At 61.2% G+C, this 49203-nt stretch carries 46 protein-coding genes and 3 tRNA genes (1 of these 49 running past the window's edge); 35 read left to right on the forward strand and 14 right to left on the reverse strand.

What is annotated here, in order from left to right:
* From ACE3TY_RS09600 to ACE3TY_RS09615, 4 genes are all read left to right on the forward strand, one after another.
* Nucleotides 1-1933 carry the end of a DUF5801 repeats-in-toxin domain-containing protein gene (locus tag ACE3TY_RS09600; protein ID WP_374652804.1) on the forward strand. The gene continues 8309 nt to the left of window position 1, outside the view, so 1933 of the gene's 10242 nt are visible here — the last part of the coding sequence; its start codon lies off the left edge, out of view; it ends in the stop codon at nt 1931-1933.
* A gap of 600 nt (nt 1934-2533) precedes the next feature.
* Nucleotides 2534-4987, forward strand: a complete 2454-nt coding sequence (locus ACE3TY_RS09605) for a type I secretion system permease/ATPase (protein WP_374652805.1) — start codon at nt 2534-2536, stop codon at nt 4985-4987.
* A gap of 5 nt (nt 4988-4992) precedes the next feature.
* A complete protein-coding gene (locus ACE3TY_RS09610; RefSeq protein WP_374652806.1) occupies nt 4993-6321 on the forward strand; it encodes an HlyD family type I secretion periplasmic adaptor subunit in 1329 nt (442 codons plus the stop codon).
* Between the two features lie 148 nt (nt 6322-6469).
* The gene (locus ACE3TY_RS09615; protein ID WP_374652807.1) at nt 6470-7858 is read left to right on the forward strand and encodes a TolC family outer membrane protein; all 1389 of its coding nucleotides are present in this window, start codon (nt 6470-6472) and stop codon (nt 7856-7858) included.
* 128 nt (nt 7859-7986) lie between these two features.
* Here ACE3TY_RS09615 and ACE3TY_RS09620 read toward each other — a convergent pair.
* Nucleotides 7987-8060 (reverse strand) — tRNA-Cys (locus ACE3TY_RS09620).
* 282 nt (nt 8061-8342) lie between these two features.
* Between ACE3TY_RS09620 and ACE3TY_RS09625 the strand changes: the two genes are divergently transcribed.
* The 12 genes from ACE3TY_RS09625 (at nt 8343) to ACE3TY_RS09680 (ending at nt 20397) form a co-directional block, all read left to right on the forward strand.
* The gene (locus ACE3TY_RS09625; RefSeq protein WP_374652808.1) at nt 8343-9029 is read left to right on the forward strand and encodes a protein-L-isoaspartate O-methyltransferase; all 687 of its coding nucleotides are present in this window, start codon (nt 8343-8345) and stop codon (nt 9027-9029) included.
* 8 nt (nt 9030-9037) lie between these two features.
* Nucleotides 9038-9370 (forward strand): rhodanese-like domain-containing protein, encoded by a 333-nt coding sequence (locus ACE3TY_RS09630; protein WP_374652809.1) that lies wholly within the window; start codon nt 9038-9040, stop codon nt 9368-9370.
* A gap of 50 nt (nt 9371-9420) precedes the next feature.
* Nucleotides 9421-10791: a TolC family outer membrane protein gene (locus tag ACE3TY_RS09635; RefSeq protein WP_374652810.1), complete on the forward strand. Its 1371-nt coding sequence runs from the start codon at nt 9421-9423 to the stop codon at nt 10789-10791.
* Between the two features lie 205 nt (nt 10792-10996).
* Nucleotides 10997-11680, forward strand: coding sequence for a DUF2497 domain-containing protein (locus ACE3TY_RS09640; protein ID WP_374652811.1), 684 nt, complete (start codon nt 10997-10999; stop codon nt 11678-11680).
* A gap of 124 nt (nt 11681-11804) precedes the next feature.
* Nucleotides 11805-14456, forward strand: a complete 2652-nt coding sequence (locus tag ACE3TY_RS09645) for a valine--tRNA ligase (protein WP_374652812.1) — start codon at nt 11805-11807, stop codon at nt 14454-14456.
* 50 nt (nt 14457-14506) lie between these two features.
* Nucleotides 14507-15145: a hypothetical protein gene (locus ACE3TY_RS09650; protein ID WP_374652813.1), complete on the forward strand. Its 639-nt coding sequence runs from the start codon at nt 14507-14509 to the stop codon at nt 15143-15145.
* Complete coding sequence (locus ACE3TY_RS09655) at nt 15142-15624, forward strand: PAS domain-containing protein (RefSeq protein ID WP_374652814.1); 483 nt, start codon at nt 15142-15144, stop codon at nt 15622-15624. Before ACE3TY_RS09650 ends, ACE3TY_RS09655 begins: the two co-directional genes overlap by 4 nt.
* Before the next feature lie 121 nt (nt 15625-15745).
* A complete protein-coding gene (gene ilvD / locus ACE3TY_RS09660) occupies nt 15746-17467 on the forward strand; it encodes a dihydroxy-acid dehydratase (RefSeq protein ID WP_374652815.1) in 1722 nt (573 codons plus the stop codon).
* 12 nt (nt 17468-17479) lie between these two features.
* Nucleotides 17480-18124 carry a glutathione S-transferase family protein gene (locus tag ACE3TY_RS09665; RefSeq protein ID WP_374652816.1) on the forward strand — a complete coding sequence of 215 codons (645 nt, stop codon included), beginning with the start codon at nt 17480-17482 and terminating at the stop codon, nt 18122-18124.
* Nucleotides 18125-18145: 21 nt separating this feature from the next.
* Nucleotides 18146-18751 (forward strand): LemA family protein, encoded by a 606-nt coding sequence (locus tag ACE3TY_RS09670; RefSeq protein ID WP_374652817.1) that lies wholly within the window; start codon nt 18146-18148, stop codon nt 18749-18751.
* A gap of 245 nt (nt 18752-18996) precedes the next feature.
* Nucleotides 18997-19776, forward strand: a complete 780-nt coding sequence (locus ACE3TY_RS09675) for a YgcG family protein (RefSeq protein WP_374652818.1) — start codon at nt 18997-18999, stop codon at nt 19774-19776.
* Between the two features lie 24 nt (nt 19777-19800).
* Nucleotides 19801-20397: a TPM domain-containing protein gene (locus ACE3TY_RS09680; RefSeq protein WP_374652819.1), complete on the forward strand. Its 597-nt coding sequence runs from the start codon at nt 19801-19803 to the stop codon at nt 20395-20397.
* On the opposite strand, the gene ACE3TY_RS09685 is transcribed toward ACE3TY_RS09680, so the two are convergent.
* Nucleotides 20392-21546 (reverse strand): diguanylate cyclase, encoded by a 1155-nt coding sequence (locus ACE3TY_RS09685; protein ID WP_374652820.1) that lies wholly within the window; start codon nt 21544-21546, stop codon nt 20392-20394. The two genes, ACE3TY_RS09680 and ACE3TY_RS09685, sit on opposite strands and share 6 nt — an antisense overlap.
* Nucleotides 21547-21575: 29 nt before the next feature.
* Between ACE3TY_RS09685 and ACE3TY_RS09690 the strand changes: the two genes are divergently transcribed.
* Nucleotides 21576-23096 (forward strand): M81 family metallopeptidase, encoded by a 1521-nt coding sequence (locus ACE3TY_RS09690; RefSeq protein WP_374652821.1) that lies wholly within the window; start codon nt 21576-21578, stop codon nt 23094-23096.
* On the opposite strand, the gene ACE3TY_RS09695 is transcribed toward ACE3TY_RS09690, so the two are convergent.
* Nucleotides 23066-23869, reverse strand: a complete 804-nt coding sequence (locus ACE3TY_RS09695; RefSeq protein ID WP_374652822.1) for a class I SAM-dependent methyltransferase — start codon at nt 23867-23869, stop codon at nt 23066-23068. The genes ACE3TY_RS09690 and ACE3TY_RS09695 overlap by 31 nt on opposite strands.
* Nucleotides 23866-24729 (reverse strand): alpha/beta hydrolase, encoded by an 864-nt coding sequence (locus tag ACE3TY_RS09700; protein WP_374652823.1) that lies wholly within the window; start codon nt 24727-24729, stop codon nt 23866-23868. The genes ACE3TY_RS09695 and ACE3TY_RS09700 overlap by 4 nt, the downstream gene beginning before the upstream one ends.
* Before the next feature lie 248 nt (nt 24730-24977).
* Here ACE3TY_RS09700 and rplM point away from each other — a divergent pair, with 248 nt between their 5' ends.
* The 4 genes from rplM (at nt 24978) to ACE3TY_RS09720 (ending at nt 27491) form a co-directional block, all read left to right on the forward strand.
* Entirely contained in the window at nt 24978-25442 is a 465-nt protein-coding gene (rplM, locus tag ACE3TY_RS09705; protein ID WP_374652824.1) for a 50S ribosomal protein L13, read from the forward strand.
* A gap of 2 nt (nt 25443-25444) precedes the next feature.
* Nucleotides 25445-25948, forward strand: coding sequence for a 30S ribosomal protein S9 (gene rpsI, locus ACE3TY_RS09710; protein WP_374652825.1), 504 nt, complete (start codon nt 25445-25447; stop codon nt 25946-25948).
* Between the two features lie 92 nt (nt 25949-26040).
* A complete protein-coding gene (gene argC, locus ACE3TY_RS09715; RefSeq protein ID WP_374652826.1) occupies nt 26041-26955 on the forward strand; it encodes an N-acetyl-gamma-glutamyl-phosphate reductase in 915 nt (304 codons plus the stop codon).
* Between the two features lie 2 nt (nt 26956-26957).
* A complete protein-coding gene (locus ACE3TY_RS09720; protein WP_374652827.1) occupies nt 26958-27491 on the forward strand; it encodes a gamma carbonic anhydrase family protein in 534 nt (177 codons plus the stop codon).
* Here the strand turns inward: ACE3TY_RS09720 and ACE3TY_RS09725 are convergent.
* Nucleotides 27488-28486, reverse strand: a complete 999-nt coding sequence (locus ACE3TY_RS09725; RefSeq protein ID WP_374652828.1) for a molybdopterin-dependent oxidoreductase — start codon at nt 28484-28486, stop codon at nt 27488-27490. The two genes, ACE3TY_RS09720 and ACE3TY_RS09725, sit on opposite strands and share 4 nt — an antisense overlap.
* A 17-nt stretch (nt 28487-28503) precedes the next feature.
* Entirely contained in the window at nt 28504-28764 is a 261-nt protein-coding gene (locus tag ACE3TY_RS09730; RefSeq protein WP_374652829.1) for a DUF1127 domain-containing protein, read from the reverse strand.
* A 162-nt stretch (nt 28765-28926) separates the two neighbouring features.
* Between ACE3TY_RS09730 and ACE3TY_RS09735 the strand changes: the two genes are divergently transcribed.
* Nucleotides 28927-29820, forward strand: coding sequence for a LysR family transcriptional regulator (locus ACE3TY_RS09735; protein WP_374652830.1), 894 nt, complete (start codon nt 28927-28929; stop codon nt 29818-29820).
* Nucleotides 29821-29842: 22 nt separating this feature from the next.
* Here ACE3TY_RS09735 and ACE3TY_RS09740 read toward each other — a convergent pair whose 3' ends face one another.
* From ACE3TY_RS09740 to ACE3TY_RS09750, 3 genes are all read right to left on the reverse strand, one after another.
* Nucleotides 29843-31516 (reverse strand): methyl-accepting chemotaxis protein, encoded by a 1674-nt coding sequence (locus tag ACE3TY_RS09740; RefSeq protein WP_374652831.1) that lies wholly within the window; start codon nt 31514-31516, stop codon nt 29843-29845.
* 361 nt (nt 31517-31877) lie between these two features.
* Entirely contained in the window at nt 31878-33287 is a 1410-nt protein-coding gene (gene glnA / locus ACE3TY_RS09745; protein ID WP_374652832.1) for a type I glutamate--ammonia ligase, read from the reverse strand.
* A 40-nt stretch (nt 33288-33327) separates the two neighbouring features.
* Entirely contained in the window at nt 33328-33666 is a 339-nt protein-coding gene (locus ACE3TY_RS09750) for a P-II family nitrogen regulator (RefSeq protein ID WP_133613898.1), read from the reverse strand.
* A gap of 194 nt (nt 33667-33860) precedes the next feature.
* Here ACE3TY_RS09750 and ACE3TY_RS09755 point away from each other — a divergent pair, with 194 nt between their 5' ends.
* Nucleotides 33861-35177 carry a flavin monoamine oxidase family protein gene (locus tag ACE3TY_RS09755; RefSeq protein WP_374652833.1) on the forward strand — a complete coding sequence of 439 codons (1317 nt, stop codon included), beginning with the start codon at nt 33861-33863 and terminating at the stop codon, nt 35175-35177.
* A gap of 2 nt (nt 35178-35179) precedes the next feature.
* Here ACE3TY_RS09755 and ACE3TY_RS09760 read toward each other — a convergent pair whose 3' ends face one another.
* Complete coding sequence (locus ACE3TY_RS09760) at nt 35180-36502, reverse strand: NAD(P)/FAD-dependent oxidoreductase (RefSeq protein WP_374652834.1); 1323 nt, start codon at nt 36500-36502, stop codon at nt 35180-35182.
* Between the two features lie 152 nt (nt 36503-36654).
* Between ACE3TY_RS09760 and ACE3TY_RS09765 the strand changes: the two genes are divergently transcribed.
* A complete protein-coding gene (locus ACE3TY_RS09765; protein ID WP_374652835.1) occupies nt 36655-37068 on the forward strand; it encodes a DUF805 domain-containing protein in 414 nt (137 codons plus the stop codon).
* Nucleotides 37069-37163: 95 nt separating this feature from the next.
* On the opposite strand, the gene ACE3TY_RS09770 is transcribed toward ACE3TY_RS09765, so the two are convergent.
* Complete coding sequence (locus ACE3TY_RS09770; protein ID WP_374652836.1) at nt 37164-38348, reverse strand: pyridoxal phosphate-dependent aminotransferase; 1185 nt, start codon at nt 38346-38348, stop codon at nt 37164-37166.
* Nucleotides 38349-38611: 263 nt separating this feature from the next.
* On the opposite strand from ACE3TY_RS09770, the gene ACE3TY_RS09775 reads away from it, so the two are divergent.
* Nucleotides 38612-39334, forward strand: a complete 723-nt coding sequence (locus ACE3TY_RS09775; RefSeq protein WP_374652837.1) for a TylF/MycF/NovP-related O-methyltransferase — start codon at nt 38612-38614, stop codon at nt 39332-39334.
* A 107-nt stretch (nt 39335-39441) separates the two neighbouring features.
* Nucleotides 39442-39518 (forward strand) — tRNA-His (locus ACE3TY_RS09780).
* Between the two features lie 589 nt (nt 39519-40107).
* Here ACE3TY_RS09780 and ACE3TY_RS09785 read toward each other — a convergent pair.
* The 3 genes from ACE3TY_RS09785 to mce are packed head-to-tail and all read right to left on the reverse strand — an operon-like array spanning nt 40108 to nt 41337.
* Nucleotides 40108-40665: a DNA-3-methyladenine glycosylase I gene (locus ACE3TY_RS09785; RefSeq protein WP_374652838.1), complete on the reverse strand. Its 558-nt coding sequence runs from the start codon at nt 40663-40665 to the stop codon at nt 40108-40110.
* Nucleotides 40665-41027 (reverse strand): DUF1467 family protein, encoded by a 363-nt coding sequence (locus tag ACE3TY_RS09790; RefSeq protein ID WP_374652839.1) that lies wholly within the window; start codon nt 41025-41027, stop codon nt 40665-40667. Before ACE3TY_RS09790 ends, ACE3TY_RS09785 begins: the two co-directional genes overlap by 1 nt.
* Nucleotides 40933-41337 (reverse strand): methylmalonyl-CoA epimerase, encoded by a 405-nt coding sequence (mce, locus tag ACE3TY_RS09795; RefSeq protein ID WP_374652840.1) that lies wholly within the window; start codon nt 41335-41337, stop codon nt 40933-40935. The genes ACE3TY_RS09790 and mce overlap by 95 nt, the downstream gene beginning before the upstream one ends.
* A gap of 283 nt (nt 41338-41620) precedes the next feature.
* On the opposite strand from mce, the gene ACE3TY_RS09800 reads away from it, so the two are divergent.
* The 9 genes from ACE3TY_RS09800 to tig all read left to right on the forward strand — a co-directional run.
* A complete protein-coding gene (locus ACE3TY_RS09800; RefSeq protein WP_374652841.1) occupies nt 41621-42517 on the forward strand; it encodes a FecR domain-containing protein in 897 nt (298 codons plus the stop codon).
* A 149-nt stretch (nt 42518-42666) separates the two neighbouring features.
* The gene (locus ACE3TY_RS09805; protein ID WP_374652842.1) at nt 42667-42804 is read left to right on the forward strand and encodes a hypothetical protein; all 138 of its coding nucleotides are present in this window, start codon (nt 42667-42669) and stop codon (nt 42802-42804) included.
* Between the two features lie 116 nt (nt 42805-42920).
* A complete protein-coding gene (locus tag ACE3TY_RS09810) occupies nt 42921-43646 on the forward strand; it encodes a FecR domain-containing protein (RefSeq protein WP_374652843.1) in 726 nt (241 codons plus the stop codon).
* A gap of 174 nt (nt 43647-43820) precedes the next feature.
* Nucleotides 43821-44153: a nuclear transport factor 2 family protein gene (locus ACE3TY_RS09815; RefSeq protein ID WP_374652853.1), complete on the forward strand. Its 333-nt coding sequence runs from the start codon at nt 43821-43823 to the stop codon at nt 44151-44153.
* A 55-nt stretch (nt 44154-44208) separates the two neighbouring features.
* Nucleotides 44209-45858, forward strand: coding sequence for an SPOR domain-containing protein (locus ACE3TY_RS09820; protein ID WP_374652844.1), 1650 nt, complete (start codon nt 44209-44211; stop codon nt 45856-45858).
* 2 nt (nt 45859-45860) lie between these two features.
* On the forward strand, nt 45861-47333 hold the full coding sequence (locus tag ACE3TY_RS09825) for an NAD(P)H-hydrate dehydratase (protein ID WP_374652845.1): 1473 nt from the start codon (nt 45861-45863) through the stop codon (nt 47331-47333).
* On the forward strand, nt 47330-47758 hold the full coding sequence (locus tag ACE3TY_RS09830; RefSeq protein ID WP_374652846.1) for an N-acetyltransferase family protein: 429 nt from the start codon (nt 47330-47332) through the stop codon (nt 47756-47758). The genes ACE3TY_RS09825 and ACE3TY_RS09830 overlap by 4 nt, the downstream gene beginning before the upstream one ends.
* A 121-nt stretch (nt 47759-47879) precedes the next feature.
* Nucleotides 47880-47964, forward strand: a tRNA-Leu gene (locus ACE3TY_RS09835).
* Between the two features lie 106 nt (nt 47965-48070).
* The coding region (tig, locus tag ACE3TY_RS09840) for a trigger factor (RefSeq protein ID WP_374652847.1) at nt 48071-49203 on the forward strand (1133 nt) is incomplete at its 3' end.

Raw genomic sequence — 49203 nt, forward strand, 5'->3', positions numbered from 1 at the left:
CTCGCTCACCAACGGTCAGAAGACGGCGTGGGACAGTGCGCTTGAGAACAACGGCGTGACCAAAGTCTACGCGGTTGGCGTTGGCCCCGGCCTCAACGCGTTGGACCAGGACCTGATCGATGTCGCCAACCCGGATGGCAACAACAACCCGGTCGGCGAAGTGATCATTGTGACCAACGAGAACGACCTCGCGGCCGAACTCGAAGCCACGATCGGTTCCGGCGACATCACCGGCAACGTGCTGACGGGTGTCGATACATCTGGTGTGGGCGACAACGGTGTGCTTGACACAACTCCTGATGCTAATGGCAACGGTGCCAACCACATCTACACCTTCTCGCATGACGGCAGCGGCAGCGCGTTCGACGTCGCCTTCAGCTGGGATGGTGTCTCGGCCAATGCGCTCTCGGTCGGCGGTGCCGGCACGAACGTGGTGGTCGCGGGCCATGTGGTTAGCTTCGATACCGAGTATGGCCGGATGGTCTTCAACATGGAGACTGGCGGTTACACCTTCACCCCGGGCTCGGTCACCCAGACCCAGAATGTCGTGTTCCACTACGGCACGAAGGATGCGGATGGCGATACGGACCTCGCCGATGGTGCGGGCGGTGACGGTGACGACGATGCGGTGCCTGGTAATTCGCTCCCGGGCGGTGCCGACCTGGTCATCACGATCAACAACGTGAACCATGCGCCGGTTGCCAACGATGACGGTGTCATCATCGGCTCGGAGAATGACCCGATCATCATCGATGTCTCGACGCTGCTCGTCAACGACAGCGACCCGGATGGCGACGGTATCTCGATCGTTTCCGTCCAGGGCGGCGTCAATGGTACAGCGACGCTGATCAATGGCGGCACACAGGTGCAGTTCGTGCCGAATGCCAACTACTACGGTCCGGCCAGCTTCCAGTACACGATGCAGGACAGCTTCGGTCTGACGGCGGTGGCGGCGGTCAATCTGTCGATCGTCTCCGACAACACGGCGCCTGTTACTGGCAATGACAACATCATCACGAGCAATATAGGCAGCTTCGTTGTTGCTGATGCTTGGTTGAAGCGGAATGATGATGACGCTGAAACGCCCTCTAACCTCGACATTACCAATGTGTCCGCTGGTAGTGGTCAGTCGGGCTACTTCGAGAGCAGCACGCCGAGTCACGACGCCGGCAGCGACACGGTTACCATTAATCTTGATACTCAGTGGAGCGGTTTCGGCGACAACTCCCTCAATAGCGGTGACTCGACAAACTTCAACTACACAGTCGAAGACTCGGAAGGTGCCAGCGACGTTGGGAACGTCGGTGTCAAATACGTTGCTACCGGTGGCCTTAGTGGCAACTCCACGCTGGCTGGTACTAGCGGCGACGACATCATTATTGGTGACGATAGTGATGAGACGCTCAGTGGCGGTAGTGGGATCGACGTTCTCGTAGCTGGGGCAGGCGACGACACCCTGGTGTTCGACACCAGCGACTACCTAGTGGATGGTGGCACCGATTTCGACCGTGTTCAAACGGCGGAATCGACCTTTGCCTTCGATAACGTGGCGGCCGGTGGTGCGAAGTTTGCCAACGTCGAGATGATCGATCTGGGTGACAGCAACCACAACAGTAACCGCACGGTCACCATCAATGCCGCAGATGTGCTCGATCAGAACATCGCGACGGTGGATACTGATCAGCAAGGCGGTGGCACCAACAATGTTCAGATTGATCTGTTCATCATCGGCGACAACTCGAATGGCACGCGCGACAATGTCAATCTCACTGGCTTCACGCAGGTGACGGATGTGAATCCGAATGACGGTGGTGTGCAGTCGACGTTCCAGTTCAATGATGGAGCATTCGGTAACCACACTTATACGCTGTGGACCAACGGCGCCGGCAAACTCATCGCAGTCGAAGATGGCTTGGACGTGACCACCAACTAAGTTTGTCTCTCTAGTAGTCGAAACGGGGCGGGACCTTCGGGTCTCGCCCTTTTTCTTTGTCTGGCCCGTGGTTAATCTTTCGCTTAACCGAGAACGGCTAACGCTATGGCCTTGCGACATAAAAGTGGGCGAGGGGCGGGATCATGGTGATCTTTTCGGGGTGGTCGGAAGGCTATGTGGCCGACACATTTCACACCGATCGTGTGTTCCGCGAGCAGTCGCCGGTCTGGATCGATCACGTGGCCGCCATGTATGGCAGCGTACCATTACCTATCTGGAACTGGCTTCGGACGCTTTCTCGGCGCCGGGCGTCCTTGATTCGGCCACTTGTCACGACCGACGAAACCCCCCGTTAACCAAATCGGCCTAAGCTCTTGGGCGGGCATGCTTGTGGGGAAGGGGCGGCGGAAGCTGGCTGGCCTGGGCAAAAAGGGCGGAAATGCTCGCTTTGGTGCGACGCAGCGGCCCGGATTTGCCCGCGCGGAGCTTCCGCCACTTTCTTGCCGATACGTGCCTTTGGTCACATTGCACCGCCTTACGCGCGCCTGAAAATATGGTAAAAGGCGCCGCGAATGGCCTGAAAGAATTGGACTTCAGCTGATGTCATCGAGCCCGACCGCCGGCCAGCCCGGCGCCACCGCCCCCAATGCTTCCGCTGCGACCTCAGCCTCCGGTGTGAAGCCAGCCCCGGCCGCCGCCGCGCCGCACCCGGCCGCGAGTGCCGCTGCCGCGCCTGCGGGAAATTCAACCGGTGCGGGTTCGAAGCCAGGTAACGGGCAAGGTGCGGCCGGCGCCCAGGCCGCGGCAGGCGGGCTGCCTCCCGGAGCAACGCTGCCCGGCGGCTTGAAGATGAATCCCAACCCGGTCGCCACGGCGGCGCCGGCGGGACCGCCGGCGGAATATTCCGGCCCGGCGATGCGCGACGATCCGCTGCTTTCCTGCTTGGTCATCTTGACCCGCATCTTTTCCAACCCGCGCTCGCCCGCCGCCATTTCGCACGGCCTGCCGATCGCGGAAGACGGGCTGACACCCGATCTGTTCCTGCGCGCCGCCGACCGTATCGGGCTTGCCGCCAACAAGGTCAGGAAGAAGCTCGACAAGGTCGATGCCATGACCCTGCCGGCCGTCCTTCTGCTGAAGGACCGCAAGGCCTGCGTGATGCTGTCGACCCCGCGCGACGGCAAGGTCGAGGTGGCGACGCCCGACACGATGGACGGTTCGCACACGATGCAGCTCAGCGCCCTGGCTGAACTCTATACCGGTCAGATGCTGGTCGTGCGGCCGAAGATCCGCCTCGACAACCGTACCGCCGACATGACCGAGGCCAAGGGCCGCAACTGGTTCTGGGCCAATGTGATGCGCTACACGCCGGTCTATCTGGAGGTCGTGGTCGCGGCGCTCTTGATCAACTTCTTCACCATCGGCACCTCGCTCTTCTCGATGCAGGTCTATGACCGCGTCGTGCCGAACAAGGCCGAGGAAACGCTATTGATGCTGGCGGCGGGCGTGCTGCTGGTCTTCTTCTTCGATTTCGTCCTGCGCACCCTGCGCGCCTATTTCCTCGATGTCGCCGGCAAGTCGCTCGACCGCAAGGTTTCGTCGTCCTTGTTCCAGCAGATGCTGTCGATCCGCATGGCGGCCGGGCCGCAATCGGCCGGTGCCTTCGCCAGCAACATCCAATCCTATGAGAGTTTGCGCGACTTCTTCACCTCGGCGACGCTCTCGGCCATCATCGATCTGCCGTTCGTGTTCATCTTCCTCATCATCGTCTGGGTGATCGCTGGCGAAGTGGCGATCGTGCCGGCGGTGCTGATCCCGATCGTGATCGCGGTCAGCATCCTGGTACAGATTCCGATGAAGCGGGCCGTCGAACGCTCCTATCGCGAAAGCGCCCAGAAGCATGCGACCCTGGTCGAAGCCATCAACGGCCTCGACATGATCAAGGCGAGTTCGGCCGAGGGCCAGCTGCAGCGCGACTGGGACGGCTATGTCGCGGCCTCCTCCGAATCCGCCAAGACCTCGCGCTTCTGGTCGACCATCGCTGTCAATTTCGTGATGATGTCGTCGAACCTCGCTTTTGCCGGCGTCATCATGGTGGGCTGCTACAAGATATTCTTCCACGATCCGGCCTCGACCACGCCGGCGCTCACCACCGGCGCGATGGTCGCGGCCTCGATGCTGACCAGCCGCGCCATGGCGCCCCTGGGCCAGATCGCCGGCCTCATCGTGCGCTTCCATCAATCCTGGACCTCGCTGCAGGGCCTCAACCGCATGATGGCGCTGCCCATCGAGCGGCCGCACGGCAAGGTGTTCCTGCGCCGCCCGCTGATCGAAGGCGCCATCGAGTTCCGCAACGTCCAGTTCAAATATCCCAACGCCCAGGTGCCGGCGCTGGACGGGGTTTCGTTCCGCATCCAGCCGGGCGAGCGCGTCGGCATCGTCGGCCGCATCGGTTCGGGCAAGACCACGATCGAGCGGCTTGTGCTGGGTCTCTTCGAGCCCACCGAGGGCGCCGTGCTGATCGACGGGGTCGATATCCGCCAGCTCGACCCGACGGACCTCCGGCAGAGCGTCGGCTGCGTGCTGCAGGACCCGCATCTCTTCTTCGGCTCGGTCAAGGACAATATCACGCTGGGCGCGCCCTATGTGGACGAGGATTCTGTCATCCGTGCCGCGACCCTGGCCGGCGTCGACCAGTTCGTGCGCCAGCACCCGTCGGGCTATGACATGCCGGTGGGCGAGAACGGCCGTTATCTTTCCGGCGGCCAGCGTCAATCCGTTGCGGTGGCGCGCGCCATGCTGCTCAATCCGCCGATCCTGCTGCTCGACGAACCCACCAGTTCGATGGACAATTCAACCGAAAACGCCTTCAAGGCGCGCTTGGGCGAGATCACCCAGGGCAAGACCATGCTGCTGGTGACGCATCGCAACTCGATGCTCTCGCTGGTCGACCGCCTGATCGTGCTGGACCGCGGCAAGGTCGTGGCCGACGGGCCGAAGGCGGGCGTGCTTGACGCGCTCATGAAGGGGCGCATCCGCGCCAACGAAGGCTGACGCATATGTCGATTACCAATAAGGACCTCTGGATCGATCCGGCCGCTTCCGAAAAGGAAGGCACGCGCCTCTTCGGCCATCTTCTGCTGTTCGCCATCCTGCTGGTCGCGGTGGTCTTCGTCGCCTGGTCCAACTACGCCGTACTCGACGTCATCACGCGCGGCGAGGCGAAGGTGGTGCCGTCGAGCCAGACGCAGGTCATCCAGAGCCTCGACGGCGGTATCCTTGAGGAGATGCGGGTGCGCGACGGCCAGACGGTCGAAAAGGGCGAGCCGATCCTGATCATCCGCAACGACACCGCGGTGGCGAGCCTCGCCGAACTGACGCAGCGCTTTTACATCGCCCAGGCGGCCATCACCCGCCTGCAGGCCGAAATCGACGGCGTGAAATCGGTCGATGACATCAAGTTTCCGGACGACCTCGTGGCGAAATATCCCGAGAAGGTTGCGGCCGAGAAGGGGCAGTTCACCGTCCGCCAGTCCCAATTGCGCTCGCAGCAGGCGACGCTCAATGACGAAGTGGCGCAGCGCCAGCAGGAAGTGCGCGCGATCGACACCAAGATCAAATCGGCCCGCAGCCTGATCGGCACGGCGCAGAAGCGGCTCGACAACCTCATCAAACTGCGCGCCGCCGGCGGCGCCGGCGAGAACGAGGTGCTCGAAGGCCAGCAGCAGGTCCAGCAGTTCCAGGCCGATATCGAGAACGCCCAGGCCGAACGGCCGGCTGCCACCGCGGCCCTGCAGGCGGCCCAATCGAAGATGGCCGAAGCCGTGCAGACCTACCGTGCCCAGGCGGCGCAGGAAATCGCCAAGCACCAAACCGACCTCTCGACGGTCCAGGAATCGATGAAGGATGCGGGCGCCAAGGTTCGCCGGACGGAGGTTCTGTCGCCCGTCAAAGGCACCGTGAAGGACATCAAGATTCGGACCATTGGCGGCGTCATCCAGCCGGCCCAGGACATCATGGAAATCGTCCCGATCGAGGACAATCTTCTTATCGAGGCTAATATCCGGCCGCAGGACCGTGGTTTCATCGCCCCGGGCCAGCCCGCCAAGATCAAGATCACGGCCTATGATTTTTCGATCTATGGCGGCCTGGACGGCACGGTCGAGGATATCAGCGCCGACGCCATCGAGAATGAGAAGAAAGAGTTGTATTTCCGCGTGCGCTTGCGTACCGATAAGAACTATCTGGTCGGCAAGGAAGGCCAGGAACTGCCCATTATTCCGGGTATGACCGCGTCGGTCGATATTCTTACGGGCAAGAAGACGGTCCTAGAGTATTTGCTGAAACCAATCCTGAAAGCACGCGAGCAGGCACTCACGGAAAGGTAAGAAAAAGTTGCTGCATCAATTGGCTAAATCAGGTAAAAGCTTCGAGTGGAATTGCCTTAAAATATGATTAACGGCTAAACGTGTTGTCTTCCCGGCATCGAATCGACAAGTATTCGTCAGACCGGGGTCAGCTTTGGGGGTAGCGAGCATGATTGAAGTTAAGCGGACGCGCATCACGAAGGCGCTGCTGCTCGGCGCCGTTGTCGGTACGACTTTCGGCGTTGGCATCAACGGCGCGCAGGCTATGTCGCTCAAGGAAGCGATCCAGCTTGTCGTGACGACGAACCCGACCGTGGGCGAGCAGGTGAAAAACCGCCGTTCCATCGACCATGAACTGCGCCAGGCGCGCGGTGCGTATCTCCCGCAGATCGATGCAGAATTCAATGCCGGCCCGGAATTCTCTGAAAATGGCGGCGTCGATCATCCGGATGCCACGCTGAACCAGGGGCCGCACGATCATGGCCGCGTGCTGTTCACGCAGAACGCGCAGATCAGCCTGCAGCAGCCGATCTTCGACGGTGGCCGTATCGACAGCGAAGTCGAGCGCCAGCAGGGCCGCATCAAATCGCAGGCCGAGCGGATCCAGGACGAAGCGCAGGTGCAGTCGCTCGATGCGACCGAAGTCTATCTCGATGTGCTCCGCCACACTGAGCGCGTCTCCAACGCCGAAGAGAATGTCCGCGCTCACGAGGAAATCCTCGGCCTGGTGCAGAAGCGTGCCGAACTCGGCGGCGGCAATATCGCCGACGTCCGTCAGGCTGAAGCCCGCCTCGCGACCGCCCGTTCCAGCCTCATCCAGATCCAGGGCGACCTGCGCAACGCGCAGGCGACCTTCCAGCGTGTGATCGGCCAGCCGGCCACGGATCTCGAGCCTGTGGCCACTGCCGCCGACATGCCAATCCCGGCCGATGTCGAACAGTCGGTTGCCCGCGGCCTGCAGGTCAACCCGAAGGTGCTGCTCGAAAAGCACGACATCCAGGTGGCTGAATCGGAACTCGATGTTGAAGAGTCGGTGTTCTGGCCGCAGGTTGAACTGCAGCTGACCGGCAACACCAGCCAGCACGCCAACGGCCGCGAAGACACCACCTACAATGCTGCCGCTCTGGTGAACGTCCAGTATAACCTCTATCGCGGCGGCGCCGACATCGCCCGCTCGAAGGAGTTCAAGGAGCATATCAACGAGCAGTTGGAACAGCTCCGCCAGCAGGAGCGTGTGGTTGAGGAAGACGTGCGCGTCTCCTGGGCCGATCGCCAGACCCAGCAGGAAAGCATCGCCAACCTTGAAAAGCAGGTCGATGCCAACCAGCAGACCAAGGACGTCTATCAGCAGCAGTTCGATATCGGCCAGCGCGGCCTGCTCGATCTGCTCGATGCCGCCAACGATCTGTTCCTGTCCAAGGATGATCTGATCTCGGCGCGTGTGTTCGAGACCTTCGCCAACTACCGTATCGTCGCCGCTCAGGGCGAGCTGGTGCAGTATGTCGGCGCGCAGATGCCGGCAGAAGCGACGCCTGACGAAGTCAGCTACGCCGAATAAGCGACCGACGCGTCAGCGTCGGCAGGAAATGAACCCCGCGGTATCTGCCGCGGGGTTTTTCCTTGGCCGCGGCGCCGGTGTATCGGTCCGACCGCGGCCGCGCGCCATGATGTCCTGGGGTAGAAAAGTGGAGGCCCGGGCCGGAATCGAACCGACGTACGAGGATTTGCAGTCCTCTGCATGGCCACTCTGCCACCGGGCCTGCGGGCGCCCGCGATGCGGCGCCGAAAGGCGAGCGCACGTATAGAGCCGGAGTGATGCAGGGTCAAGAGTGTGAACGACCGCAAGACCCGTAAAAATATGCGCCATGTCCCTGATTCGGCGCGACGATTCCTGGAGGTCACCGGCTCTTCTTGTCGCAATGCGGCAATATCGCTATAAAGCTGACCATACGGTTGGCCGCGCGGAATCGTGGCCGGCAATCGGCGGTCGGCAGAACAATTGCCGGCGCCGGATCCGGGATGCCAAGGGGTAGGAAATGGTGATGGCAGCAACGACGAATTCCGCGGCGAAGGATTACGCAGCGGCACGGCGCTTCATGGTCGACGGACAGATTCGCACCAACAAGGTGACGGACGAACGCCTGATCGACGCCTTGGCGGAATTGCCGCGTGAGCGTTTCCTCGGCAGCGCACTTCAGGCCCGTGCCTATATCGACGACGACCTGCCCCTCGGCAATGGCCGTTTCATGATGGAGCCGATGGTTCTCGCACGCCTGGTGCAGACGCTTCATGTTCAGCCTGGCGACAAGGTGCTCGTGGTTGGCGCGGCAGGCGGTTATGGTGCGGCCTTGCTGGGCCGATTGGGGGCGAGCGTCACTGCGCTCGAATGCGATCCCGCTCTGGTCGAAATCGCACGCAGTGCACTGGGCGGTGTTGGGGATGTCACTGTCAATCTGGTTTCCGGGCCGCTGAAAGACGGCCACGCGCAGAGTGGGCCGTTCAATGCAATCCTCATCGAAGGTGCCGTTGGCGAAGTGCCGGCACGGCTTCTCGAACAGCTGAAGCAAGGCGGGAAGCTGGTGACGGTATTGCGCGACAATAATGTCACCGTGGGCCGCGCCGTATTGATGGCGCGCGCCGATTCAGGTGCCTTCGGCACACGCGTTCTATTTGACGCAAATACCCCGCTGCTGTCCGGTTTCGAGCCGGTGCCGGCATTCGACTTCTGACGACAGCGATGGTGGAATCTGGCAGTATTCAGATCGGCGTCGCGGCGTTGCAGGATCTCATCGCGACCGGAAGAACGATAGAACTGGTCGATGTGCGCGAACCGTGGGAAGTGGATATCTGCCGCATCGTCGGGAGCAGGGCTATACCGCTGGGCGAGCTGCAGCACTACGCCCCGCAATTGCGCGCTGAGGTTCCATTGATCATGATCTGTCATCATGGGATGCGCAGTCTCAATGCTACAATGTGGCTGCGGCGGAACGGGTTCGACAACGCGATGAATCTGGCCGGCGGCATCGATGCCTGGGCCCGCGAAATCGATCCCGACATGGCGCGTTACTAATTATCCTCTTGAAATTGAACACACCTCGTTAAGAAGGGACGGTTGGGATCATGAAGCGGCGGAATCTTGGGAATACGGCGACGGCGATGTTCGCGGTGATGCTGTGTGGCGCTATTGCGACGCCCGCACTCGCTGTCGATCTCAACGAAGCTCTCGCGCAAGCGTATGCCGGCAATCCCACGCTTGAGGCCGCGCGCGCCCAGCTGCGTGCCACCGATGAAGCGGTTCCCGAAGCGCTGAGCGGCTGGCGCCCGACGGTTGTCGGTCAGGTCGAGGGCGGCAAGACTTGGATCGAGCAGAACACGCCCTTGATGCTCGATCAGAATCTCGATTCCCGACAGTTCGGCGTCACCGTCTCGCAGCCGCTCTTCAGCGGCTTTGAAACCGTGTCCGCGACGTCTGCGGCGGAGAACAGAGTGTTGTCCGGCCGCGCCAATCTCGCCGACACCGAACAGCAGGTGCTGCTGCAAGCCGTGCAGGCCTATATGCAGGTCGTACGCGACCGCGCCGTGCTGGAACTCAACCGTAACAACGAAAATGTCATCGGCCAGCAACTGCAGGCGACGCGCGATCGCTTCGATGCCGGCGAGGTGACGCGTACCGACGTGGCGCAGGCGGAATCGCGCCTGCAGGGCGCGATTGCCGACCGCATCGCTGCCGAAGGCAATCTCACGGCTTCGATCGCCATCTATCGTCAGGTAATCGGCGAAGAGCCGACCGATCTCAAAATGCCGGACACGAAGATCGATATTCCGGTGAACAAGGACGAGGCGGTTGCCCAGTCGATCAATACGCCGGCGGTGGTTGCCGCGAAGTATCAGTCCGACGCCGCTAAAGACGATATCGACGTTGCCTTCTCCGAATTGCTGCCGACAGTCTCGATCGAAGGATCGTGGACGCGCAGCGAAGAGCAGAGCTCCGAAGATCAGTCCATGGATACGGGCCAGATTCTGGGGGTGCTGCGCGTGCCGCTTTATCAAGCGGGTGCTCCGGACGCCCGCGTGCGGCAGTCCAAGCAACTCTATCAGCAGAGCCGTCGTCAGATCGACGAAGCCATCCGCGCCGGCGAACAGACCGCGGTCGATGCCTGGCAGACCTATGAAACGGCCTTGGCGCAGATCGATTCGTTCAAGGAGCAGGTCCGGGCGACCGAAGTGGCCCTTGACGGTGTGAAGCAGGAACAGCAGGTTGGTGCGCGGACAGTGCTGGATGTGCTCGACGCCGAACTCGAGGCGCTCAATGCCAAGGTCAGCCTGGTCCAGGCCGAGACCAACCTCGTGGTTGCGCGTTACCAGGTTCTAGCCTCGGTGGGGCGTTTGACGGCCAACAATCTTGCTCTCGATGTCGGTGTCTACGACCCGCAGGAGCATTATGACGACGTGCGCAACAAATTCATCGGGACAGGCTCGTCGGTCGAGTAGGGCAGGCAAGGCTGGGTTCCTGGGTTTGGTTGGGCCGGCCATATCTAGTGGAACCCAACGGCGGATTTCCCATTTCTTGAGAAATACCAGTAAAGACGTTACGATAGCCGACATCGCTGGGGGCGACTCGGTTCGGCATGACGATTGCTTGCAGGCAGTCGGAACTGCGGTGCCGGGCAAGAGTGACCCGGTCAGGGATTGGTGAATGTCGGACGCCAAGGGTAATCAAGAACCGTCGATGGAGGAAATTCTTGCCTCCATCCGGCGCATCATCTCCGAAGACGGCGAGCCGAAGGAAGAAACCGCGGCTCCGGCCGTCAATGGGCATGCCGAAGAGCCGGAGGATGACGACGCCCTTGTCTTGACGGATATGGTCGTCGGCGACAGCAATGTTGTCGAGCTGAAGGAGGAGGAGCCTGCAGCGGTGCCGCCAGCAGCCCCTGAGCCGATAGCAGCGCCGCCCCAGGCCGTTCAAGAGCCTCCTGAACCTGAGCCGTTGCCCGAGCCCGAACCGGCCGTCCCGGAGGATAGTGCCGAAGACATCGAATTGGATGTCGCCGAACCGGCAGTGGACATGCCTGAGATTCCGGCCGAACCGGCGATGGCAGATAGGCCGGCTCCCATGGCGGATGCCGCTGCGGAAGGCGAGCTTGTCTCGCCTGACGTTGCCGCGGCCAGCGCTGCGACAATGGCTCAATTGATGGCGCGCAAGCCGCAGACGGCTCAAAGCCGGGCAACCTCTCTCGACGGGCTGCTGGTCGAAACATTGGTACGGCAGGCGATCGAACCGATGCTAAAAGACTGGCTCGATGAGCATCTGCAGGAGATCGTCGAACGGTTGGTGCGCCGTGAGGTCGAACGGCTGTCGCGCAAGGCCGAACTCAGTTAAGTCGGTCGCTTTTCGACCCATCCGCAAGGTCCGGTGAACCTTTTGCCGCAGTTTGACTGGGGCGTCGGGATCGTTATAACTCCCGCCAACGCGTTAATTCCGTCATATAGAGGTTGTCCCAGCGATGCTGGAAAAGACGTTCCAACCCGCCGAGGTTGAGAAGAAGCACTACGATGCCTGGGAAAAGTCCGGGGCCTTTGCCGCCCTCGCGACGTCCAACAAGGCCCCCTATACCATCATGATGCCGCCGCCAAATGTGACGGGCAGCTTGCATATGGGGCACGCTCTTACGTTCACGCTGCAGGACATTCTCGTCCGCTATCAGCGCATGAAGGGCCGGGACGCCCTGTGGCAGCCTGGGACCGATCATGCCGGCATCGCCACGCAGATGGTGGTGGAGCGCCAGCTCGCCGAAAAAGGCATCAAGCGCACGGATCTCGGCCGCGAGAAGTTCCTGGAGAAGGTCTGGGAATGGAAGGCGGAATCCGGCGGCACCATCACCCGTCAGTTGCGCCGCCTGGGGGCCTCGCCCGACTGGCCGCGCGAGCGCTTTACGATGGATGAAGGGCTCAACAATGCCGTGCGCCGGGTGTTCGTCGAACTCTATCGCCAGGGCCTCATCTATCGCGACAAGCGCCTGGTGAATTGGGATCCGAAACTGCACACGGCGATCTCCGATCTCGAGGTCGTGCAGAAGGAGACCAAGGGCAAGCTATGGCACCTGCGCTACCCGGTCGATGGCCAGCCAGGTCGTTACCTGGTGGTCGCCACGACGCGGCCTGAGACGATGCTGGGCGATACCGCCGTCGCCGTGAATGCTGATGATCCACGCTACCGGGATCTCATCGGCAAGAATTTGAAACTGCCGCTATGCGATCGCCTCATTCCAGTTGTCGCCGACGAACATGCCGATCCGGAAACCGGATCTGGGGCCGTGAAGATCACTCCCGCACATGACTTCAACGACTTTGAAGTCGGCAAGCGGCACAACCTGCCGATGATCAACATCTTCGATCGTGACGCAAAGCTGAACGACGATGTGCCGGCGAAGTATCGCGGTCTCGATCGCTTCAAGGCGCGCGAGATGGTGCTGGAGGATCTCGGTGCCCTCGACCTCGTTGAGAAGATCGACGATCACACTTTGATGCTGCCCTACGGTGATCGTTCCAACGTCGTCATCGAGCCGTGGCTTACCGATCAATGGTACTGCGATGCTTATAAACTGGCCCAGCCGGCGATCAAGGCGGTGGAAGAGGGCAAGACCGTCTTCGTGCCGAAGCAGTGGGAAAACACCTATTTCGAATGGATGCGAAACATCCAGCCCTGGTGCATTTCGCGACAGCTATGGTGGGGCCATCAGATTCCTGCGTGGTTCGGCGCCGACGGCGAAGTCTTCGTCGCGTTCGATGAAGTGGAGGCGAAGGCCGCGGCCCTTAAGCATTACGGCAAGGAAGTCGAGCTGACGCGCGATCCCGACGTTCTCGACACCTGGTTCTCGTCGGCACTCTGGCCATTCTCGACCCTGGGCTGGCCCGACCAGACGCCGGAGCTTGCGCGCTATTATCCGGGCGACGTACTCGTCACCGGTTTCGACATCATCTTCTTCTGGGTCGCCCGAATGATGATGATGGGCATCCACTTCATGGGCGATGTACCGTTCCGCACGGTCTATATCCATGCGCTTGTCCGTGACGAGCATGGTCAGAAGATGTCGAAGTCGAAAGGCAATGTCATCGACCCATTGGATATTATCGACAAATATGGTTGCGATGCCTTGCGCTTCACGCTCACCGCCTTGGCGGCGCAAGGGCGTGACATCAAGATGTCCGAGCAGCGGGTCGAAGGCTATCGCAACTTCGCCACCAAGCTTTGGAACGCAACGCGCTTTTGCCTGATGAACGAGTGCAAGGCCGACCCAGCCTTCGATCCGGCCAGGGTTGCGGCGCCGGTAAATCGCTGGATGATCGGCCGCCTGGCCATCTGTGCCCAGGCGATCGATCAGGCCATGTCGCAATATCGCTACAACGATGCAGCTGGTGCGCTTTACCGTTGTATATGGAATGAGTTCTGCGACTGGTATGTCGAGTTCACCAAGCCGATCATTCAGGGCGATGACGCGATACTGAAGGCCGAGACGCGGGCCTGCACCGCCTGGGTGCTTGGGCAATTGCTGCACCTGCTGCATCCCTTCATGCCGTTCATCACAGAAGAACTCTGGCCGCAGCTCGGCAGTGCCAACACCAGTCTCCTGATCGGCGAGCCGTGGCCAGACTTCTCCAATTTACCACTCGATCAAGAGGCGGGCGCAGATCTCGATTGGGTCATTCGCCTGGTATCCGAAATCCGCACGCTGCGGGCCGAAATGAACGTCCCGCCGGCGGCCCAGGTGCAGATCCATCTGCGTGATGCCGGTAACCGGACGCAGAGCCGCCTTTCGGCCTACGGTGACCTTGTCCGGCGCCTTGCCAGGATCGACCGGATTGAGTTCATCACCGGGGACGGTCCAAAAGGCGCAGCTCAGATTGTGCTCGACGAAGCAACGATCCTGCTGCCGCTGGCCGGGGTAATCGATGCCGAAAAGGAACGTAATCGGCTCAAAAAGGACCTGGACAAGGCTGCTGGCGAAGCTGAGAAGATCGCGCGCAAGCTGGGCAACGAGCAGTTTGTCGCCAAGGCCGATCCGGAAGTGGTGGAAGAACAGCGCCAACGTTTGGCCGAAATCGAGCAGACGCGTGACAAACTCTCTCAGGCCCTCGGTAGGTTGGCAGCGATTTAGCCTCTAAATCAGGGGCTTGCCCGGGCTCTCATAGCCGCCATAATGGCTCGATGCGGCGCTTCAGCCTGACCATGGGCCTGGCGGTCCTTGCCAATTTGTTGCTGGCCGTTCCGGCGACGGTGGCGGCTGCCCCAATTTCCCACGGCGGGCTCATCTTCTCGGATGAATTGGGCGGCTTCAACCTGATCTCGGTAAGCGGGACAGGGACGCTGGAAGACCCTATCGTTGTTGTCGAGGAAATCACCGGCGACCGGGCCGTTGCTCTGACTATCCGCAATTTCGGACGCGATTTCGGCAATCGCATCGGTTCGCAGCACGTTTCCGCCTTCGCGATGAAGAAGATCGTCGTGAACAAGAGCAATCACGTCTGGCGCAACTACCAGATGGAGTTGCGTGAGGTCACGACGCGTCATTCGCCGTACGGTGACGGGCTGAGCTTCGGCCAGAACTCCTTCATCGGCACCAACTACACCCGCAGCAATTTCTCGAACATCCAGCGCTTCGACGAACCTGAGGATACGCTCGGCTTCAGCGGCGCGGAGGTGGCGCCGGGGGAGCAGGCCGAGTTCAGTTTCATTGTCAGCGACATGTCGCCCGTGTCCGTGTTTTATCTGATGCAGTTGCCGCTGCAGCCCTTGTCCAGGACCGAGCCAACATACGATGCTGCCTGGGCGTCGGCTATACGATGACCGTCATTCCGGATTCGTGCCTTGATTCACTGCAGGACCAGCGTCTGGTTCGGCTGCTTGCCTACTGGCGATCCAAATGCGGTGCGGCGCGCATACCCGAGCCGTCGGCTATCGAGCCGAGCGAATTCAAGTTCATTCTGGGCTATGTCACGCTGGTGGATGTGAAGCGCCAACCGCGCCGCTATCTTTTCCGTCTCGACGGATCCGTCCTCGCCGCCCTTTCAGGTATGGACTATACGGGAAAATACTTGGACGAACTTGGCATGCCGGAATATTGCGCCTTCGTTGCGGCGACTTACGACAATGTCGTCGACCGGGTGGCACCCTATGCCTATCGCAAGCGCGGGGCTTTCGACAAAGTGTCTTTCTCCGAGGAGACGGTGATCCTGCCACTGGGCAAGGGCGGGGAAGTGCTGCGCCTGATGGTGGCGGTGATTCCCGGCGCTCGTTCCGGTTCCAATGGTAAGCTACTGATCTGACATGAATATCCGTTCGCTGAACGCGTAGGGCTATGCGCAAAAAGCTGTGGCCGAAGCGGATTGCCCAAACTATCGTGGCCCCGGTTCAGGCCATTGTTGCACCCCGTCCGACGAGGACCGCATGACAGCCCGCTTCGACAAGTCGAAATTGCCGAGCCGCTATGTGTCAGTTGGCGCCCAGTCTGCGCCGCACCGATCCTATTATTACGCTATGGGTATGACCGAGAAGGAGATCGGCCAGCCTTTTGTCGGCGTGGCGACCACCTGGAATGAAGCGGCGCCATGCAACATCGCCCTCATGCGCCAGGCCCAGGCCGTGAAGAAGGGCGTCAAGGCGGCCGGCGGGACGCCGCGTGAATTCTGCACCATCACGGTAACGGATGGCATCGCCATGGGTCATGCCGGTATGAAGTCTTCTCTGGTCAGTCGCGAGGTCATTGCCGACTCCGTTGAACTGACCATGCGCGGTCATTGTTATGACGCAATCGTTGGCCTTGCCGGCTGCGACAAGTCGTTGCCCGGACTGATGATGGCCATGGTGCGCCTCAATGTGCCATCCATCTTCATGTATGGCGGCTCGATCTTGCCGGGTCGTTACAAGGGCAAGGACATTACGGTGCAGGATGTGTTCGAAGCGGTCGGGAAGCATTCCGCCGGTACGATGTCGGATGCCGACCTCCACGACATCGAATGCGTGGCCTGTCCGTCGGCGGGCTCTTGCGGCGGCCAGTTTACGGCGAACACAATGGCCTGCGTTTCCGAAGCAATCGGCCTTGCCATTCCCGGTTCGGCCGGTGCGCCAGCGCCTTATGAAAGTCGCGACGCCTATGCGGAGGCGTCGGGTCAGCAGGTAATGGATCTTATTGCCCGGAATATCCGTCCGCGCGATATCGTAACGCGCAAGTCGCTGGAAAATGCAGCGCGCGTCGTGGCGGCCTCGGGCGGATCCACCAATGCCGGCCTGCATCTGCCGGCAATCGCCCATGAATGCGGAATCGAGTTCGATCTGCACGATGTCTGCAAGATTTTTCGCGAGACCCCCTATATCGCCGATCTCAAGCCTGGCGGCCGTTATGTCGCCAAGGATATGTTCGAAATTGGCGGCGTGCCAGTGCTGCTGAAAGCGCTGCTCGATGGCGGCTATCTGCACGGTGATTGCATGACCGTAACCGGCAAGACGATGGCCGAGAATCTGTCTGGCTATAAGCTGCCGGCCGACCAGGATGTCATTCGTCCCGTCAGCAATCCGCTGTCGACCACCGGGGGTGTTGTCGGCCTGCGTGGCAATCTGGCCCCGGAAGGCGCCATTGTGAAGATCGCCGGGATGAAGAAGCTGGGCTTCACCGGTCCGGCCCGCTGCTTTGACTGCGAGGAAGACGCGTTCAGGGCCGTTGATCAACGCATCTATAGGGAAGGCGAGGTGCTAGTCATCCGTTACGAGGGCCCGCGTGGCGGTCCCGGCATGCGAGAAATGCTGTCCACGACCGCGGCGCTCTATGGCCAGGGCATGGGCGATAAAGTGGCGCTCATCACCGATGGCCGCTTCTCGGGAGCTACGCGCGGCTTCTGCATCGGCCATGTCGGGCCGGAAGCGGCCGTTGGCGGTCCGATCGGGCTCCTGCGCGATGGCGACATGATCACAATCGACGCCGCCAAGGGGACCATCAGCGTGGCGCTTTCCGACACGGAACTGGCCGAACGCCGGGAAGAATGGAGGCCGCGTTCGACGAACTATCAGTCCGGCGCGCTTTGGCGATATGCCCAGACTGTTGGAACGGCAGAGAAGGGCGCTGTCACCCATCCGGGCGGCAAGGCCGAAACCCACATTTTTGCAGACATATAGAGGCAATTGAACATGTCGCTGACTTTCTTTTTCGGTTCCGGCTCTCCCTATGCATGGAAAGTCTGGCTGGCGCTCGAACACAAGGGCATCCCTTTTGAGGCGAAGCGTCTGAGCTTCGACAATAACGACACCAAGACCCCGGAATTCCTGGCCATTAATCCGCGCGGGCGCGTGCCGGCCATTCTTGATGATGGCTTTGCCCTTTGGGAATCCTCTGCGATCATCGAGTATCTTGAAGAAAGATATCCCGCAAAGCCGCTCTTGCCGAAAGATGTGAAGGCTCGGGCGATCGTTCGCCGAATGGTCAACGAGGCCGACAATTATCTGTCCGCCGCCAGCAATGAGCTGCTGGAGCAGGCCGTCTACCTGACCCCTGCTGAGCGCGACCCGGAGAAGTCTGCCACAGCGAAAAAGCTGATGATGGACGAGCTTGACCGGCTGGCGAAATGCTTGACGGGCGACTTCCTGGCCGGCGATCTTGGCCTGGCGGACTATGCTGCCTATCCCTATGTTCGGATGGCGCAACGGGCTGAAGACAGGGCGCCCGGGTTCGGTGTGGCGCGTTCGGCCATGCCAGCCAAGATTCGGGACTGGCTCGGCCGGATCGAAGCCTTGCCTTATTATGCGCGTACTATCCCGCCCCATTGGAAGGGCTGACGTTAAGCTAGGAGAACGCTCATGCGTGCGGTTGGTATCGTTATTCTCGGTCTACTGGCTGCCTTCCTCATCTGGGCGTTCTCCAGCATCAATGCGATTCCCAGCAAGGAAGAAAGCGCCCATGCCAGCTGGGCGCAGGTATTGAACCAGTATCAGCGTCGTGCCGATCTCGTTCCCAATCTGGTGGCAACCGTCAAAGGCGCGGCAGATTTTGAGAAGTCGACCTTGGAAGCGGTCGTTCAGGCACGCGCGAAAGTGGGAACGATGCAGCTTCCCAGCGACCTCCTCACCAATCCCGACGCAATGCGGGCGTTCGAGGCCAATCAAGGGGCGCTGACCTCGGCACTGTCGCGCCTGATGGTCGTGGCGGAACAGTACCCCACTCTCAAGGCGACGGAAGGCTTCCAGACGTTGCAGGCACAGCTGGAGGGCACCGAAAATCGTATCGCCGTGGCGCGCAAGGATTATATCGATGCGGTGCGGGTTTATAATACAGAATTGAAGACATTCCCCGGCGTGGTATGGAAGAGCTTCCTTTATGCCGACCGCGAGCCGATGCAGCAGCTCCAAGTGGAACCGGCCAAACAGGAAGTACCGGCAGTCGACTTTGGTACAACAAACAACTAGGTGCCTGTATCGGTCGAGTGAACGGCCTTGCCGGCGCTCGATCGGCACCCGGTTGGGAACTCTGGGGACCGGAGGATCGAGGGCTTCGATCGTCTCAGGTGATCGGCAATTCCGATCTCATCGTGTCTATTCACGGCTTGCGGAAAAAAACGACGCGCGGGAGTGAGGTGCAGGCCCGGGTTCCTGACTGTGCGGGGTCTGATACCTGATCCGTGTTTGGCGGATATTGGGGGAGCGGGCAGAAAATGGTGAAAGCGGTACGAAATTTCTTCGCGGTGTTTCTGCTGTCCCTTGCTGTTCCGATGCTGGGGGCAGCGACGTGTCGCGCCGGAGACCCACCTCTGCCGGCGCTGACCGGCCGCGTGGTGGACAGGGCGGATATTCTTTCGTCCAGCACAGAGGCAGCGCTTGCAGCCAAGATCGACGCACATGAGAAAGCGACCACCGACCAGATTGTCATTGTCACCTTGCCGGATTTGATGGGCCGGCCGATCGCGGATTGGGGGCTGATGCTGGGCCGGGGCTGGGGCATTGGTCAGAAAGGGAAGGATAATGGCATCGTCTTTCTGATCGCGCCAAACGAGCGCGAGCTGCGGATCGAGGTCGGTTATGGGCTGGAGGGCAGCCTGCCGGATGCCACTGCGAACGAGATCATCCAGTCGGATATCATCCCTCATTTCAAGCAGGGCGACATGGAGGCCGGCGTTGTAGCGGGACTCGATGCGATATTGGCGGTCCTCGGCGGAACCTACCAACCATTGGCGCGCCCGTTGAGCGACAACGGCACCGACTATGCGCCCATCGTCGATACACTTGTGCCGATCTTTTTCTTCATTGCCTTCGCCGGCGTCGGTATTTCAATGAACCTGCGGCGCCGGTGGGACAAGACGCGCAATCGCTACGTCTGGTATATCGCTCGCAGCACCGGTTCCAGCTCCGGCTTCAGCTCGTTCGGTAGGTCAGGCGGAGGTTTTTCCGGCGGCGGCGGCTCATTCGGTGGCGGGGGTGCCAGTGGCAAATGGTAGGACCAATCCATGATAAATGATCGGATGCGCCAGCGTATTGAAGACGCTATTGCGGCCGCGGAGGCGACGTCGCGGGCGGAGTTGGTAGCCGTGATCGCCAAACGTGCGGGTGATTACCGGGCGACAGGTCTGGCTTTATCGACCATCGGCTCCTTCGTCGCAGGTGTCGCTGTGTGGCTGTTGCTACCTTGGTCGAGCACGAGCGAAGTTCTGCTCAGCGAGTTCGGCATCTTTTTGACACTGCTGGCATTGCTCGAGTTGACGTCGCTGGGCGACGCGCTCACGCCACGTCATTTCAAGACGGAAGCGGCGCGGCGTCTGGCGCGCGCGACTTTTCTGGAGCAGGGCCTAGCCGGTACAACTGAGCGCAATGCCGTTCTCTTTTTCGTCAGCTTGGCTGAACATCATGTCGAGATTATTGCCGATTGCGGCGTCGACGGAAAAGTTCCGGCGGGGCAATGGCAGAATATCGTCGATACGTTCACAGCAAAGGTGAAGGCCGGCGAGGTGGAGGCCGGTTATCTCGGTGCAATCGCCGCTCTCAAAGATATTCTTACCGCCCATTTTCCGTCGGGTGGTACATCGCACAATGAACTTGGCAATCGCCTCGTGGAGCTATGAAGCTTCGGCGATGACCCGATTACGGCCATCCTTCTTCGCGCGATAGAGTGCTTGATCGGCGCGTGTGATGAATGATTCCAGCTGCTCCCCAAGACGATAGCGTGCAACGCCGATTGACATTGTGACTGCACCGTAAACCTGGCCGGTCGTCCTGTTCTTCAGTGAGTGCGCGCCGAGGCCGGTACGGAACTTGTCCGCCTTGTCGATAGCGTCGGCCAGCCTTGTTTGCGGCAACAGCAGAGCGAACTCCTCGCCACCGTAACGGGCGGCGCTGTCGCTGCCGGTCACGGTCTGCTTCAATCTGGCGCCGACCAGCTTCAGCACTTGATCGCCGACACGATGCCCGTATGTGTCATTGAATTTCTTGAAGTGATCGATATCCATGATAAGCAGGCACAGATCGGTGCGTTGTTCCGCCGCCTGCTGGGCGCGGAACTGGATGGCGAGGTCGAAGCTCTTGCGATTGCCGATGCCGGTAAGCGCATCGGTCAGCGCGTCGCGCCTGGCTTGGTCGAGACGTGTCTGCAGCGCCGAAATCTTCTGGGAACTCTGGCTGAGTTGTGCCTCCAGCGTCTGGTTGCGCTGGCCGATCAGCTTCGTGGCATTGATCAGCTCGCCTACCAGATCTTTCATGGCGGCGGGGTCGATCCGCCCGGTACTGAGCGAACCGCTGGCCTTGTGCAACGTCTTGCCGAATTCGTTGGCGTCGAGTCCAGCCTGGGCGACCTGCCGGATCACGTCAGCCAGGGTGTTCTGCAACTCGTCGCCAGTCTGCTGCAACCGTTCTTCCGCCGCCGGTTCGCGGAAATATTTGTCGAACAGTTCCTGTATGTTGCTTGAGGAAATTGTCTTTCCGCTCAGGAGCAGGGTATCCAGTTCACGGCGCAGTTCAGGAACAGACCCAGACAAGTAATTATACCAGACGCAGAAATTCCCCGGTGTTGGAGAAATCTCGCGCATGGCCATTTCCGCAATGGCTGTCGCAGCGTGTTGCGTCGCGGTATCGACATCCTCGATCATGAAAATCGGTGCTTGAGCCATCGCGAGTCGGTACTTCCATATCCCCAAGGCGGGCGAGGATTTCACAAAGGGCAAGCTGCGCCAAGTATTGATTATCTTCCCAAAATCCATTTGGGTATCGGCGAACATATAGTTTGGGTCTGAGAAGGCAAAGAAGCATGGCCAGAATCGCGATCGGTGGTTTCCAGCATGAAACGAACACGTTCGCGCCGGTGAAGGCGACCTACCAGGATTTCGAGATGGCCGATGGCTGGCCGGGCCTGACAAGAGGCGATGCCATCTTCGAGGTCTTTCGAGGCATCAACCTGCCGCTGCCAGGCTTTATCGAGCGGGCCAGGGCAGCTGGGCACGATCTTGTTCCACTTCTATGGTGCTCGGCTTCCCCTTCGGCCCATGTCGAGCGCGATACGTTTGAACGGATCTCTGGGGATCTGCTGAACCTCATTCGCCAGCAGCCGAAACTGGATGGCCTCTACCTGGATCTGCATGGCGCCATGGTGAGCGAACATCAGGAGGATGGCGAAGGCGAACTTCTTGAACGGATCCGCGCCATTGTCGGTCCGAGCCTCCCTGTTGTCGTCAGCCTCGATCTGCATGCCAACCTGACGCAGCGCATGCTGCGCCATGCATCGGCGCTGGTCGTGTGTCGGACCTATCCGCATGTCGATCTGGCGGAAACCGGCACGCGCTCGGCTGAACTGATGGACCGGCTGCTGCGTCACGGGCCGTTGGCAAAGGCCATGCGTAGGGCCGAGTTCCTGGTGCCATTGCCATGGCAATGCACGCTGATTAACCCGGCGGCGGCTCTCTATCGCGTCGTCGAGGAATCCGAAGGACCGGGCAGGGCGGCAAGTGCATCGTTTGCGTTTGGCTTTCCGCCCGCCGATATCGCTGAATGCGGACCGGCCGTGGTCGTCTATGCCGACAGTGCCGTCGAAGCAGAACGCGAAGCGGACCGGCTGATCGGCATGGTCAATGCCGCCGAGAAAGAATTTGCCGGTAAAATCTGGCAAAAGGACGAAGCCGTCCGCTACGCAATAGCCAGGAGCGCTAATGCGACCCGGCCGATCATCCTGGCCGATACACAGGACAATCCCGGCGCCGGTGGCAATTCGGATTCCGTGGACCTCCTCGAATCCTTGGTGACATTGAAGGCGGAAGGAGCGGTGTTCGCCAACCTCTACGATCCGGAAACGGCGCGTATCGCGCACGAGGCAGGATTGCATGGCAGTTTCGAGCGCGGGATAGGCGCCTGGTGCGGATCGCCGGGTCTGCAGAAGTTCCGAGGGCGTTTCAAGGTCTTGGGCCTGGGTGACGGCAACTTCAAGGCGACCGGGCCGTTCTACCGTGGCAATAATATGCAATTGGGGCCGATGGCGTTGTTGGAGTTAGGCGGCACCAGGATTGTTGTCACCAGCCGCAAACAGCAGGCCGCGGATCAGGCGATGCTGCGTCACGTCGGGGTCGAACCGGCCGAGGCGAAGATTTTGGCGCTGAAGAGTTCCGTGCATTTCCGCGCCGATTTTCAGCCGATCGCCGAAGAAATCCTGATCGTCGCGGCTGCCGGCGATAATCCAGTCGACAATTGCGCGCTACCGTACCGGCATCTGCGCAAGGGATTGCGCCTGATGCCGCTAGGTGAAGCCTTTCAAGGCTTTTCTGCAACCAGCAGAACGTAGTCGCCCAGGGCATCGCTGTAGGATGCGGCTATTTCCGCAAAGCGGCCGCTGCTGAGGTCGGCATCGAGCTTGGCGAGGCCTTCGCCAACTTCCTGGGCGAGGTCGAGCGCCGTGAAGGCGAAGATATTGCCGCGCACTTTGGCATCGAAATAGAGTTCGGGCCGGTGTTTCCCACAATAGAGCACGAAATCGACCGGCCGTTCAGGCACGTTGAACGGAACCAGCTCAACCAGTCGCAAGCCGGTGAATTGCAGCGATGCCTCGATCCTGTCGCGTCCGGGCATGCGTTCGACAGCGCGGCGCATGAGTTCCGGAAAATAGGCATTGAGCCAGAATTGTTCGGCCTGTTCCGGCAATGCGGTGAAAGCGACGAACCGCGCGCCAGACCGGAGCACCCGTGCAATCTCGGAAAAGACCGCGTCGAAGTTCTGCAGATGGTGCAAGGTCATGGTACAGAAGGCGCCGGCAAAACTGCGATCGGCAAATGGCAGGGCCTCGGCATTGCCGGCAATCCAGTCGAGGCGCGGTTCCTTGGCGCGTGCGCGCCGCAGCATCAGGGTGGATTGATCCAGCCCGATCGTCACCACATGCCGGTCCGCAACGGCGATGGTGTAGTTCCCCGTTCCACAGCCGATATCGAGGACCGGATTTGGAAATTCGACAGCTAGGAGCTTGGCAATTTCAGCCGCCAGGTTCGGGTCGGCGCGGCGCGTGCGGTCGTAGCCACTGCCGATACGGTCATAAATAGCGCTTGTGCGTTGATAGCCGGTCATGAATTCAACAGGTTCCCGACGGCACGCGATAACGGCGAGGCGGCATCAGCCAGATCGCGGGTGATGGAAAAGTGATGACGGTTGGGTACGATCATCAACTCGCTTTGGACCTCGGCGGCGACAAGCTTGGCGTGATAGTTGCGCGACTGTTCTATCCAAAGCGACGGCTCGTCGCCACCGACCGCCACCAGGCAACGCGCTTTGTTCCGGATCGGCAGAAGCTGTGGCGAAAGCGCCGCGATATCGGCGGGTCGAAGCCGCACCTCCAACTGTACCGGCAGCAGCGGGACGGGGGCCAGATCGTATATTCCAGTAATCAAGGCGGCGGCACGAATGCCGCTGGCGGGAAAATCCGAACCAGCCCACTCGTGCTGCAATGCCATGGCACATATATGGGCGCCCGCGGAGTTCCCGGCAACAATGATGCGGTTGGGATCACCCCGCATTTCCGCCGCATGGGCTCGCACCCACTGCAAAGCTGCGCGGGTCTGGGCCAGCAACCCGGCCAATGTCGCGTTGGGGCAGAGATCGTAGCCGACGAGCGCTACCGCCGCACCGGCATACAGAAGAGGGGGCGCGATATTGGTGTAGTGCTCCTTCGACAAGGCGCGCCAGTAGCCGCCATGCATCCAGACAATCACTGGGGCATTCGGCTCCCTGGCGGGGAACAGATCGAGCAATTGCCGTGGGCCGGGTCCGTAGCGGCGGTCGAGTTCGCCGCGCCCCTGGCTTGCCAGATCCTGGCGAACGCGGGTGGAGGCGGCGAGGTCGTCATTCAGCCAGGTTTCATGGTCCGGAACTGCAATTCTGGGCATGAAATGCTGGTTCAGCGCCTCGTCCGAGAGCGCCGTCAGGTCCACTTTAGGCACCATTCCCTACCTTAAGTGATTGATTTGCAGCATAATTGACAGGTGTTCTGAAAAAGTCCAGAACTCCATAGAGGTAAATGTCGGTATCATAATACCACAAGTTAACTCATTGAATTTGCTGGGATGAAGTATCTCTGCCGACGACATTCCCGTTGACACATCCTGGTTCACCCATTATTACCCGCGGCGAGAGCGAAGGGGCGGTCCCTTCGACGGCAATTACGCTTGAGTGAAGTGTCATGAAGACCTTTTCCGCCAAGCCGGCCGAGGTGGTGAAGAAGTGGGTCCTGATCGATGCCGAAGGCGTCGTTCTCGGCCGACTGGCGTCGATCGTCGCCAACCATCTGCGCGGCAAGCACAAGACCACCTATACGCCGCATGTCGATTGCGGTGACAATATCATCATCATCAATGCCGAAAAGGTCCGTGTCACCGGCAACAAGCTGGAAGACAAGGTCTTCTACTATCACACCGGCCATCCGGGTGGCATCAAGGAGCGTGCCTGGGGGAAGATCCTCAGCAGCAGGCATCCCGAGCGCCTGATCATTAAGGCTGTCGAGCGCATGGTCCCGCGCGGGCCCCTCGGCCGCGCCCAGATGAAGAACCTGCGCGTCTATGCTGGCGCCGCTCATCCGCATGAGGGCCAGTCGCCCGTGACGCTCGACGTCGCCGCGATGAACCCGAAGAATAAGAGGATTGCGTAATCATGGCGCAAGAACCGCAGAAGATCACCGATCTGAAGGATCTCCGCAGCGCCACGCGTGGTGTTGCTGCTGCTACTGCTCCGGCCGCCGCGCCGAAGCACGAGCGCAAGGTCGACGCCCAGGGCCGCGCCTATGCCACTGGCAAGCGCAAGGATGCCATTGCCCGCGTCTGGATCAAGCCGGGCACCGGCAAGATCTCGGTCAACGGCCGCGACGTGACGGTCTATTTCGCCCGTCCCGTGCTCCGCATGATGATCAATCAGCCATTCGGCATCGTGAACCGCGCTGGCCAGTTCGACGTCACCGTCACCGTCGTCGGCGGTGGTCTCTCGGGCCAGGCCGGTGCCGTCCGTCATGGTATCAGCAAGGCGCTCACCTATTTCGAGCCGGACCTTCGTGGTGCGCTCAAGGCCGAGGGCTTCCTGACCCGCGACAGCCGTACCGTCGAGCGTAAGAAGTACGGCCGGGCCAAGGCCCGCCGCAGCTTCCAGTTCTCGAAGCGCTAAGCGCGTCTACTACCCAAGTCTTGGCAAAAGGGGTGCGCATTGCGCACCCCTTTTTCTTTGGGCAATATCCAACGCCACATGCAGAGGGCGACATGGCAAAGACGGTTTTCATCGACGGCGAGGCCGGTACCACTGGACTCGGTATCCGCGAGCGGCTGCAGAATGTTGCGGGCGTCGAACTCAGGAGTTTGAGCGGCGACAAGCGCAAGGATCCGGAAGCGCGCCGCGCCCTGATGGCCGAGGTTGATCTGGCGGTTCTTTGTCTGCCGGACGATGCTGCCAAGGAATCCGTGACACTCGCCGACAGTCTCGGCGACAAGGCGCCAAAGATCCTGGATGCCAGCACGGCCCACCGGGTGGCACCTGGCTGGGTTTATGGTTTTGCAGAACTGGCGGCCGGGCACGCCGGAAGGATCGCTTCGGCGGCAAAGGTAAGCAATCCGGGCTGCTATCCGACCGGCGCCATTGCCTTGCTGCGGCCGCTCGTCGATGCGGGGCTGATGCCTGCTGATTATCCCGTCACGATCAATGCCGTTAGCGGCTATTCCGGCGGCGGCAAGTCGATGATCGAGGCACACGAGCGTGACGGCGGTCCCGCTTTCGAACTCTATGCTCTGAGCCTGGTACATAAACATGTGCCGGAGCTGATGGCTTTTGGAAGACTGATGCGGCGGCCGATTTTCGTCCCGTCGGTCGGTCATTTCCGCCAGGGCATGCTGGTTTCGATCCCGCTTCATCTCGATACGCTGCCGGCAAGGCCGAAAGCTGGCGATCTCAAAGCCGCGCTGGTGGCGCATTTCGCCGGGGCCGGGCAGGTGCTGGTGTGCGAGGCGGAGGCCAGCGGGAAACTGGAGCCGGAAGCCCTCAATAATACCGACAAACTGGAGCTGCGCGTCTTTGCCAACGAAGCTGAGCACCAGGCCGTGCTGGTCGCCCGGCTCGACAATCTGGGCAAGGGCGCTTCGGGCGCCGCTGTTCAGAACATCCGTCTTATGTTGGATATCTGACCATGTCTGGAATCGTACTGCCGTATCGGAGCGTGCAGCCACGGATTGCACCGGATGCGTTCGTAGCCACTACCGCCGTGATTGTCGGGGCGGTCGAGATCGGTGCCGAGGCATCGATCTGGTTCGGCTGTGTCTTGCGCGGCGATTCAAATTCGATCCGTATCGGTGCCCGGACGAACATTCAGGACGGCACGGTGATCCACGTAAATCACGAGCGTGAAGGGGCCGTGGGCACCAAGACGACGATCGGGGCAGATGTAACCGTGGGGCATATGGCCCTGCTACATGCCTGCACAGTCGAGGACGGCGCCTTCATCGGCATGAAGGCCTGCCTGATGGACGGTGTCCATGTCGAAAGCGGCGCCATGGTTGCTGCCGGCGCCCTGGTCACTCCGGGTAAGCGAATCCGCCGAGGGGAACTCTGGGCCGGCTCGCCGGCCAAGTTGATGCGTCCGCTGACGGAAAAGGAAATGGCATACTTCGCATACTCAGCCAGGCATTACTGCGAAGTCGCTGCGCAGTACCGGAACGCTTAGCTTTCTCCTATCAGCTGGATTGGAACTCGATAGATATCGTTGCGTGCGCCGGAGACTGGCTGACAGTGGCCGTCAGCTGATCTGGCGCGCGACCATAGAACGCATGGGCCTGGGCGGTCAGGGTGCCAAGCCAGCTTGAATTTCTGCCATCCGCGACCGACTATCGGCTCGACGACGGCCGGCATCCAGTTCTTCCCCTCGTCCGTACTGATATCGACGTCTATCACGCCGCCGTCAGCCCAGGCCCATCCCCATACCGCGATCGGCCCTCCTGTCTTAAGGCGATCGCCAGGCGCCGGCGAGACGATAATCGATTCCGGAGCGATTGCCCAAACAGGCAGCGTGCCGATCTGGCGCCCCGATATGTCCCTTACCACATCGTTATACAATCGCGTGGTGAATGGCCCGATCGCTCGCGCTTCGGCCAGGATAAGTTGCACGAGCCATTTAACGCTGTTTGTGCCGTAAAACCCCGGTATGACAAGGCGCGCCGGGTATCCGTTCTCCGGTCGAAGCGGTGCACCATTCATTTCATAGGCGATCAGAATATCTTCTTTTACTCGACTGAGCGGTACATCTTTGACATAGCTATGCGGCTTTTCATCGTTCAACGTGCCGACGTCGGCTCCGCGGGCCCACAAGAAGCCAGCGGCCGGATCTGGATGACAATTCTCTAGAACTTCTGAAAGACGGACGCCACCCCAGGTCACGTTACAGACGCGACGGGTTGCGACGTCAGGCTGCAGCGGGCTGCCGCAGCATTGATGGATGCTGGTGATCTCCGTCTTGGGAAAATTCACCAGCTCGTCAAAGGTGATGCGTTGGGGATGCCGCACCAATCCATCGACCGCAAGCACCCAGGTCTCGCTCTGCAGGCGGGCAACGCCAAAGTGGCAAAGAACTATCGTATCGTCGGCATGGGTAATCCGATCTCGCAATTCATGCGGGCGTCGCGGATGATGGATGACAGGGCGTGCAGGTGCCAAGTCCGTCACGGAACGGCTCTCCGCTTCTAGTCGGTATGACAACGCATCGACGGCGTAACGCCACAACGCACTGTATGCTCAATATCTGCACGACCCAATCCGATATCCGCCAGCATATGGTCGGAGAATGTGGATAGAGTCTTGATGTCGCGGCGCGTTCGGTGCTCGGATAAGGTCCGAGTGAGAAGCCGTCTGGATGAAGCGATGAGAATGGATGGCCATACACCGAAACTGGATGCCGCAACGCGTGGACCGCGGATGCGGATGGTGACCAATGATCTTCTCATGACAAATCTCCGTCAAAATATTCGTTCTAGCGCTCTCTGAATCTGGGTTGATAGGACGCCCGCTTCACCGAAGCTGACGGTGCCTGATAGTTAGTGTCCGGCCGGCGTGCCGACAACTCGCCGGCAATGCGATACGCTCTACCGGAAAGCGGGAGAATAGGCATGGATCGATTGGACGATCTTGAGGCGTTCCTGGCCATTGTAGAGAGCGGTAGCCAGACTGCGGCCGCTCATCGCCTCGGACGCTCTCTTCAAGCGGTTAGCCGATCGCTGATAATGTTGGAACGCGGCATCGGGATAGAATTGGTAAGGCGCACGACTAGGCAGTCGATTCCGACCGAAGCGGGCTTGGCTTTTTATCGCCGGCTGAGGCCTGCCTTGACGGAAATCAGCGAAGCAAGGGCGGAGGCTGTGGACCGGCGAGCGGAGCCGTCGGGCCTCTTGCGTATCGGCGCGCCGGCTGCTTTCGCACCCGCTTATGTTGTGCCCGCCATCAATGAGGTTATGGAACGATATCCGAAAATTGAAATCGATCTCAAGGTTTCTGACCGGAAAGTCGATTTGGTAAAGGAGGGTCTGGATCTTGCAATCCGAATCAGGGAACTACCGGATTCACAGTTGAAAGCGAAACGGCTCGGTGAGCTTCGGGTGGTCACCTTTGGCGCCGCGTCGTACTTCAAACGCATGGGGCGGCCGACCCATCCCGAGGAGCTTGCCCAACATCAGTGCGTCTTGAGAACCGCTGAGGATCGAACATCGTCCTGGGCGTTCCGCGTTGGTGAAAAATCGAAGAAAATCCCAATTCATGGACGCTTTCGATCCGACAGCGCGGCAGCGATCCTGGCTGCTGTTGCAAACGGGGTCGGAGTTGGGATGCTGCCACTATGGCAAATCAGAAATCTTGTGGACGAGGGGGTCGTGGAGGTGATCCTTGAGAAATACGAAGGGCCTCGTATTCCTATCTATGCAATCTGGCCGGCATCCAAGATTCGCCCGACCAAAGTGCGCATCCTGGCCGATGCCCTGACCAGGCGCATAAAGCTGGCCCGTCTTTGATGAAAGCTCGTCCCAGGCCGCGCTAGATCGCCCGGATATTGAGAAGGAACCGTTCGACTTCTTGACGCAAGGCTTTAGCTTCGTCAGCGAGATCGCTGCTGGATGCAAGCATTTGCCCGGCAGCGCTACCAGTGTGGCCGGCGGCATTGGTGACAGTCAGGATGCTCGACGACATGTCGCGCGTACCGCTGGCGGCCTGCTCGACGCTGCGGGCGATTTCCTTCGTAGCGGCGCTTTGCTCTTCGACCGCGGCGGCGACCCCTGAGGTGATCTGATTGATTTCTTCGATCGTGCCGGCAATGCCCTTGATCGCGTGAACGGCCTGTTCGGTCTCGCTCTGAATGCTGTTGATCTGCTGCGAAATATCGTCGGTGGCCTTGCCGGTTTGCGTTGCCAGGTTTTTGACCTCCGAAGCGACCACAGCAAACCCTTTGCCGGCCTCCCCAGCGCGCGCCGCCTCGATTGTGGCATTGAGGGCCAGCAGATTGGTCTGGCTGGCGATATCGGTGATCATCTGAACAACGGCACCGATCTTCTGCGCGGCATCCGCCAGATGTTGCACCTGGGCATTGGTGGCCAGCGCCTGGTTCGCTGCATCGCCTGCGATCTGGCGGGACCGCAGCATCTGCGAGCCGATCTCGCTGATCGATGCGGCGAGTTCTTCGGTGGCCGCGGCCACCGAGTTGACACTTTCGGAAGCTGCTTCCGAGATGTTGCTGACATGCGTGGCTTCGGCCGCCGTCTGTTCGGCGACCTGGGACATCGATTGCGCCGTCTTTTCCATGGCCGCAACGGCACCCACGACCGTCTCAAGCCGCTTGGTCACCAGATGGTCGAAGTCCCGGCACAGGCTTTCGATACTGGCAGCGCGTTTCTCGCGCCGCTGGCGATCCTCGGCCTGTTGCTGGCCATAGGCCTGCGCCTTGACTGCATTTTCCTTGAAAACATCAAGGGCGCTTGCCATGGCGCCGACTTCGTCAGTGCGGCCCAGGGCGGGAATGGCGATTTCGGTTTCACCATCGGCCAGACGCGCCATGGCATTGCGCATTTCAGCGAGCGGTCGCACGATCGATCGTGCCGTGAGCAGCAGGCAGACACCCAGCACAAGGGCCGCGACGGCGGAAACGCCGCCCGCAAGCCACAGCTGTCCGGCATAAGCCTGCCCCACGCTGGCCTCGGTGCTGCGGCCTGTGCCATCGAGCTTTGCGGTAAGATCGCTCATCGCGACCGCAATCGTATCGGAGAGTTGCAGAAACGGCGCGAGCAGGTCGTTTGCCTTATAGTTCTCGGTAAAACTCTGTGTAACGAGCGCCTTCGCCTGGCTGCCGAAATCGGTGAGCGCGGCGACGGCAGCCTGTGTTTCGGTTTGAATCTCGGCCGGGAGCTTGGTGTTGCCAGCCAGTTCCTGAAGCCGCTGTGTCAAACGGTCGAAATGCTCCGCTGTCGCGGCTTCGAGCTTGGGCTGCATGTCCTTGTGGCCGGCACGGCCTTCGCGCAGGGCGGCCAGCACGTCGCCGCTCAGTGCAGCGCGCATCAGATCGGATTCCAGCTGGCTGCGCAGGGCACTGGCGACAGCCGAGACGTCCGTGGCGCCGTCGCGTGTGCGGGTCATCCCAACAATGCCGACGGCGCTGGCAACGACAACGAGGATAAGGGCGATGATTCCCGACCAGAGGAGCTTCTGTTTGATTGTCATGAGTACAGCCTGCGCGGGTGGAGGTGGCGTGTTTTACGGCTATCGGCCTGTCTTTGATTGGGAACGGCAGAGGTCGATGCGATCGAAATGCCGGGGCCAGCGTTGCTGCGCCACATGCCGAGCAGACCGAAACCGGCAGTTGCGAGAAGCGAGGCGACTGCAATGAGGCTGGCAATCGGGCGGCGGGTACGGAGAGAAATACTGCACTTCATGCGACCCCTTGGCGAATAACTGCGTATCATTCTCGTGGGATTCCATGAATTGTTCCTTAAGTCCTTCTAGGAGTAATTTCCGCGCTGCGATGCAAAAAAAGCGGCTGGGTTACCCCAGCCGCTCAGTTGGTACTGCCGCAAGGATTCTCTTAAGACGAGTAGTACATCTGGAATTCGATCGGATGCGGGGTGTGCTCCAGGGCGTAGACTTCTTCCCACTTCAGCTCGAGATAGGCGTCGATGAAGTCCTTGGTGAACACATCGCCCTTGAGCAGGAAACCGTTGTCGGCCGACAGGGCCTCGAGGGCTTCGCGCAGGCTGCCGCACACGGTCGGAACCTGCTTCAACTCTTCCGGCGGAAGATCGTAGAGGTTCTTGTCCATCGGATCGCCCGGATGGATCTTGTTGGCGATACCGTCGAGACCGGCCATCAGCATCGCCGCGAAGGCGAGGTAGACATTGGCGGTCGGATCCGGGAAGCGCACTTCCACGCGCTTGCCCTTCGGGCTCGCGGTATAGGGGATTCGGCAGGAAGCCGAACGGTTGCGCGATGAGTAGGCCAGCAGCACAGGGGCTTCGAAGCCGGGGATGAGACGCTTGTAGCTGTTGGTCGACGGATTGGTGAAGGCGTTAAGGGCCTTCGCGTGCTTGATGATGCCGCCGATATAGTAGAGGCAGGTCTCGGAGAGATCCGCATAGCCATTGCCGGCAAAGAGCGGCTGGCCGTTCTTCCAGATCGACTGGTGCACATGCATGCCCGAACCGTTATCGCCCTTCACGGGCTTCGGCATGAAGGTCGCGGTCTTGCCATAGGCGTGCGCGACGTTCTTCACGACATATTTGTACTTCTGCATGGCGTCGGCGCACTGCACCAGCGTGCCGAACTTGACGCCGAGTTCATGCTGCGACGGGGCCACTTCATGATGATGCTTTTCAACCTCGACGCCCATGGCGGCAAGTGTGGTCAGCATTTCAGCGCGCAGGTCGCCGGCGGAATCCAGCGGCGCGACCGGGAAGTAGCCGCCCTTCACCTTCATGCGGTGGCCGTGATTGCCTTCTTCGAACCGCTTGTCGGTGACATACGGCGCTTCTTCCGACGTGAACTCGACCGAGGTCTTGTTCATCGACACCTTGTAGCGCACATCGTCGAACACGAAGAATTCGGCTTCTGGGCCGACATAGATGGTATCGCCCACGCCGGAACTCTTCACGAAGGCTTCGGCGCGCTTGGCGATCGAGCGGGGATCGCGGCCGTAATTCTGGCCGGTGAGCGGTTCCAGCACGTCGCAATAGATGATGAGCGATGTCTGTGCGGCGAACGGGTCGAGTACGGCAGTGCCGAGATCCGGCGCGAGGGTCATGTCGCTTTCGTTGATCGCCTTCCAGCCGGCAATCGACGAACCGTCGAACATGACGCCTTCGGTCAGGAGATCCTCGTTCACCGTCGAGATGTGGTGAGCGAGGTGGTGCCACTGGCCGAGCGGATCGGTAAAGCGGAAATCGACATATTTCACGTCGTGTTCCTTAATCAGGCCAAGGACAGTTTTAACGTCGGACATGGGAGTTTCCTTGCATTGCAGGTGATGTTTTGGGTTTCTATCAGATTGCGTCGAGGCCGCGCTCGCCAGTGCGGATGCGGACCACTTCTTCGATATTGGTGACGAAGATCTTGCCGTCGCCGATGCGGCCGGTGGCGGCTGCCTGGCGGATAGCTTCGATGGCACGCTCAACCAAGGCATCGTCGAGCACGACTTCGATCTTCATTTTCGGCAGAAAATCGACGACGTATTCCGCACCGCGATAGAGTTCGGTGTGGCCCTTCTGACGGCCAAAGCCTTTAGCTTCGGTCACGGTGATGCCTTGGATGCCAACCTCGTGGAGGGCGTCTTTCACTTCATCGAGCTTGAACGGCTTGATGATGGCTTCGATTTTCTTCATGGGATTCCCCAATGTTGTTGCCGGTAGTGTTATTGCCGGGCTATCCGCCGCGACGAGGCTGCCCGCGCGATAGAGCAAAGCTCGTGCCATCTTCTAACCCACTGAAATCATAACGGACAAACCGCCTATCCAAAGGTCTCAGCCTATCTATTGTGCGCCTCTGCATAAAAAATAGGCATCTTGGATTCTGCCCCTTGAGCCGCTCCTTCCAGACAGGCAGGATCGCCATCATGCAAAGCGAGATTCTTATCATCGGTGCCGGCCTTGCCGGAGCCTTCGCCGCCGAATGTCTGGCTAAGTCCGGCCATTCGGTCCTTATCGTCGAAGCCAGGGATCGCGTCGGAGGCCGTGGGTTTACCCGTGGCTTCGCCAACCAGGCGCCGCTGCTCGAATATGGCGGATCGTGGATCACGCCCTGGCATGCGCGGATGAGGGCCGCCTGCGGTCGCCATGGTATCGGCCTCATACCCACCATACAAGTCGGCGCGCGTGCCTGGCATGACGGCAACGGGCTGCGCAAGGACGGTCCGGTGGCGGTGGCCGAGCGCTCGGGTTATGAGCGTGCAATGGCAATCGTTGCGGACGATGCCAAACGTCTGAAGGCGGGGTTCGACCATGACAGGGCAGGGGCGCCGTTGCTCAGTGTGACTCTGGCGGAGTATCTCGCGCGGCACGATATCGGTATGCCGGCCAGATCCCAGATCATGGCTTGGTGGACGATTTCGGGCTCGGGCGACCCCGCTGCCGTTTCCGCCGGCGAGTTCCTGGCTTCCTGCGGTTATATCGACGGCACGCCGGAAGGGATGATGCAGGCGCTGTCACATACCCTTTCGCCCGGCATTTCGGTCCTGGTCGATCGGATGATCGCGGCCTCCGGCGCCAAGTTGCAACTGGGTTTTCCCGTGGCGCGCTTGGAAGAGGGAACGGAATATGTGCGCGTGACCGCCCGCGATGGGCGTTTCCTGGAGGCGCGGGCGGCTATCGCGGCGCTTCCCGTGAATGTGCTGGGGGATATCGATTTCGGCGGCCTGTTGACACCGGTTCAACTGGCGACGGCCCAGCGCGGCCATGACGGGCGTGCGGTGAAGCTATGGGTGCGGCTCAGGAATTTTGCGCCGGGCACACTGGTCACAGGCGGCCTGCGGGGTCTGCAATGGCTGTTCGCACCCTATGCGGCCGAGGCTGGCTGCGTGCTGGCCGTCGGCTTTGGGCTCGACGATGGGAGCTGGCGGCCCGACCGCCATACCGACATGGCCGCTGCCGTGGCGCGCCTGGCACCGGAGGCGGAACTGGTCGGCTGGGATTGGCACGATTGGTGTGCCGATCCCTTCGCGCGCGGAACCTGGCTCTCGGCGCCGGCGCGGGGAGCCGACCTCTCGCCCGCGACATGGTGCCGAACAGGCAGGCTTGCCTTCGCCACTTCGGATCTCGCCCCGGATGCGGCTGGTTGGTATGAAGGAGCCATGTCGAGCGGCGAGGCGGCCGCACAGGCGATCCTCGACCTTCTCTGAGTTTAATAGTGGGTCGTCGAGCGCCCCACCTTTCCTTCCGCATAGCGGCTGAAGCGGAAGGCGTGCAGATCGATGCTGGGTTTGCCGTCCAGGGCGATCTCGCTCATCAGCTTGCCGACGATCGGCCCCATGCCGAAGCCGTGACCGGTCATGCCGGTGGCAAGGATGAGGCCCGGAATCTCCGCCACCGGACCCAGTACGGGGATACCGTCCGGCATCAGGTCCACATTGCCGGCCCAGCTTTCTATCGCTTGTACGCCCACAGCCGCGGGGAACAGACGGCCAAGCTGTGCAACCGCATTTCGGATGCGCCTGCCGTTCGCGGGAATTAGCGGATCGCGGTCATGGATCCATGGCTGCCTGGCTTCCCCGCGCCAGGGCATGCGATGCAGCAGGTCCCGCGCCGTCGCCATATTGACGCTGAAGGAGGTGGCGTGCCGGTTGTCCCAAAGGGATGGCAGGAACCAGCGCAGCGCCCGGAAGCGGTCGAGTGTGAGATCGATATCGACCTTCAGTTCCTCAGCCAGGTTGAGGCTGCCATCCGGCCTCTGCCGAAAGCCGATATGATGGCCGTAGAACGCAATGCTGCTGAGAGGTGGCAGCGTATTCGTCCGCGAACAGGTGAACCGCGCCAATTGCTGAGGCAGAATAAGTCCCAGCCCCCGCATCACGCGGAACGAGGACGCTCCCGCGGCAACAATAACTTTTTTGGTCCTTATGGTGCCGGTTTCGGAGATCACGGCGGTGACGGCGCCGGCCTGCCGGTCGATACCGATGGCGCCGCAGCCTTCGAAGAAGAGGGCCCCCAATTCCGTCGCCTTGCGGGCAAAGGCGGGTGAGACTTTGCGCGGCTCAGCCTGTCCTTCTTTGGGGCCCCACAATCCGCCCGGACCAGGATCGACCAGGCCGGGAATGAGCTTCGATATTTCCTCTGGCGTGATCACTTTCGTGTCGATGCCGAAGATCCGGTCCCGCGCGGCGCCGATTTCAAAGCGGGCAAGCTCTGCCTCATCGCTGGCGAGGAACAGATTGCCGTCCTGGCGCCATTCGAGATCGGTGCCGAGCTCCGCCTCTAGCCCCTGCCACAATTTGAGACAAGCCAGCATCAGCGGCGTCTCGGCCGGATCCCGGTCCATCGCGCGCACGAAGCCCCAGGCGCGGCCCGACTGCTGCCCGGCGATGCGGGATTTTTCCAGCACGACAACCTTCGCGCCGCGCTTGGCGAGGTAATAGGCCGTGGCGCAGCCCTGGATGCCGGCCCCGATGATGACGGCGTCGGCCTCAGCGGGAAGGGGTTGCTGACTGAAAGTGGAGAACACGCTCATCGTGCGAGTCATAAACAAACTTGCACCGCTCGGAAAGTGACCGCCTTCACCTTCTCGTTCCGGGCGGGACGTGAACCTTGCGGCCCGATGCCGCGACCAAGCCTTCACGGCAACCGATCTGCCCGGCCGGGCGATCAATGGAGGATTCCCTCATGTACTTGCAGCGCATCTATCTCAACAACGAAGGCCGCATCGCCCGGCTGCCCTATTTCGGTTACAGCCTGGCCCTGACCGTTCCCTACATGGTCGTCACCTACCTCCTGGCGAGCATCCTCGGCGTGATGGGGTCGATCGTGGCCCTTATCCTCTACGCCGCCATCGTCTATCCCTATTACTGCCTCATGGCCAAGCGCCTGCAGGACTTCAATCAGCCAGGGAAGTGGGCTGTCGCCGTGATGGGCGTCGGCCTGTTGGCGGCCGTTCTGCAATTTGTCGAAGCGCTGCAAGGTATCGGCATGGCGATCAGCGCGGTGCAGGCGCTGGTGGGGCTGGCAATCCTCCTCATTCCCGGCACAAATGGGAACAATGATTACGGCGCTCAGCCGCAGCGAGCCGTCTTGGTCTAGGCGAGCTGGGATTGCATCAGGAAGGTTCGACGAACAAGAAAAGGCGGGGGATGCCGCTGCATCTCCCGCCTTTCTTTTGGCGCGCCGATTGAGCCTTAGGCCGCCTTGCGTTTTTCCAGGAAGCCGCCGATGCGCTTGATCGCCTCGCCGATATTCTCGATCGAGTTGGCGTAGGAGATGCGCAGATACCCCTCGCCATAGGCACCGAAGCTCGTGCCGGCGATGCTGGCGACGCCCGCTTCGTCCAGCAACGCAACTTCCAGCGCCTTGGACTTGAAGCCGGTCCCCTTGATGTTCGGGAAGGCGTAGAAGGCGCCGTAGGGCGTGATGCAGGAAACGCCCGGCAGCTTGTTGAGTTCGGCCACGGTGAAGCGGCGGCGCTCGTCGAACGCCACCATCATCTTGGCCACCTCGTCCTTCGGGCCGGTGAGGGCGGCAAGGCCTGCCCATTGCGCCGAGGCGTTGACGCAGGAATGCACGTTGATGCACAGGCGGGTCGCATGTTCGATGAGCTGCTTGGGCCAGACCGAATAGCCCATGCGCCAACCGGTCATGGCATAGGTCTTCGACCAGCCGTCCAGCATGATCAGGCGATCGGCGATCTCCGGATATTTCAGGAAGCTGGTGTGGACTTTGCCGTCATAGAGCATCTCGGAATAGATCTCGTCCGACATGATGGAGACATTGGGGTGCTTCTCCAACCCCTTCACCAGCTTGTCGATCTCGCCCTTCTCGACGATACCGCCGGTTGGGTTGGCGGGCGAATTGACGATGATGAGTCGGGTCTTCGGCGTGATGCGCGACAGCACATCCTCGGCCTTGAAGCCGAAGCCGTTCTCCTCGAGGAGGGGCAGCGGCACCGGCGTGGCGCCCGAGAATTTGATGGTCGATTCATAGATCGGGAAACCGGGATTCGGATAAATGATCTCCGCACCCGGTTCTCCGAACATCATGATGGCGAAGAACATGGTGACCTTGCCGCCCGGCACGATCAGCACATTGTTCGGATCGACCGTGTTGATGCCATGGCGCTTGTTGAGATCGTCCGCCACCGCCTGGCGCACTTCGGGGATGCCGTTGGCCGGCGTGTAGCCATGATGCCCGTCGCGCAGCGCCTTGATACCGGCCTCGACGATATGCGCCGGGGTCTGGAAATCGGGCTGGCCGATCGAAAGGGCGACGATGCTGCGGCCCTGGGCGCGCAGGGCATTGGCACGGGCCAGCACCTCGAAGGCGGATTCGGTTCCAAGGCGGCTCATGCCGCTGGCAAGCTGAAGCATCGGTCTTTCCCCGGTCAAAATGGCTGGCCGGCGCTGCACAAGGCGGCCGGAACGGTTTGGCAGTTTAGGTCCGGCACCGGTCCCTGACAGGCTCCAGGCGACGAAATATTATACCAGGGCGACAGGCAGGGAATTGGCCGGCACAGTCCTTCGCCCGTCATGAAGCAGAGGTTGCACGGCTGGCCGGAAGCGCCGAAATTCAGTCCCAGATTGTTCCGGAATGCGCTCCAGGACGAGCAATACCCGTTAGGGAGGCAAAGCAGATGAAAGCGATCTTGCGCCATCTCCGCGGTGTGTTCGAGGCAGCGGACCTCAGTGCCACGGCACGGTCGGTCCGCCAGACGGGACTGACTTACCTTTCCAAAGGGAAAATGAAACGCCTCGAAAGGGCCGTTGATGACGTTCTCGGGCGCGGCGTCGAGGGCGACATCGCCGAATTCGGTGTTGCGCTGGGTGGCAGCGCCATTGTCCTGGCCGAGCGTGCCAAACGCCATGGCCGCCGCTTCCACGGCTTCGATGTCTTCGCCATGATACCGCCGCCCGCTTCGGACAAGGACGATGCCAAATCCAGGGACCGCTATGAAAAGATCGCCAGCGGCCAGTCGGAAGGCATAGGTGGCGAGACCTACTATGGCTATCGCGACAATCTCTATGACGATGTCTGCCACGCCTTCCGGGCCCATGGGCTGGATCCTGGCGGCGGCACGATAGCCCTTCACAAGGGCCTGTTCGAAGACACTCTGCCCCGGGCCGGCCTCGATCGCATTGCTTTCGCCCATATCGACTGCGACTGGTACGATCCGGTCTCCTATTGCCTGAACGGCGTTGCCGCGCGGCTCAGTCCGGGTGGGATTGTCCTCGTCGACGACTATCATGACTATGGCGGTTGCCGCACTGCGACCGACGAATTCCTGGATAACCGCAGCGATTTTGCCCTCGAAGACGGGGAAAATGTCATTCTGCGCCATGCCGCCCACAGGAACTGAGCTGGCGCTCGAGGCCATGGGGCCGCCCCATCATCCTTGACGGGCGGACGGGGGTCGGTTACATCGCTGCCCGCGTGCCGGCCGTTCATGCCGGTCGCGCCCGGATGGCGGGTGTAGCTCAATTGGTTAGAGCGCCGGATTGTGATTCCGGAGGTTGCGGATTCAAGTTCCGTCACTCGCCCCACTTCTCACAAATCAAATTTATCAATATGTTAATGGTGGCGGCCTGTAGGGCCGGCTCGCGAATAAGTACCCTTGAGGCTGGGCGCGGGAACCCTCAGCTGCGCAGAAACGACAGCAGTGTGAATCGCCGGCCTTTGGTCACCGGCGGGGCTTCATGCAGGAGTGAGCATGAAAAGATGATGGCGCCGCCGGCGGGCGGGCAGTAACGCTCGGGACCGTATTCCGGATATTCAGGCGTATTGAGATTGATCGTCAGGGGATCGACGCCATACCGATGCCACATCTGGCCGAGGTTGATATTATGCTGCGATGCAGCAATGCGTTTTGTTTCATTTTACTTTCGCAACGCAACTCGAATGGACCCGCGGCTGACGGGCTGGCTCCATAAAAGCTGCCGTGACTTCTGTTGCGATTTTAGTTAGGGTTCCATCCGCCGGCCGGGGAGTCGGCGGCAGACAAGAATTATAAGAGACCGCACGGTCCAAGTTCTGGGACGACCAAGGAAGTATCGAGTTCGGTGGGGGAGGGACCATTCGTTCGGTCCACGAGAGGCAGGCCTGGGGAAGGCCTGCCTCTTTCCATTTCTGCCTTCAGTAGCGCATTCCGGCCTTGGCGGCCGTCAGCCAGGGTGGCTGCAGCTTGGCGATGCGTCGGTAGACAGGGCAATCCTCCGCATGCGTTCCCGGGAGATACCCGACCGACATCAGGAACTCGCCGACGATCTCGCCGCCAGTGAAAACGAACTCCCGCTTGAACAGCTTGACCCAATCCGGCTTGGTGCGCGGATGATGGCTGGCAAGCCAGGCGGCGAAGGAGCCATGCGTGTTCTGCAGTTGCCGGATACGCTTGGCGTTTTCGATCGCGGCATCGATCTTCAGGCGGTTGCGGATGATTCCGGCATCCGCCAGCAGGCGAGCGCGCTGTTTGTCCCCGTAACGGGCCACCTTCCCGATCTCGAAGCCGCTATAGGCCTTCCGGAAGGCTTCCTGCTTCTTGAGGATGGTGAGCCAGGAAAGGCCTGCCTGGTTGATCTCGAGAATCAGGCGCTCGAACAGCTGGCTATCCTCGGCGATCGGGAAGCCGTAATGATGGTCGTGATAGGGGCCATGGAATTCGTGCCCGGGGGCGATGCGGCAATAGCTGCTCATCAGAGGCCGAGCTTTCCGATCAGGTCGAGCATCGAGACGCCGTAGATGTGGAAGAAGGCAAAGGCTGCCCCCCAGATCGCAGCGGCAATGACGGTCGTGGCGATGGCCTTCTTGAGCAGCATCGGATTGGCCGGCGCACCCGGATCATGGCCCGCCTCGGCGTTCTCCGTCCGTCTGACACCCCATGGCAGGACCGCGAACAGGGTCAGCCACCAAATGACCAGGAACATAAAAATTTGCGTCATAATGCCTGACATATTTACGCACTCATGCCTGCTCGAGTTCGATGAGTGTCCCCAGAAAGTCCTTGGGGTGCAGGAACAGTACCGGCTTGTCATGGGCGCCAATTTTAGGCTCGCCATCACCCAGCACCCTTGCGCCCTTGGCCTTCAATTGATCCCGCGCCTGGAGAATATCATCCACCTCGTAGCAGATGTGATGAATGCCGCCCGCGGGATTGCGGCCGAGAAAAGCCATGATAGGCGATTCTTCACCCAGAGGATAAAGCAATTCGATCTTGGTATTGCCGAGTTCGACGAAAACCACGCTCACACCATGCTTGGGCTGCGGCGTCGCCGCTGAAACCTTGGCACCCAGGGTATTGCGGTAGAGGTCGGCCGCTTGTTCGAGATTCGGTACGGCGATGGCAACATGATTGAGGCGGCCGATCATCCGGGGTCCTTTCTGGGCAATCTGGAGAATCGCGAGATGGTGCGGCGCAGCGCCGGAATGGTCAAGGCAGTGCCGGATTTCGGCGCCGCAACAGATTCCGACCCTAAAAGAATATGAAAACGGGTTCCAAAGGCCGCCCCACCACAAACAAGTGTGTTTCCGGTCCGCATGACATCTGGCTTTTCGTCCGGCGGTTAGCTAAAATTCGTTATCAATTCGTTAAAAATTGAAACGCGCGGTGCGGCATATCCGCCCACGCCCGTCATGAAATGGAAGGTAGCAAATGACCCGCCAACCGGGAACCATGCCCGATGCCCGTCACAGCCGGACGCTGCGCCCTGGTACGCTCCTGCTCGCATTCACCAGCTTTGCCGCCCTGTTGACGTCGAGTGCTTCGGCGGACGTCATCGGCAAGGTGATCCTGCAGGACTACCGCGGGGCCACGGCTACGCCGGACGGGGCCGAGGCAATGAAGCCGATCTACTATCAGGATCAGGTTTCCGCGCTCGACACGGTGCAAACGGGCGATGGTGGCGCCACCTCCATGCAGTTCCTCGACGAGACGCGTTTCGACGTCGGTCCCAATGCGATGGTGAAGCTGGACGATTTCGTGTTCGATCCGATGAGCACGATCGGTGCGGGCAAGATTTCTATGGCCGTCGGTGCGTTCCGCTATGTCGGCGGCAAGATGAAGAGCGATGAGAACGTCAAGCTGGTGACGCCCACCGCGACCATGACGATCCGCGGCACCGAACTGGTCATTTTTGTCGGCCTCGACGGCACGACCGAAGTGAATGTGATCGACGGCGCAATCGACGTGCAGCCCTGCGACAATCCGGATGTCGTGCCGGCCACCATCGGCCAGCGCGTCATCATTCCGCCGAGTTGCTCCGTGTCCGTGACGACGGCCCGCCCGCTCGAAGAAGATCTGGCCGCTCTCGAAGTGCCGGACGATCTGGGCGACTTCGCGACGGCCGCAGGTGGCGATGACGGCGGCGACGCTGGCGGCCCCGGCGGCGGCACTACCGACCACGACCGCGATAAGAGTCAACCTAAGAAGGAGCCGGAACCACCGGCCCCTGAGCCCAGCGAGGGTGGCGAAGAAGGGCCGGAGACGGATCCGGAAACGGATCCCGATACAGGTGGCTCGGGCGGGGACGACAGCTCAAACAATCTGTGAACTAAGCAAGCATTTGTCGTTGAGAGTGTGACGGGACCGGTTCCGTCACGTTCTCTTTTTTCGGTCCGTGCTGTGTCCTGGATCACAGCGGGAATGGCGCCCGACACCTAGATTAATGACCATCGAAACCATTTCTGTCGGTCTTCCAGATGTCGATCCGCCGTCTTGCTTTCCCGCTCGCCTTTGCCTTTCTAGGCGGCCTCCTTATTGCGCTGGAGAACCTGCCGGCCGCGCCGACATTGGCGGCGTCGGACGATCTCGCGCATCTGCCGGTCATGTACGACTGATTTCACAGCATTGAACCTGTCGCCGCGCTGCAGCGACAGACCTTCAGGACGGTCAGAACGCGATCATCATGAAGAAAATACTTACTCTTTCGATTCCCCTCATTGGCTTGCTCGCCATGGCGCAAGCGGCTGTGGCTGCGCCGCGCATCGGCGCGGTCGTTCAGCCCGAATATAACGGCGCGGTTGCCGCGCCCAACGGTTCTACCGCCAGCCACGCCATCCTTTATCGCGACGAAGTCTTCGCCCTCGATACGGTGAAGACCGGCGCGTCCGCGTCGACAGAGCTTGAATTCCTGGATGAGACGACAGTCCAGGTCGGAGCCGGTGCGGAACTGCGCCTCGATAATTTCGTCTACGATGCGTCGAGCACGCAGGGCAGTGGGCAGATCTCGTTCACCGTCGGCGCCTTCCGCTATATCGGCGGCAAGATGACGACGGAGGAGAATGTCCGCCTGCGGACTCCGGCCGCAACGATGGTCATCCGAGGGACGGAGCTTGTCATCTATGTCTGGCCCGACGGCCAGACCGAAGTGAATGTCATTTCCGGTGCCGTCGAAATCAGCGACTGCGCAAGCGGCGGAGGCCGGCTGGCGATGACTGGCATGCAGATCACCGTCATGCCGGACTGCACCACGCATGTCGCGGCGGCGCGCAGCCTGCCGTCCGACATGGCTGCCCTGGCCTTGCCGGACCGTTCCGGCGATGCAACCGAGGATGGAGAAGACGAGGGCGGCCGCGACGGCCATGACGGCGCAGACGGCGGGGAAGGAAGAGACCGGCCAAGCCACAGCAACCCTGGCAACAATCAAGGCAATAACAAGTCGGGCGGCCCGATCAATTAGTGGCGATCGACTAAGCCGGCTGAATAGGCCCTTATCGCAGTGTCATCGACGCTGGCACTGCCTTCCTTTATGCATGGGGTTCCCGACGATCGAGGCCCCATGCGAAGCCAGCATCCATTCGAAGCCGCCAACATCAGCTTTTACCGTGCCTTTGCGCGGGCGGATTTGGGCGCCATGCAGCGGCTTTGGGCGGTGAGGCTGGCGGTATCCTGTATTCATCCGGGGGCTGTGCCCCTGCTGTCCAGGACCGATGTCCTGGATTCCTGGCGCCAGATTTTCGGCAACGGACAGCGCACCGATATCTCCTTCCTGCCGCAGCAGATGGCGGTTGTGGGTGGCATCGGTATCGCCTGCGGCCTTGAACTGATCGGCAATGGCCAGATCGCCTGCACCAATCTTTTCGCCGAAGAAGACGGAGAATGGCGGATGTTTCACCACCAGGGCGGGCCGGTAATCCTCCGCCAGCCGGGGCGAAGCACCGAAAGCGGCAATATAACTCGGCATTGAGCCGACGGGGCACTAGCCCCCGCTGACGCCGGACGGCATATTAACGGTTATGAAAGTGAGTCGGACCTTCCGGCGCCTTCTTCTGGGGGCACCTCTCTCCGTGGCCGTTCTTCTGGGAGCGGCTCCAACCGTGGCGCGTGCCGATTACGGCACCGGCCTCGACGCCTTCAATGCCGGGGCATACGAACAGGCCCTGCAGGAATGGCAGAAGGCGGCCCTGGAAGGCGACAAGCGGGCCCAGCATGCCCTGGGCCTGCTGCTCGAAAGCGGGCGCGGCACCAAGGCGGATATCGCCCAGGCCCTCAAATGGTACGAATCGGCGGCCGAGCAGGGTTTCGCGCCGGCCATGAACAATCTGGCCATGCTCTATGCCGATGGACGCGGCGTGAAGAAGGATCAGAACAAGGCGATCGCCTATTGGACGAAGGCAGCGGAAGCCGGCAATGCCACCGCCCAGTTCAATCTCGGTGTCCAGTACATGCTGGGCAATGGGGTTCCCGCCGACAAGAAACAGACCGTCGAACTGTGGACCAAGGCGGCCGCGGCCAAGAATGTCCAGGCGCAATACAATCTGGGCCTGCTCTACGATCGCGGCGATGGCGTCGGCAAAGACGAGAAACAAGCCGCGCATTGGATCGCCCAGGCGGCCGAGAACGGCCTCGCGGAAGCGCAGATCGACTTGGCCGAATTCTACCGGACCGGCCATGGTGTGGCGAGGAACCCGGACCAGGCATATCTGTGGCTCGAAAAGGCCGCCGCTGCCGGCAGCATGAAGGCCAAGCAGAAGCTGACCGAATTGCCGAAGCCGAAACCGGCTGAAACCGCCCAGGCAGCACCTGCGCCGGCAGCATCCGGCGCCGCCGAAGCGGGCCACCAGGAAGTCGCGGACGAACACGCGGCCACGAGCGACGCCTCGCCGGGCGAGGAGAGCCATGGAACGGCAGCACCGGCGCCGGAAGGACATGCCGCCGGGGAAGCGGCGGCCCAAGCCGCCGAAGGACACGCAGCCGAGCCCGCGCAAAGCGAAGCTCATGCTGCCGAAGAATCGGCACCCGCCGAAGACGGTCACGCGGCCAATGCCGTCCCGACCGAGCCTGCGGCCGAAAGCCACGGTGAGGCTGCCCCGGCGGAAGGCGAAGCCGGCACCGGGAAGCATGCCGCTGAAGACGCGTCGGGCGAGGCTGCCGCCAGCGCCGCCGAACAGGCAGCCGAAGGCGAGGAGCCGGCCGAAGAGGAACACGTCGCCGAGCCCGAGAAATCCCCGAAAGGTGAGCAATCCCCGGAAGGCGAGCAGGTGGCGGAAGGCGAAGCGGCTTCTGAAGCTGCACCCGAGGAGCATGCCGAAGACGCGCAGGCCGCCGAAGGTGACGGCGCTCAGGGCGAAGAAGAGCAGATCGTCGAGGAGGGCGTGCAGCCGGAACTGCCGGTCGCCGAGACCTTGTCGCCGCGCGAGAAGGTCTTCCATATCTGGCTCGGCGAGCGCGGCACCAGCGACTCTGCCAAGTCGCAATTCTCGAATCTGAAGCTGCAGTTCCGTCCGGTCCTCGACAAGACCGAACTCGAGGTGCGGCCCTTCGTCAGCACGGTGGGGACCGTCTATCGAATCTATGTCGGTCCCTTCAAGACGCTGAAGGACGCGCAGAGCATGTGCGACAATATCCGCGACCGCGTCAGCGGCCAGTTCTGCCGGACCGTCATCAACTGACCATGGCGATCCAGCCGATCGTCACCGCCGCCGAAATGCGCGCCGCCGAGCAAGCATATTTCGCGCGCGGGCACGATAGCTACGCGCTGATGCGCCAGGCAGGTGCCGCGGTCGCCGACGCTATTCATCGCGCGCACCCGGCCCCGGATGCCGAGATTCTGGTGCTGTGCGGCCCCGGCAACAATGGCGGTGACGGCTTCATCGTCGCCGATCTTCTGCGCCGCGCCGGTCGAGTTGTCCGCGTATCGGCCATGCGTGCGCCTGAAAGCTATGCCGGCGATGCGGCGCAGGCTGCGAAAGCCTGGATCGAAGGCGGGGAGCTTCTGCCCTTCGATCCCGCCGCCCTGCCGAAAGCGGTTCTCATCGTCGACGCCTTGTTCGGTATCGGCCTCGATCGACCGCTTGATGGAAAAGCCGCCACCGTGATCGACTGGATCAATCGATCCGGCGCTGAGGTCTGGGCGATCGACATAGCCAGCGGTATCTCGGCCGATGACGGGCGCATTCTCGGTACCGCCGTTGCTGCACGGCACACTGTCACTTTCGGCTGGCCGAAGGCCGGGCATCTGCTGCTGCCGGGCAAGATCCAGACGGGGGCGCTGCATGTGGCACCCATCGGCCTCACGCGCGATCTGCTGGCGCCGGGTCATGCCGCCTGGCGCAACGATCGGGCTGCCTGGATCGATGCCTTGCCGCAACCGGGCCCGCTCGATCACAAATACAGCCGCGGCCACGCCCTGGTCGTGGGCAGCAGCGACATGCCCGGGGCGGGGCGCCTCGCCGCCCTGGCTGCCCGCCGCATCGGCGCTGGCATGCTCAGCATTGCCGCCCCGGCCGCCAGCCTGCCGCTCTACATGGCCGATCAGCCGGGTATTATTGCGAAGCCTGGGGCCAAACCGGACGATCTGGTGGAAATCCTCATGGACCGCCGAATCTCGGCCGTGCTGGTGGGCTCGGGCCTCGTCCCCAATGCAGCGGCCCGCGAGATGGTGATTACAGCCCTCGCCGCCGGCCGGCCCGCGGTGGTCGATGGCGGCGGCCTCACCGCCTTCGCCGACCGGCCGGAAGATCTTTTCACCCTCGGTCGGGGCGACGTCGTTCTCACCCCGCACGAGGGTGAGTTTGCGCGCCTTTTTCCGGATCTGGGGCCGGGCCTCGGTAAGCTTGCCCGCATCCGCCAGGCGGCCGCCCGCAGTCGCTGCGTGATCGTACTCAAGGGCGCCGACAGCGTCATTGCCGCCCCGGACGGCCAGGCGATTGTGCAGGACGAAGCCAGCCCCTATCTGGCGACGGCGGGGTCTGGCGATGTGTTGGCCGGCTTGACACTCGGCCTGCTAGCCCAAGGAATGCCGGCCTATCTCGCCGCCGCCGCCGCAGTCTGGTTCCACGCGCAGGCGGGTCTTGCCTTGGGCGCCGGCTTGATCGCCGAAGACCTGCCTGCCGCCATCCCCGGCCTGCTGCGCGGCTTCTCATGACGCTTGCTGTCCGGCGGGCGAGGCCCGCTGACTTGCCGGTTTGCGCCGATATCTACATCGTGACAGTAAGCGTCACTTTTCCGGGCGAGCCTGCCACGGCCGCCGCCTTTGCCGAGAGCATCGTCGGCGAAGAGCAATGGGTCGCCATTCTGGATGGCGATATAATTGGTTATATTTCAGTGTACTGGCCGACAAACTTCATTCATTCCCTTTACATTCATCCAGAATTCCAAAGTCGTGGCGCCGGCCGCGCTTTGCTGGCGGAAGTCCGCAAGCTGGCCGAGGGAGACATGGAACTGAAAACCGACAAGGCCAATGTGCGCGCTTTTACCTTCTACCGCCGTCTGGGTTGGCGTGCGGTGGGTGAGGGGATGGCGGCCAGCGGCCCCTGGTGGCGCCTGCGCTGGACCGGCGGCAGGCCCTAGCTGTTCCCCGTCCTGGGCCTTTTTCGCTTGTCGCTCAGGCCGGGGTGGGATACATCCCCGGCCCGGAACCGGTGCGAACCGGGGCCGTGGGCTGGCCTTGGCGCGGCTCGAGACGACCTTTGCGGGCGTGGCGAAATTGGTAGACGCGCAGGATTTAGGTTCCTGTGACGCAAGTCGTGTGGGTTCAAGTCCCTCCGCCCGCACCAATCAGCCCGGAAATCGGTCGTTTCGCGTGGGCGCCGGCTGGACCTCGGCCGCGATTTCGCACCGCTGAAGCGTTTTCAAAAACCTTTTGCCTGAAAGAGTGCTGCCATGCAGATCACCGAAACCCTGAACCAGGGCCTGAAGCGGGAATACAAGATCGCCGTGCCCGCGGCGCAGCTGCGCGAGAAGGTCGACGGCAAGTTGACCGAACTCAGCCACAAGCTGAAGATCCCCGGCTTCCGCCCCGGCAAGGTGCCGATGTCTCTCCTGAAGCAGCGCTACGAGCAGTCGGTCATGGGCGAGGTGCTGGAAGAGAGCGTGCAGCAGAGTTCGCAGAAGCTCCTCACCGAGCGCAACCTGCGCCCGGCCGGCCAGCCCAAGGTCGAACTGGTGGGCGAATTCAAGGAAGGCGCCGATCTCGAATTCTCCATGAAAATGGAAGTGATCCCGGAAGTGACGCCGATGGACTTCACCGCCGTTTCGCTCGAGCGCGTCGTCGTCGACGTGCCGGAGACGGAAGTGGACGAAAGCCTGAAGCGTATCGCCAAGCGCCAGCGCGCGTCCGAGCCGGCGGCCGATGACGTGGCGGCCGCCAATGGCGATATCGTCGTCATCGATTTCGTCGGTTCCATCGACGGCGTCGAATTCGACGGCGGTAAGGCCGAGGGTCACTATCTGGAACTCGGCTCCGGCCAGTTCATTCCCGGCTTCGAAGACCAGCTGGTCGGGTCGAAAAAGGGCGAGAAGCGCACTGTGAAGGTGACCTTCCCGGCCGAGTACGGCAACACGGAACTTGCCGGCAAGGATGCGAGCTTCGCGGTCACCGCGCAGGAAGTTCGCCGACTGAAGGATGTGCCGGTCGACGACGATCTGGCCAAGTCCCTGGGACTTTCCGACCTCGCCGACCTCAAGAAACAGGCTCGCGAGCGCATCGAAAGGGAATACGGCACCGTCTCGCGCGCTCGCGTGAAGCGCAAGCTCCTTGACGTTCTGGCCGACAATCACAATTTCTCTCTTCCTGAGATGCTGGTGGAAGCCGAGTTCGGCGCCATCTGGCAGCAGATCGAAGCCGACATGAAGGCCGACCGCCTCGATGAGGAAGACAAGGGCAAGTCGGAAGACGTGCTGAAGAAGGAATATCGCGACATCGCCGAGCGTCGCGTGAAGCTTGGCCTGCTGCTCTCGGAAGTGGGCCGGCAGAACAACATCCAGGTGCCGAACGAGGAATTGAGCCGCGCCCT

Source organism: Dongia sp. (genome assembly GCF_041918875.1).
Lineage (GTDB): Bacteria > Pseudomonadota > Alphaproteobacteria > Dongiales > Dongiaceae > Dongia.

Excerpts from the sequence above, each read along its gene's own strand:
- ACE3TY_RS09625 (WP_374652808.1), top strand. The coding sequence starts at position 8,343 with ATGGCAGCAACGACGAATTCCGCGGCGAAGGATTACGCAGCGGCACGG.
- ACE3TY_RS09615 (WP_374652807.1), top strand. The coding sequence starts at position 6,470 with ATGATTGAAGTTAAGCGGACGCGCATCACGAAGGCGCTGCTGCTCGGC.
- ACE3TY_RS09630 (WP_374652809.1), top strand. The coding sequence starts at position 9,038 with ATGGTGGAATCTGGCAGTATTCAGATCGGCGTCGCGGCGTTGCAGGAT.
- ACE3TY_RS09635 (WP_374652810.1), top strand. The coding sequence starts at position 9,421 with ATGAAGCGGCGGAATCTTGGGAATACGGCGACGGCGATGTTCGCGGTG.
- ACE3TY_RS09750 (WP_133613898.1), bottom strand. The coding sequence starts at position 33,666 with ATGAAGAAAATCGAAGCCATCATCAAGCCGTTCAAGCTCGATGAAGTG.
- ACE3TY_RS09665 (WP_374652816.1), top strand. The coding sequence starts at position 17,480 with ATGTCGCTGACTTTCTTTTTCGGTTCCGGCTCTCCCTATGCATGGAAA.
- ACE3TY_RS09825 (WP_374652845.1), top strand. The coding sequence starts at position 45,861 with ATGGCGATCCAGCCGATCGTCACCGCCGCCGAAATGCGCGCCGCCGAG.
- ACE3TY_RS09735 (WP_374652830.1), top strand. The coding sequence starts at position 28,927 with ATGGATCGATTGGACGATCTTGAGGCGTTCCTGGCCATTGTAGAGAGC.
- mce (WP_374652840.1), bottom strand. The coding sequence starts at position 41,337 with ATGATCGGCCGCCTCAATCATGTTGCCATCGCCGTACCGAATCTCGAA.
- ACE3TY_RS09830 (WP_374652846.1), top strand. The coding sequence starts at position 47,330 with ATGACGCTTGCTGTCCGGCGGGCGAGGCCCGCTGACTTGCCGGTTTGC.
- ACE3TY_RS09690 (WP_374652821.1), top strand. The coding sequence starts at position 21,576 with ATGGCCAGAATCGCGATCGGTGGTTTCCAGCATGAAACGAACACGTTC.
- ACE3TY_RS09790 (WP_374652839.1), bottom strand. The coding sequence starts at position 41,027 with ATGGCGAGCCTAAAATTGGCGCCCATGACAAGCCGGTACTGTTCCTGC.
- glnA (WP_374652832.1), bottom strand. The coding sequence starts at position 33,287 with ATGTCCGACGTTAAAACTGTCCTTGGCCTGATTAAGGAACACGACGTG.
- ACE3TY_RS09765 (WP_374652835.1), top strand. The coding sequence starts at position 36,655 with ATGTACTTGCAGCGCATCTATCTCAACAACGAAGGCCGCATCGCCCGG.
- ACE3TY_RS09675 (WP_374652818.1), top strand. The coding sequence starts at position 18,997 with ATGGTGAAAGCGGTACGAAATTTCTTCGCGGTGTTTCTGCTGTCCCTT.
- ACE3TY_RS09680 (WP_374652819.1), top strand. The coding sequence starts at position 19,801 with ATGCGCCAGCGTATTGAAGACGCTATTGCGGCCGCGGAGGCGACGTCG.
- ACE3TY_RS09770 (WP_374652836.1), bottom strand. The coding sequence starts at position 38,348 with ATGCTTCAGCTTGCCAGCGGCATGAGCCGCCTTGGAACCGAATCCGCC.
- ACE3TY_RS09800 (WP_374652841.1), top strand. The coding sequence starts at position 41,621 with ATGACCCGCCAACCGGGAACCATGCCCGATGCCCGTCACAGCCGGACG.
- ACE3TY_RS09810 (WP_374652843.1), top strand. The coding sequence starts at position 42,921 with ATGGCGCAAGCGGCTGTGGCTGCGCCGCGCATCGGCGCGGTCGTTCAG.
- ACE3TY_RS09720 (WP_374652827.1), top strand. The coding sequence starts at position 26,958 with ATGTCTGGAATCGTACTGCCGTATCGGAGCGTGCAGCCACGGATTGCA.
- ACE3TY_RS09775 (WP_374652837.1), top strand. The coding sequence starts at position 38,612 with ATGAAAGCGATCTTGCGCCATCTCCGCGGTGTGTTCGAGGCAGCGGAC.
- ACE3TY_RS09695 (WP_374652822.1), bottom strand. The coding sequence starts at position 23,869 with ATGACCGGCTATCAACGCACAAGCGCTATTTATGACCGTATCGGCAGT.
- rpsI (WP_374652825.1), top strand. The coding sequence starts at position 25,445 with ATGGCGCAAGAACCGCAGAAGATCACCGATCTGAAGGATCTCCGCAGC.
- ACE3TY_RS09740 (WP_374652831.1), bottom strand. The coding sequence starts at position 31,516 with ATGACAATCAAACAGAAGCTCCTCTGGTCGGGAATCATCGCCCTTATC.
- ACE3TY_RS09760 (WP_374652834.1), bottom strand. The coding sequence starts at position 36,502 with ATGAGCGTGTTCTCCACTTTCAGTCAGCAACCCCTTCCCGCTGAGGCC.
- ACE3TY_RS09785 (WP_374652838.1), bottom strand. The coding sequence starts at position 40,665 with ATGAGCAGCTATTGCCGCATCGCCCCCGGGCACGAATTCCATGGCCCC.
- argC (WP_374652826.1), top strand. The coding sequence starts at position 26,041 with ATGGCAAAGACGGTTTTCATCGACGGCGAGGCCGGTACCACTGGACTC.
- ACE3TY_RS09670 (WP_374652817.1), top strand. The coding sequence starts at position 18,146 with ATGCGTGCGGTTGGTATCGTTATTCTCGGTCTACTGGCTGCCTTCCTC.
- ACE3TY_RS09685 (WP_374652820.1), bottom strand. The coding sequence starts at position 21,546 with ATGTTCGCCGATACCCAAATGGATTTTGGGAAGATAATCAATACTTGG.
- rplM (WP_374652824.1), top strand. The coding sequence starts at position 24,978 with ATGAAGACCTTTTCCGCCAAGCCGGCCGAGGTGGTGAAGAAGTGGGTC.
- ACE3TY_RS09640 (WP_374652811.1), top strand. The coding sequence starts at position 10,997 with ATGTCGGACGCCAAGGGTAATCAAGAACCGTCGATGGAGGAAATTCTT.
- ACE3TY_RS09730 (WP_374652829.1), bottom strand. The coding sequence starts at position 28,764 with ATGAGAAGATCATTGGTCACCATCCGCATCCGCGGTCCACGCGTTGCG.
- ACE3TY_RS09645 (WP_374652812.1), top strand. The coding sequence starts at position 11,805 with ATGCTGGAAAAGACGTTCCAACCCGCCGAGGTTGAGAAGAAGCACTAC.
- ACE3TY_RS09610 (WP_374652806.1), top strand. The coding sequence starts at position 4,993 with ATGTCGATTACCAATAAGGACCTCTGGATCGATCCGGCCGCTTCCGAA.
- ilvD (WP_374652815.1), top strand. The coding sequence starts at position 15,746 with ATGACAGCCCGCTTCGACAAGTCGAAATTGCCGAGCCGCTATGTGTCA.
- ACE3TY_RS09805 (WP_374652842.1), top strand. The coding sequence starts at position 42,667 with ATGTCGATCCGCCGTCTTGCTTTCCCGCTCGCCTTTGCCTTTCTAGGC.
- ACE3TY_RS09815 (WP_374652853.1), top strand. The coding sequence starts at position 43,821 with ATGCAGCGGCTTTGGGCGGTGAGGCTGGCGGTATCCTGTATTCATCCG.
- ACE3TY_RS09655 (WP_374652814.1), top strand. The coding sequence starts at position 15,142 with ATGACCGTCATTCCGGATTCGTGCCTTGATTCACTGCAGGACCAGCGT.
- ACE3TY_RS09605 (WP_374652805.1), top strand. The coding sequence starts at position 2,534 with ATGTCATCGAGCCCGACCGCCGGCCAGCCCGGCGCCACCGCCCCCAAT.
- ACE3TY_RS09650 (WP_374652813.1), top strand. The coding sequence starts at position 14,507 with ATGCGGCGCTTCAGCCTGACCATGGGCCTGGCGGTCCTTGCCAATTTG.